This window comes from Amycolatopsis sp. NPDC034160 (assembly GCF_055575355.1).
The window spans coordinates 1-54,551 of record NZ_JBVISU010000006.1 but is presented as its reverse complement, the minus strand read 5'-3'; the positions used below and the strand labels follow the sequence as shown (position 1 = coordinate 54,551).

Here is a 54,551-nt window from a genome sequence, read left to right as displayed (position 1 = left end):
GTGCCGGAGCCGCAGCGGGACGAAGATGTCGCCCGGCCCGGGGACCTCCACCTCGGGAACGGCGTCTTCACACGGATAGGTGAGGAGTTCCTCCAGCAGTTCTGTCAGGGCCGGATCCGCCGTCTGGGTCACCTGGCGCCGCAGCCTGCCGAGCAGATGGGCCCGCCACTCCCCCAGATTGAGCACGTACGGCGCCATTCCCTCCGAATGCAGGGTCAGCCGGAGCACGTTGACCGGCGGCGTCATCAGGGTGGGCGACACCAGGTCGGTCATGATCGACACGCTCGCGTTGGCGTCGACCAGGTTCCACCCGCGATCGACGACGGCGGCCGGGTACGGCTCGTGACTCGTCAGCAGCTGCCGGACCGCCTGGCGGACCGCGGCCAGTTCCGGGTCGCCGAGGCCGCTCTCCGGATAGGCGGGCGCGTAGCCCGCCGCGAGGAGCAGCTGATTGCGTTCCCGCAAGGGCACCTCCAGATGTTCGCCCAGCCGCAGCACCATGTCGCGGCTGGGCTTGGAGCGCCCGGTCTCCACGAAACTCAGGTGCCTGGTCGAGATCTCGGCGGAGATGGCGAGGTCGAGCTGGCTGATCCGGCGGCGATCGCGCCATTCCCGCAGGAGCTGGCCGACGGGGCGGCCCGCGCGGTTCGCCGTCAATGTGGTCGTCACGATCACGAACCTACGCACCGCGCGCGCCGGGCCGCCATTACCTCTCGCGTAATCGACGGGACCCATTCTCGCCCGACAGAGTTGCGTCATCCGGTCACCCCACAACGCACCAAGGAGACACCATGTCGGACATCCGGCGCGTCGCCGAGCAGTACATCGCCGTGTGGAACGAGACGGACGCCGAAAAGCGCCGTGCGCTCGTCGCCGAGGTCTTCACCGAGGACGCCGCCTACACCGACCCGCTGGGCGCGGTCACCGGTCACGACGGTGTCGACGGCTTCATCGCCGGCGCGCAGGCCCAGTTCGCCGGGCTGACGTTCAGCCTGCCCGCCGCACCCGACGCGCATCACGACATCGCACGATTCCAGTGGTACCTCGGCGCTCCCGGCGCGGAGGAGCCGCTGGCGATCGGCTTCGACGTCATCACCGTCGAGGACGGCCGGATCAAGCAGGTGCTGGGCTTTCTCGACAAGATGCCCGGCTGACGCCTACGCGAAGGCTTCCGGCGGCGGGCAGGAGCAGACGAGGTTGCGGTCACCCGCGGCGCCGTCGATCCGCCGCACCGGAGGCCAGATCTTCGTGGCGGTGAAGCCTGCCGGGAAGACGGCGATCTCCCTGCTGTACGGGCGATCCCACTCGCCGGCGAGGCACCGCGCGGTGTGCGGGGCGTTGCGCAGCGGGCTTTGCGCCACCGGCCACTCCCCCGCGGCGATCTTCTCGATCTCGCCGCGGATCGCGATCATCGCGTCGCAGAACCGGTCGAGCTCGCCGAGGTCCTCGCTCTCGGTGGGCTCGACCATGAGTGTGCCGGCGACCGGGAACGACATCGTCGGGGCGTGGAGGCCGTAGTCGGCCAGCCGTTTGGCGACGTCGTCGACGGTGACCCCGGTCCGTTTGGTCAGCGTGCGGAGGTCGAGGATGCACTCGTGCGCCACGAGTCCCTCGTGCCCGGAGTACAGCACCGGATAGTGCTTCGCGAGGCGCTTGGCGACGTAGTTGGCGTTCGCGACCGCGGTCAGCGTCGCGCGCTTCAGCCCTTCGGCGCCCATCATCCGGACGTAGGCCCAGGAGATCGGCAGGATCGACGCGCTGCCCCACGGCGCGGCGCTGATCGGGCCCACGCCGGTGGCCGGGCCCGCTTCCGGCTGCAGGGGGTGGTTCGGCAGGTAGGGCGCCAGGTGCGCGCGGACGCCGATCGGGCCGACGCCGGGGCCACCACCGCCGTGCGGGATGCAGAAGGTCTTGTGCAGGTTGAGATGCGAGACGTCGGCGCCGAACTTGCCGTACTGCGCGACCCCGATCAGCGCGTTCAGGTTCGCCCCGTCGACGTAGACCTGGCCGCCCGCGTCGTGCACCAGTGCGCAGACCTCGCGCACGGTGTCCTCGTACACGCCGTGCGTCGAGGGATAGGTGATCATGATCGCGGCGAGGTCGTCCGCGTGCTCGTCCACAGTGGACTTCAGGTGGCCGAGGTCGATATTGCCTTCGTCATCGCATTTCACCACGACCACGCGCATCCCCGCCATCACCGCGCTGGCCGCGTTCGTGCCGTGCGCGCTCGACGGGATCAAGCAGACGTCGCGGGCTTCGTTCCCGCGTTCGCGGTGGTAGGCGCGGATGGCCAGCAGACCGGCGAACTCGCCCTGGCTGCCCGCGTTCGGCTGCAGGGAAACCGCGTCGTAGCCGGTGATCCCGGCCAGCCAGCGCTCCAGGTCGCGCACGACGGCGAGCAGCCCGGCCGCGTCCTCGGCGGGCGCGAACGGGTGCAGCCCGGCGAACTCGGGCCAGGTGATCGGCTCCATTTCGGCCGTGGCGTTGAGTTTCATCGTGCACGAGCCGAGCGGGATCATGCTCCGGTCGAGTGCGACGTCCTTGTCGGACAACGCCCGCAGGTACCGCAGCAGCGCGGTTTCCGAGCGGTGCGCGTGGAAGACGGGATGCGTGAGGTACTCGCTCGTGCGGCGCAGATCCGGCGGGAAGCCGTCGGCGGTGTCCGCGTCGAGTGAGTCCACATCGGACACCGAGACACCGAACGCCTTCCACACCAGGGAAAGATGCTCGCGAGTGGTCGTCTCGTCACAGGCGATGGCGACGTGGTCGGCGTCCACGAGCCGGAGGTTGACGCCGAGTTCCCGTGCCGTGCCAGCGATCCCGGCGGCACGTCCGGGGACCGCCACCATGACGGTGTCGAAGAATTCGCAGTGCACCACGTCCACGCCGCTCTCGGCGAGCCCGGCTGCGAGCACGGTGGCCATCCGGTGCGCGCGGTGCGCGATGGCGCGCAAGCCTTCCGGCCCGTGGTACACCGCGTACATCGACGCGATGACCGCCAGGAGCACCTGCGCGGTACAGATGTTGCTGGTCGCCTTCTCGCGGCGGATGTGCTGCTCGCGGGTCTGCAGCGCCAGCCGGTACGCGGGCGCGCCGTCGGCGTCCTTCGACACCCCGACGAGCCTGCCGGGCAGTTGGCGTTCGAGCCCCTGGCGCACGGCGAGGTACGCCGCGTGCGGACCACCGAACCCCATCGGCACGCCGAACCGCTGTGTGGACCCGATGGCGACGTCGGCGCCGAGTTCACCCGGCGGCCGCAGCAGGGTCAGTGCCAGCGGATCCGCGGCCATCACCACGGCCGCGCCCAGCGCCTTGGCCTCGGTGATGGTGTGGTCCCATTCGCGGACGACGCCGGAAGCACCGGGATACGAGAGCAGCACGCCGAAGAAGTCGCCGCCGAGACCCAGTCCGGTGATGCCCTGGGAGAGATCCGCGGTCACCAGGTCGATGCCGAGCGGTTCGGCGCGGGTGCGCAAGACCTCGATCGTCTGCGGCAGGGTGTCCTCGTCGACCACGAACCGGTTCGATTTCGCCTTGCCCGCCCGGCGGACGAGCGTCATCGCCTCCGCCGCCGCGGTCGCCTCGTCCAGCATCGACGCGCCTGTGATCGGCAGTCCGGTCAGGTCGGAGACCATGGTCTGGAAGTTGAGCAGCGCTTCGAGGCGACCTTGCGAGATCTCCGGCTGATACGGCGTGTACGCGGTGTACCAGGCCGGGCTCTCCAGCACGTTGCGGCGGATCACCGGCGGGGTCACGGTGTCGTGGTAGCCGAGGCCGATCATCTGGATCATCGGCTGGTTGCGCGCGGCCAGCGCGCGGAGTTCGGCGAGCGCGCCGGTCTCGGTGGCAGGCGGCGGCAGCTCCGGCGGCGAGGCGGATTCCCGCAGCGATGCGGGAACGGCGCGCTCGGCCAGTTCGTCGAGAGAGGCGACGCCGACGACGTCGAGGATGCGCGCGAGTTCTTCCGGGCCGGGACCGATGTGCCGGTCCGCGAAGGGGGTTCCGGATTCGAGAGCGGCCAGAGAAACAGGCTCCATCGGGGACCTCCCAGGACGCGGGGGTGAGGCCGGGACGATTGTCCTGGCCCTCCCCACTCTGTCCGTACCCCGTGGGGCGCCTGAGAGTTTCGCCCGTGGGTTGAGTCGGGCTTGCACCGTCGGCGGAGCTGCCAGGTGGTGACCTGACGGCTCACTTTCCAGAGGCGTCTAGTCCGCGCGGTCCAGGGTGCCTGAGAGGTTCCGGGGAGGACTTGCTCCTTCGGCGCCGAGCCGTTATCGGCTCGGTCTCTCCCGCGCGGATTCGTCGACCGCGGAAGTGAGCCTACCCTGCCGCCCGCGCCGCTTCATGATCAGCCGGTGCGACGTGCGTTACGGCGCTGCGTGAGCTCGTCCGGCGCGACGGTTTCGATCGTTCCGCCGTCGGCGCGCTCGGCCTGGAATTCGTGGATGGTGCCGCTGATCTCCTGCATCGCGCCGCTGACGGCGATGCCGAAAACGCCCTGACCACCCTGCAGTAAATCGACGATCTCTTCGGGCGAGGTGCACTCGTAGACGGTGGTGCCGTCGGAGAACAGGGTGACCCTCGCGAGGTCACGGACGCCGCGCAGGCGCAGGTGGTCGACGGCGACCCGGATGTTCTGCAACGAGACACCGGTGTCCAGCAGCCGCTTGACGACCTTCAGGACGAGGATGTCCTTGAACGAGTACAGCCGCTGCGAACCGGAGCCGTGCGCCGTGCGGATGCTCGGCGCGACCAGCTTCGTCCTGGCCCAGTAGTCGAGCTGCCGGTACGTGATCCCGGCGATCTGACAGGCGGCGGGACCGCGGTAACCGACGAGTTCGTCCGGGAGGGAAGAGTCGGGGAACAGCTCACCCTGCTCGCCGTCTGCGACCGGAACGAGCGGCTCTTGAGGGCTACCAGCCTCGACCACGCCATGCCTCCCCTCGCCCGGCCTGGCGGCCGGCGAACAAAGCCGCGCGGACCCAGGTGAGTCCGCACCGGAGTGAACCGTCAAGACGGATGCCCCAGACATCCGAATCACACCTTGGCGATTTACCTCCATTGACGGTAAGCGTGTCCGTCAAAGCGGTCAACGCGACGCGCGGTCGGCCTCAAGCTCTTCTTGAGACTTGCCGGGAATGGTCCCCCGAACGGCCGCAGGCTTGTCACTTTTACTCAGTCGTGTTAATTTTTACTCATGCAAGTAACATCGTCCACGCAAAGTGCCCTCCAAGAGGTGCAGGCAGAACTCGGGCTGTCGGTCACGGAGGCCGCGCGACGAGCTCAGATCATCAGCGCCACGATCGCGACGATCGCCGAGCTCGGGTACCACAAGACGTCGTTCGCGAAGATCAAGGAGCGGGCCGGGCTGTCCAGCACCCGGATCATCTCCTACCACTTCACCAACAAGGCCGGCCTGATGCAGGCCGTGGTCACCACCGCGACCGGGATGAAGGACAAGTTCCTCGAAGAGCGGACCCAGGGCACGACCGACCGGGCCGGGTTGCTGCGCGGCTACATCGAGTCGGAGATCACGTTCCTCGGCTCGTACCCGGAACTAGTGCGGGTCATGGTCGAGATGGCTTCGAGCGGATCCGACGCGGAGGGCTGGTTCATGTCGGCGCCGATCGTCGAAGAGTTCCGCACCGGCCGGCTCGAACGCCAGCTAAGGCAGGGTCAGCGGGAAGGCGCTTTCGGCGACTTCGCGCCGGACGTGATGGCGCTGTCGATCGCGCAGGCCATCGACGGCGTCGCCGCGAAGTTCGCGGCGGACCGGAACCTGGACCTGGAGCGGTACGGACGGGAACTGGCGGACCTGTTCACGCGGGCGACCGCGGCCTGAGTCGTGAGTGGTAATGACGGTTAGAACCGTCATTACCACTCACGAAACGCATTACGTATCCGCGCCGCGGAAGTCCTCCGGCGACACCGAGTCGAGGAACTCGCGGAACTTCTCGACCTCGTCCTCCTGCTCGTCGGGGATGATGAGGCCCGCTTCCTCCAGCACCGCGTCCACGGCGTGGATCGGGACCCCCACCCGCAGCGCCAGCGCCACCGAATCGCTCGGTCGCGCCGAAACCCGGATATCCCCGTCGAAGACCAGTTCCGCGAAGAACGTGCCTTCCTTCAGGTCGGTGATGACGACCTGCTCCAGCTCTCGGCCCAACGCTCCGATGACCTCCTTGAGCAGGTCATGGGTGAGCGGACGGGCCGGGCGGACTCCCTGCTGCTCCAAGGCGATGGCGGTGGCCTCGACCGAGCCGATCCAGATCGGCAGGTAGCGCTCGCCTTCGGTTTCCCGCAGCAACAAGATCGGCTGATTCGCGGGTAACTCCACCCGCACGCCGACGACGCGCATCTCGCTCATCGGGCTTCGCCTCCCTCTCGTGCGCACGGGCTGCAACGCTTGTCTCGACGATCAAGCGACGGCAATCCCGACGCTACCCGTCTTCCGAGCGCTGTGCTCGCTGTCCAGACATTCTCGGTTCGCTCGCGGCAAACCCGACTCTCACGGTACGGCATAGGGTGCCGAACATTCAGTCATTGACAAGTGACCTCACAACGGTTTCGGTCCCCCGGAACCGTTCAGCCGCCCGTGACGGCCCGTATTCCGGCCTTCACCAAGAGCGTATGCAACGCCACGGTCAGCGCGGCGAGCTCGCGGACGACCTCGTCGCCCCTCGCTTGCGCGTCCTCGTCACGGTGCCGATACACCGGGGTCACGATCTGCTCCAGCAGGCCGACCTCGCGATCGGCCGCGGCCCGGAAGGCACGCAGATGTCTCGGCTCGATACCGAATTCGGTCATCGCCTTCACGGTCTTCGCCACAAGGACCGCGTCGGGGTCGAAGAACCCCGCCGCTCCCGGGCGAACGAGACCGTATTGCCGCAGCTCAGCCAGGGTGGCGGCGTCGATGCCGGCCTGACGGAGCAGATCTTCCTCGGTCAGCCTCAGCTCGCGATCGGTCTCGAAATCCCCGGGGGACGGCAGTCCACCGTTCTCCCCCGGGGCTTCGAGCGAAACGAGTTTCCGCGGCGGTTTGGGCCCCACCGCCGACGGCGCGGCACCCTGATCCGCCGCGTCCAGCTGTTCCTTGATGACCTTCAGCGGAAGGTAGTGATCCCGCTGGGCGGACAGGACGAACCGCAAGCGCTCCACGTCCGCCGGAGCGAACTGCCGGTACCCGGACGGGGTCCGGCCCGGCTGGACCAGACCCTCGGCCTCGAGGAACCGGATCTTGGAGATGGTGACATCGGGGAAGTCGCCGCGCAGCTGTGCCAGCACGGCCCCGATGCTCAACCCATCGCGCTGCGACGCATCCCGATCAGGCCGCCCGGCCGCCGTCACTGTGCCCCCTGGCCCCCGTGACCCGGGCCGGTCAGGAAGACCAGGCGGAACTTGCCGATCTGTACCTCGTCGCCACCGGCGAGGACGGCCTGGTCGACCGGCTCGCGGTTGACGTAGGTGCCGTTGAGGCTGCCGACGTCGATGACGACGAACTCGCCACCCTCGCGGCGGAACTCGGCGTGCCGCCGGGAGACCGTGACGTCGTCGAGGAAGATGTCGCTGTCCGGATGCCGTCCCGCACTGGTGGTGTCGCGGTCCAGCAGGAAGCGCGAACCCGCGTTCGGGCCCCGCTTGACGACCAGCAGGGCGGAACCCGCGGGCAGCGCGTCCACACCCTGGACAGGGGCCTCGGCAGCCGGAGGAGCCTCAGTGCCTTCGACGTCGGCCAGGAAGTCGGCCCGGAAGACAGAAGTCCGCTCCGGAGACTGCTCCGGGGGAACGCCGGGCCCGTCGTTCGTGCTCACCTGAGCTCTCCTAACGCATGTGTGTTGCCACTACTCAAGAACGTGTAGAGGACAAACGTACCGTGCCTGATCGAATCTCCGGTCCGCGGCTCCCCCTACCCGGAGCGGACGGCCGCGGCCTGCGGCTATTCCTTGATCAGTGCCTGGTACGCCTCGGCCTCGAGCAGGGAATCCACCGTGCTCGCGTCGTCGAGGCGAAGCTCGATCAGCCAGCCCTCGCCGTAGGGGTCGCTGTTGATCAGTTCGGGCGACTCGGTCACCGCGTCGTTGACCGCGACCACCTCGCCATCGAGCGGGGCGAACAGCTCCGAAACGCTCTTCGTCGATTCGACCTCGCCGAACGCGTCACCCGCGCCGACCTGCTTGCCGACCTCTGGCAGCTCGACGAACACCACGTCACCGAGCTGGTCCTGCGCGTACTCCGTGATGCCCACGCGCACGAGCCCTCCGTCGCGCACGGAGACCCACTCGTGCTCTTCGGTGTAGCGCAGTTCTTCTGGAGTGGACAACGCCGCTCCCCTTTCTGGTGCCCTCACTCGAAACCGACGCGCGAAGTTTCGCATCCCGCCCGGCCACGCGCCCGGCGCCTCCCGCAAGCTAGGCCGGCCGCAGCGCCCGCACCGTCTGTACGACGTACAACACGCCTGAATAGACGTACAGCACCGCGCCCCAGGCCGTGAAGGCGTAGCCGATCGGGCGGGCGATCGCGGCGATGTCGGATCCGCCCTGGGTGAGCAGCAGGAACGGGAAGGCGTACATCAGCACGAAGGTGGCGCCCTTGCCGATGTAGGTGACCTCCGGCGGGGCGAACCCGCGGTGGCGCAGGAGCAGCACGCACACGCCCAGTACGGCCTCACGGACGACGAGCGGGACCACCAGCCACCACGGGACGATGTCGCGGATCAGGAAGGCGACGAGCGTCGCGAGGATGTAGAGCCGGTCGGCGGCGGGGTCGAGCAGCTGGCCGAGCCGCGACATCTGGTTGAGCCAGCGGGCGAGCTTGCCGTCGAGCCAGTCGGTGAGCGCGCTGAACACGAGCAGCGCGAGCGCCCAGCCGTCCTCCTTCGGGCCGAGGAGCAGCCACAGGAAGACCGGCACCCCGGCGAGCCGGAGGAGGGAAAGCATGTTGGGAACGTTCAGGGCCTGCCGCAGCAAAGAAGGTTCTTCGCTGGTCACGCTCGGTTCTGGGGGCGTACTCACCAGCGCAGCCTATCCAGCGACGGCAGGTCCTCCGGCGTCAGCTGGCCCGGGTGTGGCTCCAGCCGCGGCGTCGCAGGTCGGCGCTGGTCAGCGCCACGGGCCTGCCCCGGTGGTCGGTACCCATCCAGCGGGTGTGCCCGGTGGAACTCTCGAGGACGTACGGGCGGCCGCCGCACCAGACGACGGTGCACGGCGCCGTGGGGGGCGACTCCGCGCTCGCCGGTGCGGTGGCCTCGAATGACACGGGATCGTTCTGTTCGTCGGTCTTCATCGCTCTCACGGTTTCGGGTGACGGGGACTGGGACACGCCGGAGCGCTTACTTGTCTTTTCGGCAGAACAGGGGCGGGCGTTAACGGTCCCGTCCCGGATTCGTCCGATCGATTCGCGACGACAGCGGTGTGTTGTCGCGCCGTGAACGGCATGTTAATTGTCCATAGTGGACAGTTAACATGCGGTCCTCGCGTACCGCCGCGCCGACGGCGCGATAACCTGCCGCGCATCGAACGTGGCTCAATGCCAAGACATCGGGTCCGGCCGAGTGAGAATGGGCCGGCCACGACCGGCCGACGAAAGGATCGCCTTGCCCGTCTCGACGACCACGGGAACGTGGCGGCGCCTGATCGCGGCCTGTGTCGCCGCCGGAACACTCGCCGCCTGTTCGGGCGAAGGCCCGCCACCGCCTGTCACCTCCGCGCCGGCTCCTCCCGCCACGGCGCTTTCGAGCACGTCCAGCGCTTCGCTGCCGCCGATCCCGTCGCAGACCGCGCCGACTCCGTCCGCTGCCCCGAATCCCGCCCCTCAGCCGAAACCCGCTGAACCGGTACAGGGTTCGTGCGGCACGGTCACCGCGGCGAACGGGCTGACCCTGCAGGTCCTCAACGGGCCGGGGGTTTCGTGCGCGAACGCGACCGGGATCGTGGGTTCGTTCCACAAGAGGATCGCCGGACGCCAGTCCGCGGGCTCGGACGAGCCGGTCAGCGAGACCGTCGACGGCTGGCTGTGCGTTTCCGGCGCCCCGGCCGCGCAAGGCGGCACCAGTTGCAGCAAAGGCGAGCAGAACGTGTTCGCCGCCGTCGTCCCCGTCGAATGAACCGTCCCCGAGAAGAAGGGCCCATGAAGAGCCTCTCCGTACTCCCCGCAGCGGTCGCCGTCGTCCTGCTGAGCGGCTGCGGGGCCGATCCGGCCCCGCCGTCCGCGCCGGCGTCGCCCTCCCCCGCTCCCGCCGCCGAGCAGGCGCTCGCCGGAACGCCGTGCGGTGAGATCACCGGATTCCAGGGCGCGAAGAACAAGGTCGTCGCCCGTGGGAAAACCGATTGTGCCGAAGCGACACAGGTGCTCACGGACTACTTCGGCAAGTTGACGCCCGCCGAAGCCAACTCGCCGCAGGGGCCCGGACCGGTGGTGATCGGCGCGTGGACCTGCGGGAGCGGGCCGAACGATCCGGTGACGAACTGCTCCACCGAGGACGAGCGGCAGATCGAAGCGACCCGATCCTGAGCCTCGGACGGCCCGCCTGTCCACAAGGGACGATCCGCGTGAAGGCCTCCTTCCCTACCTTGAGAGTAGGGAAGGAGGCCTTCACGGACTCGTCGCCTTTGACCGGCCGTCCCGCCGTCGGTTCTCGCGCCGGTAGGCCACGCCGACCACCACGACGATGGTCAGCATGAAGAGCCCGACCGCGCCGCCCGCCGAAACGCTCCAGATCAGCGGCGATCTCGACTGGTAAGCGAACCCGTCCCCGACGAAGATCGTGTCACCTTCGGCGGTCTTGCCGCCCAGCACCCGGCCACCGCCGATGCGGCCATCGGCGAACCGCCATTTCCCCTTGCAGTAGGGAGTCTGACCGTTCACCGCGGATCCCTCCGAGGTGCACCCCGAGATTTCGATGACCGCGACGTCTTGGCCGGTGCTCAAGGCGCGCACGTCGTCGCCGACGAACCACCAGACGGCGCCGAACAGGACGAAGAACGGGAGACTGCCCAGCAACACTCGCGGCAGAATCCAGGCTTTCCTCGGCACAGCCTTCCTTTCTCCGCTACAGCGTCAGCCACTGTTCGTGGTCGCGCTCCCCGACGAGAAGGTAGCCAGGCCGGTAGCCGGGCGGGACCACGAAACAGATCAACCCCTTGGTGCCGTCGAAAGCGCCCGGAGCGCCCGCGCAGCCTTCGACGCGCCGCGGCTCGCCGTGCGCGTCGGCGGACAGCTTCAGCGGGGTGTCGCCCAGCCCGGTCGCCTCGATCCGAAGCGTGAGGACCCGGAAATCGCTCAGCCAGGCCGGAGCCCCTTCCGGAGGATCCGGCAGGATTCCGGTCACGCGCAGAGACAGGTCCCCGGCCGCGAGGGTCCCCCCTCGCGCGACCGGCGGTGGATCCCCGACGTCATGCCCGTACCTCCACATCTCCAGGTCTGGTCGTCCCGTCGGGTCATACCCCGTCTTGCCGAAGCCGATCGGCGTCAGCACGACGAACGCGGCCAAGGCGACACCGGCCAGGAACGACGGGATCGCCCGGAACCTCCCCAGCGGTGACGACAGCGGCCGGCGTACCTGCCACCCGACCACGACGCCGAACACCAGGAGCAGGCCGCCCAGTGACATCGCGACGGTCTTCTCCCAGGCGTGCTGGACATCCACCTCGGCGGTCACGCCGCGCACGGACAGCACCCGGCCCGTCAGCGAGGAAAGCCGGGCGACCACGGGCTCCCCGCGGCGGAATTCCCCGCCTACCGGCAGTTCGATCACGCGACGGCCTTCGGTGATCGCCCGGACCTCGTAGGTGGTGCGCGGACCGTGCTCGGCTTCGGTGATCGTGGAGTCCGACTCGCTGACCACCGCGCGCACGGCGTGGGTTCCACCCAGCTCCTCCGCGGCCCACCGGCCGACGAAGGCCGCGAGGAACCCCAGCACGACTCCGAGGACGACCAAGCCCGCCACGGCCCAGTTTCGCTCGCTGTTCCGGGACTGTTCCTGGAATACCACCGATCACCCCCGCACGGTCGCTCCAGGGTAAGCACGTCCGGAGCGGGCCGACACAGGATTTATGCCGACAAGATCTTCTTCCTCGTCCCCTTGTCACACGGAGTAAGAGTCGTCTAGACTCAAACTATGTTCACCAGGGACGAAGCCGTAACGGAGATCGAGAACGCGGCCGAAGCGGCGGCTCTGTTCGACACCGACCCGCGGCTCGCTCACCGCCACTACCGCGCGCTGGCGGCCGCGCTGCACCCCGACCGGAATCCCGGCGACTCATGCGCCCACAAGGCGGCCGCGACCCTCAATCGCCTTTACGACGACTGGAAACGCGGCCGCGGCCAGACGGTCACCACGGCGACGTCGGCCTACGCCCTCACTCGCCCGCACGCGGTGGGCAGTGTCGCGACGACGTACCGCACCACCGGCCCTCATCTGGTCAAACTCGTCCGCAACCCGGCGCTGAATCCGCTGATCCACGCCGAGTGGGCGGCGTTGCGCACACTCGACGCCTTCACCGAACGTCACCGGTGGCTGCGCCCCTACTACCCGCGGCTGCTCGACACCTCGGGCCCGGTGGCACGGGGCGAGCGGGCGTTCAGCGTCCTCGAGCCACTCATCGACGGGTTCATCACCCTCGCCGACGTCGGGAAGGCCTTCCCGGACGGCCTCGACGGCCGCGACTACGCCTGGATGCACCGGCGGCTGCTGCGCGCGGTGGCGGGAGCGCACCGCGCGGGCGTCGTCCATGGCCATCTGACCGCGGACAACGTGCTGGTCCATCCCGAACGGCACGGCATCGTCCTGATCGGCTGGTCCTTCGCCGTCGAAGACGGTGCGCTCCCGCTGGCGGCGGACAACTCGGTCGACTGTCCACCCGAAGTCCACAAAGGACTGCCGATGACCGCGGCCACCGACGTGCACATGCTCCACAAGCTGATGCTTTCCCTGCTGGCGCCCGGAGAAACCCGCCAACGCGAGTTCGCCACATGGTGCACCCAAGAAACGCCGGGGCAACGGCCCGACGCCGTCGATCTGCTCGACGAATACGACGACCTGATCGGCGAGCTGTACGGCCCCCGCACCTTCCGCCCCTTCATCATCCCCGAGACAGGAGCCTGACCATGGGACACGGACACTGGGACGACAACGCCTACGCCGCCGCGAAAACCTTCCGCGCGGCCAAGGGCGAGGACGATTTCGGCTACACCGCCGATCTCCGCTCCAAGCCCGCGAAAGAGTGGAAGGTCGCGCCCGCGCTCGATCCGCTGAACGCCGTCCGGGAATGCCGGGATTCGGCCGACCACGCCGATTCGACGCCGATCGCGGTGCTGTTCGACGTCACCGGCTCGATGCGCCGGGTACCGCGGGTCATGCAGGGCAAGCTCGGCAAACTGCACGGCTTGCTGAAGCGCCGCGGTTATCTGGCCGATCCGCAGGTCCTGTTCGGCGCGATCGGCGACGCGGACAGCGATCGGGTGCCGTTGCAGGTCGGGCAGTTCGAATCGGACAACCGGATGGACGAGCAGCTGCGCACGATCTTCCTCGAAGGCGGCGGCGGCGGGCAGAAGAGCGAGTCCTACGAACTGGCCGCTTATTTCATGGCACGGCACGTAATCACCGACGCGTGGCAGAAGCGCGGCCGAAAGGGCTACTTGTTCCTCATCGGTGACGAGCTGAACAAGCCCGCGCTCCAGGCGCGCCACCTCCGCCGGGTGATCGGTGACGACGTGCGGGAGGACATCGATCCCGCGTCGGTGTACCGGGAGCTCGCCCGCAAGTGGCACGTCTACTTCGTGCTGCCGAACCAGTCTTCGTACTACAACGACCCGGAGATCGGCGAGCACTGGAGCGGTCTGCTCGGCCAGAACTTCCTCAAACTCGACGACCCCGGCGCGGTGTGCGAGCTGATCGCGGCCACGATCGGGGTAGAGGAACAGGTCGTCGACGTCGACCGGGCGCTCGCCGACCTCGCGGACGTCGGCTCGGCCGCCGAAAGCGCGGCTGTCGGCAAGGCACTGGCGAAGCTCGGAAGCCGGACGATCGTCACCTCGGCGGTGCCCGAGCCTGGCGGTCCGGACCACGTGGTGCTGCGATGAGCCTCCTGGACGGGCACGTGGTGGTGGTCGGGCTGGGTTTCGGCGACGAAGGCAAGGGGGCCGTGGTCGACGCGCTCTGCGCCGACCGGCCCACCACCGCCGTCGTCCGGTTCAACGGCGGCGCGCAAGCCGCGCACAACGTCGTCGAGAACGGACGGCATCACACGTTCAGCCAGTTCGGGGCGGGCACGTTCGCGGGCGTGCCCACCCATTTGTCGCGCTTCGTCCTGGTCGAACCGTTCGCGCTGGCCGCCGAAGCCCGGCAGCTCGAAACCGTCGGTGTCGGGGATCCGCTCTCGTTGCTGAGCGTCGACGGAAGAGCGCTGCTGACCACCCCGTTCCACATTCACGCCAACCGGGCGCGGGAGGACGCCCGCGGCGCGAAACGGCATGGCTCGTGCGGAAAAGGCATCGGCGAGACCGTTTGGTACTCGTTGCTGTCCGGGGCGGCTCGGGGTGATCGGGTGGAGAACCAGGAGGTGATCGGGACACCGGGTGAAGCGCCCACGGTCGCCGACTGCGCCCACCCGGCGGTGCTGCGGCGCAAGCTCGACGCGCTCGCCCGGTTCTACGCGCCGTTGGCCACCCCGCCGCATGGGGTGGGCGAATTGGTGGCCCTGTACCGCGATTTCGCGGACGCCGTACGGATCACCGGCGGGGACGAAACGGGACGGCTCGCCGACAGCGGCCGCGTGGTCTTCGAGGGAGCGCAGGGGGTTCTCCTCGATCAGCACCACGGATTCCCTCCGCATACGACGTGGTCCACCACCACCCCGCACAACGCCCGCGCGCTGCTGGGCGGGCGTCCGCACACTGTGCTGGGCGTGACGCGGACGTATCTCACCCGGCACGGCGCGGGACCGCTTCCCACCGAATCCGCTTCCGTCCTCGCCCGCTTTCCCGAGGCGCACAACGGCACCGGGGAGTACCAGGGTGCGTGGCGGGCGGGGCATCTCGACGCGGCATTGCTGGACTACGCGATCGCGGCCTGCGAAGGCGTGGACGCGTTCGCGGTGACCCACCTCGACGCGACCGGGCTGTGTGTCGTGGACGGCCCCGGCTCCCCCGTCGTCGACCTGCCGGATCCACTGGCCTGGTTCGGCGCGCGGCTGCCGGTGGCCGTCACCGGGTACGGCCCGGACAGGGCCGGTTACCGGGTCACGGAGGCAAGGTCGACAATCTACGCGTGATCGAGTCGACTCCGGTGTCCGTCGACGTGCTGGTGGTGCGGTTCGACCCCGGCGCGCGGACCGTCCTGCTGGGAATCGCGCCGCGCGCCGCCGAGCCGTTCGAAGGGGAACTCGCCCTGCCCGGGGTGCTCCTCGGGCTCGGGGAGCGGCTGAGGGCCGCCGCGGGCCGGGCGGCGGTCACCAAACTCGGGCTGCCGCCGGACGCGCTCTCGGCGACGGGCCAGCTCGTCACCTTCGACGAGCCGAATCGAGACCCGCGCGGCCCGACCCTCTCCATCGCACTGTGGGCCACCACGGATCCCGCGCTCGACGTGCCCGGGAACGTGGTGTGGACCCCGCTGGACGCGGTACCGCCGCTGGCGTTCGACCACGACCGGATCGTGGCGGACTGCCGTCCGCTGCTGGCCGACCGGCTGTGGCGGGACGTCGCTTTCACCGCCGGGCTGCTGGGCCCGACCTTCACCACGGCGCAAGCCCTCGACGTGACCGAAGCGCTGACCGGGGACCGCCCCTATCCGGCCAATCTGGGCCGGATCATGGAGCGGGTACCCGGGTTGCGCCGGACCACCGAGCACGCGGCCGCCCTCCCGAAAGGAGGACGGCCGCCTTCGCTCTGGCGTTGGGAGTGACGGGATCAGATCCCGCAGGAGGACGCCGACCAGAACCGGCTGGACCGGTGCGCCACATGCGTGTGATCGTTGTGCCCGGGGTAGCCCGGGCCGAGGATCTCACTGAACCCGTGGTTGCGGGCCTGCTTCGCCAGCCCGCAGAAGCCCTGTGATCCCGCGCCGAGGTCGACCGCGTCCCCGTAGAGGTGGCGGCTGTTCGTCGCCCCGCCGACCGCGTTGTTGCAGGCGACGCTGCGGAAACCGCCGTTGACGTCGATCGGCCGGTCACCCATAGCGTGCCGCATCGCCTGCAGCTTCCACATCGACACCAGCGCGTTGGCCTTCGCCGTCGCGGCCGGGACGTTGCCGCCCGACCAGTCCGAGTTGCACCGGTTCATTTCGGCGTAAGTGAAGTTGATGGGCGTGCAGTCGTTGTCCTGCAACTCGTAGATCTTCGCGAAGGTGGCCTGCCCGGCGATGCCGTCCGCGCCCAGCCCGTACGCCTGCTGGAACCGGGTGACCGCGGCCTTGGTACCCGCGCCGAACTCGCCGTCGATGGCCAGCACGCCGCCGTAGCCGGGGTAGCCGGCCACACGGATCTGCAACTGCCGGACGTCGGCACCGGACGCCCCCTCGGACAGGGTGCGGCCCCAGGTGTAACAGGCGTCGGCGGCGGCCACGTCGCCCGACGGCACCGGGCCTGGATCGGCGGCGGCCGGAGCGGCCATCGCGGTACCGAGCCCGGCCACGAGGGCGAGCATCGGCAGGAGAAGACGAATGCGCATGACAGGAACACCTTTCAAGGCAGGGAAGGTGAGTCCCGTGACCCCCACGGGATGTCAACGATTCACTACCCGGGAGGCTAACGCGTCTTCAGCTGTCGTGTTGTGGTTCGTTCGACCCACACGGCCGCGCGGCACGCGAGCAGAGGACTGATCGCGTGCCGCGGCGCTCAAGCCTTCAGTTGCGGGAAGTCCTCTTCGCGGAACTCCCCCGCCGGCCGTTCACCGGCGTCGGTCTCGCGGCCCCGCAGTTCGACCCGCCGGATCTTGCCGGAGATCGTCTTCGGCAGCTCCGCGAACTCCAGCCGCCGGATCCGCTTGTATGGCGCGAGATGCTCCCGGCAGAAGGCCAGGATGGACACCGCGGTCTCGGCGGTCGGCTCGTGCCCGTCAGTGAGGACGACGTACGCCTTCGGCACCGCGAGCCGGATCGGGTCGGGCGCGGGGACCACGGCCGCCTCGGCGACGGCTTCGTGTTCCAGCAGGACGCTCTCCAGTTCGAACGGCGAGATCCGGTAGTCCGACGCCTTGAAGACGTCGTCGGTCCGGCCCACATACGTGATGTAGCCACGTTCGTCGATCGAGCCGACGTCGCCGGTGTGGTAGAAGCCGTTCGCGAAGGCCGCGGCGGAACGCTCGTCATCGTCCGCGTATCCGGTCATCAGCCCGACGGGGCGCTTGTCCAGGTCGAGACAGATCTCGCCCTCTTGCGCGCGTTCGCCGGTGACCGGGTCGACGAGCGCGACGGTGAAGCCGGGCAGCGGGCGGCCCATCGACCCCGGCACGACCTCTTGTCCGGGGGTGTTGGCGATCTGGACGCTGCTCTCGGTCTGCCCGAAACCGTCGCGAATCGTGACGCCCCAAGCCTTTTCAACCTGATCGATCACCTCGGGATTGAGCGGTTCCCCGGCGCCGACGACCTTGCTCGGCGGGGTCTTCAGGACGGACAGGTCCGCCTGGATCAGCATCCGCCACACCGTGGGCGGGGCACAGAAACTGGTGATACCACAGCGTTCCATCTGCGCCATCAGGGAAACCGCGTCGAACCGCGCGTAGTTGTACAGGAACACCGTCGCCTCGGCGTTCCACGGCGCGAAGACGTTGCTCCACGCGTGTTTCGCCCAGCCCGGCGAGGAGATGTTGAGGTGGACGTCGCCCGGTTCGAGCCCGATCCAGTACATGGTGGACAGATGACCGATCGGATACGAGACCTGCGTGTGCTGCACCAGTTTCGGCTTCGCGGTCGTGCCCGAGGTGAAGTACAGCAGCAGCGGGTCGTCCGCCGCGGTCGGCCCGTCCGGGGTGAACCCGTCCGACTGTTCGTAGGCGTCCACAAAGGACTGCCAGCCCTCGACGCGCTCACCCACGGCGATCCGCGTGTAGTCCCCGGCGACGTTCTCGAACTTGTGCGCGTCGGCGGAGCGGATCACCACGTGTTTCGCCGCGCCCCGCTCGACCCGGTCGGTGAGGTCCGCCGGGCCGAGCAGGGTCGAGGCCGGGATGACGACCGCGCCCAGTTTGATCGCGGCGAGGATGGTCTGCCACAGTTCGCCCTGGTTGCCGAGCATCAGGATCAGCCTGTCTCCCCGGCGGACGCCGAGTGAGCGCAGCCAGTTCGCGACCTGGTTCGACCGGCGGGCCATCTCCGGGTAGGTCCAGCGGTTCTCGGCGCCGTCCTCTTCGACGATCCACAGCGCGTACCGGTCCTGATTGGCCGGATCGGCCGCGACGACGTCGAACCAGTCCAGCGCCCAGTTGAACTCGGGGGGCCGGGGCCAGGTGAAGTCGCGATAAGCGGTTTCGTAGTCCTCGCGATGGGTCTGCAGGTAGTCCCGCGCCTCGCGGAACGTGCGATATGCCTCCGAAGCGCTCACGTTCGTCCTCCTGGTCCGCCGGGTGGCCGCGGGTTCTTTCTACTCTCCCTTGAACTCGGGCGCGCGCCGCTCGAGGAAGGCCTGCACGGCCTCGCCGAGGTCCTTGCTGGGCAGGAACGCCGCGTTCCAGGCCGAGACGTAGCGCAGGCCGTCGGCGACCTGGCGTTCGGTGTTGGCCGAAAGGACGTTCTTGGTGCCCTGTACGACCAGCGGCGGGTTGGCGGCGATCTCCTGCGCCATTTTCCGAGCCTCGGCCAGCAGCGTCTCCTGGTCCGTGTAGACGTCGTTGACCAGGCCGATCTTCTCCGCGCGGGCGGCGTCGACGTCCTTACCGGTCAGGGCCAGTTCGCGCAGGTGCCCCTCCCCGATGATCGGCGCGAGCCGCTGCAGGCTGCCGAGGTCGGCCACGATCGCGACCTTGACCTCGCGCACGCTGAACTTCGCGTCCGCGCTCGCCAGCCGGACGTCGGCGGCCGCGATCACGTCGACACCGCCGCCGATGCACCAGCCGGAAACGGCCGCGATGACCGGTTTGCGGCATTCGGCGATCGAGGAAACACTCGCCTGGAGGGTCTTGACCTCGTCGAGGAACTTCGACCGCGGTCCGGCGAGCGCGTCGCCGCCGAGCATTTCGCCCCAGCTGGGCATCATCGCGGGCAGGTCGAGCCCGTAGGAGAAGTGCTTGCCGCTGCCGGTCAGCACGACCGCCCTGACCTGCGGATCCGCGTCGAGCGCGCGGAAGACGATCGGCAGTTCGCGCCAGAAGTCGGGCCCCATCGCGTTGCCCTTGGACGGGCCGAGCAAGGTTACTTCGGCGACGTGCCCGTCGATCTCCACCTTGAGCGAAACGAGATCGGGAAGACTGTCAGCTGTAGCGGTCATAGGGTCATCTTGACTCATGAGATTGACCGGCTGCCAACGGCCACTGTGCCCAAGGGGGCCCGAGATGCTTTCCTGGTACCACCGAGTACTACCGGCGAGTACACGATGATCGACGAAGGACGGTGGGATATGAGCCCGGCCAGCAGTGCCACCGCGGTCGCCGACCTGCCCGCATTGATCCCCGGACGGGAGAGGGAACGCTCTTCCCGGCCCATCGAGCTGTCGGGATCCTTCACCCATGAAGGCCACCGGCTCGCCTACACCGAGTTCGGCTCCGGCGACCGGGTGGTCGTGCTCACCCACGGCATCATGCTGACCAGGCGGATGCACGCCCCGCTCGCCCGCAAGCTGGCGCGCGCCGGGTTCCGGACGGTGACCCTGGACCTGCTCGGTCACGGCGACTCGGACCGGCCCACCGAATCGTGGCTGTACTCGATGCCCGCGTTCGCGGAGCAGACCGTCGCGCTGCTCGACCATCTGGAGATCGACTCCGCGGTCGTCGGCGGGACGTCGCTGGGCGCCAACGTCGCGCTCGAAGTGGGGGTCGCCGCGCCCGAACGCGCGCTCGGCCTGGTCGTCGAAATGCCGGTGCTGGACAACGCGATCGTCGCCGGGCTGATCACCTTCACGCCCCTGCTCATGGCGGCCCGGTTCCTGCCGGTCACCGTGCAGGGTGTGGCGCTGGCGGCGAAACTCGTCCCGCACGGCAACCAGTGGGTCGACGTGGTCACCGACACGCTGTCCCAGCAGCCCGCGCCGATGGCCGCGCTCCTGCACGGCGTGCTCTTCGGCCGGATCGCGCCGCCCAAGTCGATCCGGCGGAAGATCGAGACCCCAGCGCTGGTGATCGGGCACGAACGCGACCCGATCCACCCCTTCGGCGACGCCGACACGCTGGCCGCGGACATGCCGGCCGCCGAATTCGTCCAGGCGAGGAGCCCGGTCGAACTGCGTTTGGACCCGACCCGCCTGACCGAGGCCATCGCCGACTTCTCCGCCCGCTGCCATGACCGTTGAGCCGGCGCCGACCCGGGACACGGGCGCGGAGGAAATGCGGACGGAACGGTTACTCCTTCGCCGTCCCGCCCGCGAGGACCTCGACGCGGTCTTCGCCCTCCACACCGATCCGGAGGCCTGCGCGCACAATCCCTCGGACCTGGTGAAAACGCGCAAGGAGGCGGAGCTGTTGCTGCTCCGCTGGTCGCATCAGTGGGACCGGTACGGCTTCGGGTACTGGACGATCCGGCGCCAGGATTCACCGGAAACCCTGGGCTTCTGCGGGGTCAAGATCGTCGGGTTCCAGCGCAACCCGGTCTTGAACCTCTTCTATCGACTCTTCCCGTCGGCCTGGGGCGCCGGGTACGCCAGTGAGGCCGCCACGGCGGCGGTGGACTGGGCGCGCACCCACCGGCCGGACGACCTCGTGATCGCCCGCGTCCGGCCGGAGAACGTCGCTTCGCAGCGAGTGGCTCTCCGGGCCGGCCTGCTCCGGGCGCACGACTTCGACGTCCCGGGTGACGACGGGGCCGACTGGTTCTACATGTCGGCCTGGGATCAGGAAGGCTGAGCCAGCCCCGCCACCGGGCCGAAGACGATCACCGCGGGCGGCCGCACGCCGGCCGCGGCGGCGTCTTCGACCACACTGTCCAAAGTGGAGCGAAGAACCCGCTGCGTGCGCATCGTGCCGTCCTCGACGATCGCGACCGGCGTGTCGCCGGGCCGCCCCTCCAGGAGCGCCTTCGCGAACAGCGGAAGACGTTCGACGCCCATCATCAGCACGATCGTGCCGCGCATCTTCGCCAGCAGATCCCAGTCGACCAGCGACTTCTCGTCGTCCGGCGCGACGTGCCCGGACACCACCACGACCTCGTGGGCGACCCCGCGGTGGGTCACCGGGACGTCCGCGGCGGCGGGCACGGAGAACGCGCTCGTGATGCCGGGGACCATCGTCACCGGGATGCCCGCTTCGGCGCAGGCGAGCACCTCTTCGAAGCCGCGGCCGAACAGGTACGGGTCGCCGCCCTTGAGCCGCACGACGAACTTGCCCGCCTTGGCCCGGTCGATCAGCGTGGAGTTGATCACGTCCTGACTGGCGGCGCGGCCGTACGGAATCTTCGCGGCGTCGACGATCTCGACGTGGGGCGAGAGTTCGTCGAGCAGTTCGCGCGGGGCGAGCCGGTCGGCGACGACGACGTCGGCCCTGGCGAGAAGACGACGGCCGCGGACGGTGATCAGTTCCGGATCGCCGGGGCCGCCGCCGACCAGCGCGACGCCGGGGAGGTCACCGTTGGCCTCCGGCACGCGGCCGTCCGCGACGGTGCCGTCCCGGAGTCCGTCGAGGATGCTGTCCCGCACGGTGGCCGACCGCAGCGGCTCACCGCCGGAGAGCACGCCGACCAGCAGTCCGCCGTGCCTGCCCGAGGCGGGGGTGACCGCGCTGCCGAGGTCTCCGTCGTCGGCGCGAACACAGAACACGCGGGCGCGTTCGGCCTCGGCGCAGACGGCGGCGTTGACCTCGGGGTCGTTCGTACACGCCAGCGCGTACCAGGCGTCGGCGAGGTCGCCTTCGGTGTAGCGGCGCTCGTGCCAGACGATCTCGCCCGCGTCGGCCATGGCGCTCACCGACGGCGTCGTATGCGGCGAAACCAGTTCGACCCGCGCGCCGGCGCCGATCAACCGCGGCAGGCGGCGCTGGGCGACCGTCCCGCCACCGATCATCACGACACGACGGCCGGCCAGGTCGAGGCCGGAGAGGTAATGCGGGTCATCCATGCGGGGCAGTGTAAGGATTCAGTGGCCTGGACCGCGATCCGAGTGAGCACCGCCTCAGCCCTGGAGCAGCGCGAGCAGCTCGGTGTTCCCGAACATCTTGGCCGCGTCGATCGCGGACGGCTCCCCCGCCGCCGGGTCCGCACCGCCCGCGAGGAGCGCCTTCACCACGTCGGGCTCGTTCTTGAAGACCGCGCCGGCGAGCGGGCTCTGGCCGCGGTCGTTCTCCCGGTTCGGATCGGCGCCGCGCTCCAGCAACGCCGCGACGGTCTCGGCGTGACCGTGGTAGGCGGCGAGCATGACCAGCGTGTCACCCCGGTCGTTGGTCAGATTCGCCGAGACGCCCGCGTCGACGTACGCGGCGAGATCCGCCGTCGCCCCCGATCGGGCGAAGCCGAACACCTTCGCCCACAGCGCCAGCAGTTCGGGATCGAATTCCTCGGGCTGCCCGGGGTTCTCCGTCATGGCGCCGATTCTCCCACAGGAGCCGCGGTCCGGGCGGTGCGTGCACACCGCCCGGACACCAGGCCTCAGCGGCCCGCGTTGGGATAGGGAAGCAACGCCATCTCACGGGCGTTCTTGATCGCCGTCGCGACCTGTTTCTGCTGCTGCGGCGTCAGTCCGGTGACCCGGCGGGCGCGGATCTTGCCCCGGTCGGAGATGAACTTCCGCAGCAGGTCGACGTCCTTCCAGTCGACCTGGGTGATCTTGTTGGCGTGCAGCAGGTTCGTCTTGCGCTTGAGGGGGCGGTCCCGCGTCGGTCGTGCCATCGCCCTCACCAACTCGACTTCGTGACGCCGGGCAGTTCGCCGCTGTGCGCCATCTGCCGCATCCGGACCCGGGAGAGCCCGAATTTCCGCAGGTAGCCGCGCGGACGGCCGTCGGCGGTGTCGCGATTGCGGATCCGGGTCGCACTGGCGTCGCGCGGCATCGCCTGCAGCGCCGAGACCGCGGCCGCCTTCTCCTCCGGCGAAGCGGACGGCGAGGCGATGATGGCCTTCAGCTCACGCCGCCGCTCGACATAGCGGGCGGCGATCACCTTGCGCTGCTCGTTCTTGGCGATCTTGGACTTCTTGGCCATCAGCGCTCCTCCTTGAACTCGACGTGCTTGCGCGCGACCGGGTCGTATTTGCGCAGCACCATGCGGTCCGGGTTGTTGCGGCGGTTCTTCTTCGTGACGTAGGTGTAGCCGGTGCCCGCGGTCGAGCGGAGCTTGATGATCGGCCGGATGTCGGTGCTCTTGGCCATCAGAGCTTCACCCCTTTCGTGCGGAGTTCGGCGACGACGGCCTCGATCCCCCGCTTGTCGATGGTCTTCATGCCCTTCACCGAGACCCGCAGCCGGACCCAGCGCCCTTCGCTGGGCACGAAGTACCGCTTGGTCTGCAAGTTCGGCTCCCAGCGCCGGGACGTGCGGCGATGCGAGTGCGACACCTGCTTCCCGTAGCCGGGTTTGCGGCCGGTGACCTGGCACACGGCGGACATACACCCTCCCAAGTTGATATCGGTTGTCGTTTTCATTTACTCTACACAGCCGAACCAGATCGCCCTCGACGCCCCGGAGCTTCAGTGACCGACAACCCCCGCGTGCCCCTCGTCCTGATCAGTGGCCTCGCACCGGGACCGAACGCCGACCTCGCCGAGCGGCTGCGCCTGGCCGAGCCCGGTACCGCCGTCGTGCACCACGACCTGAGGCAGATTCATTCCGGAGTGGTCAAGCGGCGGATCCTGCTGGGCGATCGCGATCAGGTGACGATCCTCGAACTGGCGCACGGCTGCGTGTCGTGCACGCTGCGCGAAGATCTGCTGCCACTGCTGCGCAAGCTCGCGGAAATGCCGCAGGTGCGGCGCATCGTGGTCCGGCTCGACGAGGCCATGGAGCCCGAACCGGTCAGCTGGGCGCTGCGGAACGTCCTCGTCGGCGACCGGCCGGTGATCGAGGACGTCGACCTGAAGGCCGTGCTCACCGTCGTCGACCGCGCGAACTGGCTTTCCGACACCACCGGTGACGAGACGCTGGCCGAACGGAACCTGCAGGCCAGCCCCGAAGACGAGCGCACGGTCGCCCAGGTCGCGCTGTCCCAGGTCGAGTTCGCCGATCTGCTCGTGCTCGCCGGAGCGGCGACCGACGCCTGGTCCGCGGCGAAGGCGTCGGCCGTGCTCGACCGGGTCGCGCCGTCGATCCCCAGGATCGAATTGCCCGCGGTGGACGGGAAGACCGTGCTCGACGCCGTCCCCGCCGGAGCCCGGCGCGGCGAGGTCACCGACATGCACGGCCCGCTGCTGAACGGCGAGCCGCCGGTGCACACCGACTGCGGGATCGGGCTGCTCACCTTCACCGCCCAGCGCCCGTTCCACCCGGAGCGGCTCCACGACGCGATCGACGTCCTGCTCGACGGCGTCGTCCGGAGCCGGGGCCGGCTCTGGGTGGCGAGCCAGCCGGATATGGCGCTGTGGATCGAGTCCGCGGGCGGTGGACTCGGGATCGGACACGCCGGGCCGTGGCTCGCCGCCGCCGAGGGACCGGACTGGGCCGACGTCTCCCCCGAACGCCGCACGCTCGCCTCACTGCGCTGGGACCCGCAGTTCGGCGATCGCGCGCAGGAACTCGTCGTCGTCACCGATCAAGCCACGCCCGACGAGGTCGAGGCCGCCCTGCGCGGGGCGCTGCTGACCGACGAGGAACTCGCCGCCGGCGAGGAGGAATGGCTCCGCTACCCGGACCCGTTCGGCGAGTGGCACGAAGAACCGTGTGAAGACACGGAAACCGACCCCGAGAAGCACGACGTGAACGTGTCGAACCGAAAGGACGAAACGCAGTGAAACCAGGCATCCACCCCGACTATCACCCGGTGGTGTTCAAGGACCTCTCCACCGGGGACGCCTTCCTGACGCGATCCACCGCCACCTCCGACCAGACCATCGAGTGGAGCGACGGCAACACCTATCCGGTGGTGAACGTCGAGATCAGCTCGTGGTCGCACCCGTTCTGGACCGGCAACCAGCGGATCATGGACAGCGCGGGCCAGGTCGAGAAGTTCCACCGCCGCTACGGCCGCCGTGGAGGTGCGAAGTAATGGCGGTCCCGAAGCGGAAGATGTCGCGCAGCAACACCCGGTCCCGGCGCTCGCAGTGGAAGGCGGCCGTGCCGGATCTGGTGCCGATCAAGGTGAACGGTGAAACGAAGCTGGTGCCGCGCAAGCTCATGAAGCATTTCCATGAAGGTGGGAAGTGACGACGCCGGTCACGGTGCTGTCCGGCTTCCTCGGCGCGGGCAAGACGACCGTGCTCAACCACGTCCTCGCCAACCGCGACGGGTTGCGGGTGGCGGTGATCGTGAACGACATGAGCGAGGTCAACATCGACGCCGCGCTGGTGCGGGACGGGAACAGCCTGTCCCGCACCGAGGAACGGCTCGTCGAGATGACCAACGGATGCATCTGCTGCACCCTCCGCGACGACCTGCTGGAAGAGGTCTCGCGGCTCTGCGAGGACAGCCGGTTCGACTACCTGCTCATCGAATCGAGCGGCATCTCCGAGCCGATGCCCGTGGCGGCGACGTTCTCGTTCGCCCGCGAGGACGGCGCCACCCTGCTGGACTCGGCGCGCCTCGACACGATGGTGACCGTGGTCGACGCGGTGAACTTCGAGCGGGAGCTGGCTTCGGGCGACGCGCTGGTCGACCGCGAACTGGACCAGTACGAGGGCGACGAGCGGACGGTCAGCGATCTGCTGATGGACCAGATCGAATTCGCGGACGTGCTCCTGCTGAACAAGGCGGATCTCGTCCCGGCCTCGTCCCTCGAACGGCTGACAGCGGCGCTGCGACGACTGAACCCCGCCGCCGAAGTGGTCGTCTCGACACACGGCCGGGTTCCGCTCGATCGGCTGCTCGGCACCGGCCGTTACGACGTCGAGCGGGCGCAGGAAGCTCCCGGCTGGGTCGCCGAACTCAACGGTGACCACGTCCCGGAGACCGAGGAATACGGGATCTCCAGCGTGGTCTTCCGCGCTGGGCGGGCGTTCGACCCGGAACGGCTGTGGGACTTCGTCGAGCGGCTCGATTCCGGCGAGTACGGGACGGTCCTGCGGTCGAAGGGTTTCTTCTCCCTGGCGTCGCGGCCCGGCGTGACCGGGCTGTGGTCGCAGGCCGGGTCGGTCGCCCGGTTCGAGCCGCAGGGTGTCGAGGACGCGCCGCGGCAGGAACTCGTGTTCATCGGGGTGGGGCTGGAGAAGGACGCTCTGCTGGACACGCTTCGGTCTTGCTTGTCCACTGTGGACGCTCTGGGTGGGGTGGATCCGTTTCCGGAGTGGGAAGCGGTGCACGTCCACTGAAGTGTCATGAGGGGTCCCCATAGGACGAAATTCGTCTTATGTGGGCCCCTCATGACACGCGCGCGTCAGTGGTCGTCGTAGTGGTCCCCGTGCGCGGCGTGCCGGTGGCCGTCGTGCAGGTAGTCGACGTGGTCGCCGTGCGGCACGGCGACGTGACCGCAGCCCTCGCCGTGGGCGTGGTCGTGGCCCTGATGCGGGACGTGGCCGCCGCGCTCGCACTCGTCGTAGTGCCCGTCGTGAGGCCGGTGCAGATGCCCGTCGTGGACGTAGTCGACGTGGTCGCCGTGGGGTACGGCGACGTGGCCGCAGCCTTCGCCGTGGGCGTGCGTATGGCCGGCGTGTTCGGTGTGCGCGGCGGTCATCACCGGGTCCTTCCTGATCGATCTTGCCTGATCAGGCGGACCGTAGCACCGGATCAGCCGACCAGCAGCGCCCTCACCCGGCCGAGTGACGAGCACTGTGCTCAGGCGATGCGGCGGCCGTGCCCGGTCCAGAACGGTGCCCGCAGCGCCCGCTTGTCGACCTTCCCGATCGCGGTCAGCGGCAGCGTGTCGGCGAAGTCCACATCGGACGGAACGAAATGTTCGCGTCCGAAGAACTCCCTGGCGTGCGCCCGGATTTCGGTGGCCGACAGCGCTCCTGAAGTAACCGGCACGACCACGGCATGGACCCGCTCACCCTCACCCTCTTCGCCCGGGACGCCGAACACGGCCACGGAACGGATGAGCGGATGCCGTGCCAGCGCGTTCTCGACCACGGTCGAGTACACCTTCGTGCCGTGCTCGCCGGTGATGATGACGTCGTTCGCCCGATCCAGCAGGTAGAGGTACCCGTCGTCGTCGAACCGCCCGAGATCGCCAGTCCGCAGCCATCCGTCGCCGATCGGTGCCAAACCGTGGTAACCGTCCATCATGGACAGTCCGCGCACCAGTACCTCGCCGTCGTCGAGCCGGGCCTCCATACCCGGCACGATCCGGCCCACGGATTCGAGCCGCTCCGGCCGCCCGTCGAGCTCCGCCGCGGAAATGCTCGCGATCATCGGTGCTTCGGTGAGCCCGTAGCCCTGCCCGACCACGGGCCCGAACGCGTCGAGCGCCTGGGCCAGCCGCCGTGGCGAAAGCGGTGCGGCGCCCAGCGAAAGCTGCCGCACGCTGCTGACATCGGTCGACGTCATGGCCGGATGGTCGAGTACCGCGGCCAGCCGCGCGGGAGTGAGGGACACCGTGGTGATCCGGTGTTCCGCGATCGCGTCCAGTACGGCGCCCGCGTCGAATCCGCGCAGCAGCACCACACTCTCCCGGCGCAGGATCGCACCCAGCACGGTGGCGTTCCCGGTCATATGCGTCATCGGCGCGATCAGCAGCGTGCGTCCCGGCCCCGCCGGATCCGGCGCGAAGATATGGGCCATCCCGTCGTAGATCCCGCTGTGCCGGATGAGTTTCGGCGCACCGGTGGTACCTCCGGTGGGAAAGATGACGGTGACCGAACCCGGCAGCCCGGTCGGCTCGGTACCGTCGCGGTCCATCAGTTCGCCGAGCCCGATCACCCGCACGTCGTCGGCGGGCCAGCCCGACGGCCGCTCGGTCACCAGGGTGGTGACCCCGGCCGCCTCGACCGCGGCCAGGCGATCCGGCAAGCTCGCCGAAGCGGCGACGAGCAGGACGGTCGAACCCCGTAGCTGCGCGGCGATCTGCAGGAGAACGGTTTCCGGCCGGTTACCGGCGTCGATGGCGACCACCCCGCCCTCGGGCAGCCCCGCGGACAACCGGTGTACCAATTCGAGCGCCTGCCCATAGCCGGTAACAAGGCCGTCCTGGACGAATAGCGCCTCGTCGCCACCGGAACGCAGCGCGCCCAGCACGCGGGTCAGGAACAGACTCTCCACCAGCCGGACCCTAGCTCACGAATCAGCCGCGACTCCTCCCAGCTGCCGATGTCCTTTCGCGGTGTCCATGTACTCGCGTACGCGGTGGATCGCGCCCTGACGCAGTTCGAACACGAAGCAGTAGTCGTTGCCGTACCTGCTCCCGTCCGCCAGTTTCGCGGTCATGGTCTCCTCGACGACCACGGTGTCGCCGTCCGCGTGGAAACCCCGGAACTCGACGGCCACGTCCGAGACGAACACCGTCCGGAAGTCCTCGGCGAGGAACTGGACGATCGCCGCCCTGCCGACCAAGTGACTCGACCCGCCCAGCGCGACCGCGGTGGCGTTGCCCGGCGGCGCCACCCACTCCGCGTCCTCGGTGAACACCGCCGCTATGCGTTCGGGGGCGTAGGTGCCGAAGGCCTTCCACGCGTTCTGGACGATCTGGAGGCTGCTCGCTGTCATGGCAGTAAGCTAGCCGGAGCGGGCGACCGGTGACTGGCGACTTCGCGACGTCACCGCTGTGCTCACGAGCAGCAGCCACTGGGAGGCGCGGCATCCTCGTAGGCGTCGTGCCAGTTCCACCACTCGTACGGCGGGGTCTGCGGGTAGCCCTCCGGCGAGTCCTCCCACTCCTCCTGCCGTCCCAGCGCGGTGATGTCGAGGTAGCTCCAGGTGCTGCCCAGCGCCTCGTCCCCGCGGTTGTTGACGAAGTACGTCCGGAACACCTGATCACCTTCGCGGATGAAGGCGTTGGTGCCGTGCCATTGGTCGACGCCGAAATCGACGTCGAAGTCACCGGTGATCGTGTACCACGGCATCGTCCAGCCCATCCGCGCCTTCATCCGCGCGAGGTCCGGTTGCGATCCGCGTGATACGAAGGCCAAGGTGGTGTCGCGGGCGTTCAGGTGGGCGACGTGCGCGACCTGATCGGCCACCAGCGAGCAGCCTTTGCAAGCGTGGTCGGGAAAACCCTCCACACCGGGATCGAAGAACGCCCGGTAGACGATCAACTGCCGTCGTCCCTCGAACAGGTCGAGCAGGCTCGCCTTCCCCGACGGCCCCTCGAACTCGTACGGCTTCTCGACCGCGGCCCACGGCATCCGCCGTCGCTCGGCGGCGAGCGCGTCGCGTGCCCGGGTCAGCTCCTTTTCCTTCACCAGCAGGCGAAGGCGCGCTTCTTCCCACTCCGCCGGAGAGACGACGTTCATCGCGCCAGCTCCGCGGGCAGGACGCTTTGCCGGTTCGGCTGCCCCTCGCCGGTGGTGATCAGCTCCCGCAGGCTGGTGCCGACGTAGAACGTCCACGCCTTGTGGCAGACGTCGAAGCATTCGTACTCCGGGACCAGACCGTGGTGGGTGAAACGCGCTTCGGTCTTGCCGCCGGTCTCGGTGATCTCGAACGTGATCGTGGTGCCGACCCATTCCGTCTCGTCACGGGTGAAGTCGAAGTGGTTTTCGAGGACCAGCCACGAGACCTTGCGTCCCGGCACGGATTCCGTGATCCGCACGCGGCAGCGGTGGAGTTCTTCGTAGTGATACTCGAACTCGTCGCCGTCGTGGACGATCTCTTCCGACCACCAGCCGCGGACGTCGGTGAAGGCGTCGAAGACCTGCTGTGGCGTCTGGTCGACGGTGAAACTCGTGGTAAAGCTCATGATGTTCCCTCCAGATGGTTTTTCAAAGCCGAGAGCGGGCCGTCCCAGTCACGGGCCAGCGCCGCCAAGAACTGCTGGGCGACCTGCATCGGGGCCGACCGCAGCCGGTAGCGCACGCGCCGCCGTTCGCCCTGCTCCGGGGTCACCAGACCGGCGTCGGTGAGCAGCGCGAGATGCTTGGCGATGGCCTGCCGGGTGATGGGCAGCCGCTCGGCGAGGTCGGTCGCCGTGGCCGGGCCGCCCGAGGCGAGGGTGGCGAGAATGCTCCGTCTGCTCGGGTCGGCCAAGGCGACGAAGACCTGTTCGGCGATCGCTTCGTTGTCAGGCGGCATCGAGGTATTCGATCAGTTCGCCCAGCTCGGCCGCCCACCCCTTCGTGTTCCCTTCGAATGCGACACGATGGGTTTCGTCCGGAAGCTGGGAGAAGCCGCTCTCGACGACCGTGAGCCGAGTGCCCGCGCCGACCGGTTCCAGGGTGAACTCGACGTAGGTGCGGCGGGGGTCGTCGTCGGGCAGGCCGTAGATCTGCCAGGTGAAACCGAAGATCTCCGGCTCTTCGATGCGCTCCACGCGCATGTTCGCCTTGTGTCCGTTGTCCCACTTCATCTCGGCGTCGCCGCCGGGGCGCAGGTCGATGCTCGCCTGGTTCCCGAACCAGGTGCCGAGTCCTTCGGCCGTGGTCAGCGCGGCCCAGACCTTCGCGGGCGGGTGGGCGATCTCGACGGTGCGTTCGATGCGGTCGGGGAATCCCACGACGGCCTCCTCAAGTAGCAATCAATCGGTTGCTATAACTTTGTATAGCAACCGATTGATTGCGTCAAGGGCGGTTCAGGAAGCGGTGTACAGCGCGCCGAGGAACTCCAGCAGCAGCCGTTCCCGCAACGGGCCGGGCGCGGCGGCCAGCAGCGCGTTGATCTCCGCCATCCGCGAAGGCAGCCCCGCCCCCTCACCGAGGCCGGCGGCCACCAGGAGCCCGGCGAACTGTTCCGAAGTCAGCGTCGCGGGATCCAGCGCGGCGACGAACTGGGCCACCTGCGGATCGACGACGACCGGGCCGGACTCGCGGGCGGCCTCGAGCGAAGCGGCGAGGTCGGTCAGGAACGCCTCCTCACTTCCCCGGTTCGCCGCCGTCACGGTCAGGTGCAGGTTCGCGGGCGACGATTCGTGGGCGAACTGCGGCTGGACGTACCAGCCGCGCTCACGCATCTCGTCCGCGACGGTGAACAGGTCGAACTCCGCGGCGTCGTCCACGGTGAACGCGAGTAGCGTCGACACCGGATCACCGAGAACCCGCAACCCGTCCAAGGCTTCGACCCCGGCACGGATCTCCACCGCCGCCTCGCGCGCGGCCGACGCCAGCTTCGCGTAGCCCTCGTCGCCGAGATGACGTACGACCGCCCACGCCGCGGCGAGCGGACCACCGGAGCGCGTGCTCTGCAGTGTGGTGTTGAGCATCGTGTAGCCGGGCCAGTCCGCGCTGGCGAAGTACTGCGGCCGGCGCAGCTCGGCGTTGGCGTGCAACAGAACCGACACGCCCTTGGGGCAGTAGGCGTACTTGTGCAGATCCACCGACACGCTGGTGACGCCGGGAACGTCGAAGCCGAAGGGACCGAGATCGAGGTACGGCAGCACCCAGCCGCCGATGCAGGCGTCCACTTGAAACCGGACGCCGTCGAGCAGCGCCGCGATCTCCGGGATCGGGTCGAGGACGCCGTGGGCGTACGACGGAGCGCTCGCGACGACGAGCACCGTCGTGTCGTCGACGGCCGCCGCCATCGCCTCGGGAACGGCGCGGAAGGTCACCGGATCGACCGGTACCGAAACCACGCGGACACCGAAGAAATGCGCCGCTTTGTGGAACGCGGCGTGCGCCGTCGTAGGCAGCACGATACTCGGCGCAGACACGTCGGGACACGCGTCGCGGGCGGCCAGCACCGCGAGCATGCAGGACTCCGTGCCGCCCGAGGTCACCGAGCCGACCGTCTCCGCCGTGCCGCCCAGCAGCCGCGCGGCGGTGCCGACGAGGTCGTTCTCCATCCGCAGCAGGCTGGGGAACGCGGTCGGGTCGAGGCCGTTTGCCGACGACGCCAGCGCGTGTGCCGCGGCGCCGAGTTCGTCCACTTCGGACAGACCGCTGTCGTAGACGTAGGCGAGCGTCCGGCCACCGTGCGTCGGCAGGTCTCCCGCACGCAGTTCCCGCAGCTCCCGGAGGATGTCTTCGGCGGTCACGAGCGGCGCTCCAGTACTGATTTCCGCAGCAGTGGGATGCCCAGGACGATCAGCACGGCGGGCAGGATCGACGCGCCGAGCAGGATCGCCGTGAGCGCGCTGTCCGGCTGCGCGGCCTTGGCGTCGAGACTGGACTGGTAGCCGCCCAACTGCAGCACGAGCCCCCACAGGCCGGGGCCGAGCGCGAGCCCGAGCGTCTCCGACGCCGTCCAGACCCCGGCCGAGACCCCGGCCCTGGTCTCGCCGGTCCGCTCCTCCTCGTCGCTGATCAGGTCCGGCAGGATCGCCAGCGGGAACACCGAGATACCCGCGTACCCGACGCCGCAGAAGGCGACGAACACCATCGTGACCACGAACGGGAAGACCTGCGCGCCGAGAAGGCCGAGCAGTCCGACGCCGAAGGCCGCGGTGGCGATGCGGAAACCGGCCAGCTTCCCCAGGCTCGCACCGAGTTTCGGCCACAGCGGCATGGTCAGCAGCGCCGGGCCGACGAAACCGACGAACAGGACCGTCGAGTAGCCGGAGCTGCCGAGGATCCGCTCGGCGAAGAACGGGATCGCGGCCAGCACCGTGCCGATGCCGAGCGCCTGGATGAAGTAGACCCCGAGCAGCCAGCGGAAGGGCCGCCACTGTGCCAGCGTCCGGAACAGTTCGCGCGGGCTCACCGTATTCGGCCGCAAGGCGCCGACGGGAGCCTTCTTCAGGCCGAAGTACACGCCGAGGGTCGCCAGCAGGATGATCACGGCGATGAACACGCCCATGACGCGGTACCCGGCGATGCCGCCGACGAGTTCGGTGATCGCGGGCGCGCCACCGCCGGAGATCAGGATGGCGACCGCGAGGAAGCCGATCCGGATGCTGGTCAGCTTGGTGCGCTCGTCGGCCGAATCGGTCAGCTCGGCGGGCAGTGCGTTGAACGGCACCTGGAAGAACGCGTACGCGGTGGCACCCAAGAGGAACATGACGACGACGTAGATGGCGTCGGGCACCGGATCGCCGAAGCCCGGGTGCGCGAAAAGGGCCGCGAAAAAGATCGAGACGCCGATACCACCGTAGAGCAGGAACCGGCGGCGGCTGCCGGTGCGGACCATGTCCGCGTCCGAGAGCCTGCCCGCGATCGGGTTGAAGAGCACGTCCCAGGCTTTGGGAACGAACACGATCAGGCCGGCCACGCCTGCCGCGACGCCCATCGTGTCGGTGAGGTATTTCAGGAGGAGCAGGCCGGGAACCGTGCCGAAGGGGCCGGTGACGAACGAGCCGAGTGAGTAGCGGTACCTCGTCCGTGCTGGCAGGGCTGCCATGATCCTCCTCGAGGCGATTCTCCCGATGAAGGCCTCAGTATTGGATCTTGGCCACCACCGGGTAGTGGTCGGAGGGAATCGTGCCACCGTCGTAATGCACGAGCTGTACCGGGCCGACAGCGGCGAGTGGGCGGCCGCCCGCGCGCACGGCTCCGACGTAGTCGAGCGAGTCGCGGTAGGTCACCGGAACGGATTTCGCGGCGTTCGGGTTCGTCGCCGCGTCGAAGGTGTACGCGCCTTCGCCCGTGGTGCGGAGGACGCCGTCGAGGACGGCTTCACCTTGCTGGACCTGGGTCCGGCCGAGTGAGTCCTTGCGTGCTTGTCCCGCCCAGTACTCGATGTTCAGGTCGCCCGCCACGACGACCGGTTCGGTCGCGGGCGCGTATTTCGTGACCAGATCACGGATCTCGCCGAGCTGCGCCATCCGGATGTCGTGCGCTTTGGGCAGTGTCTCCGGCCCTTCGTCGGCCTGCATGTGGGTACCCGCGATCCAGAGCGGCTTCCCGCTCACGACCAGCCGGGCGAGCGCCGTGCCCTTGTTGGACAGGTAATCCGCCGTCCCCTGATAGGAATCGCCGAAGACCAGTTGGTGCTGTTCGGTCACCGGCGCCTTGCTCAGCACGGTCACCCCGCCGTTGACCACGATGGGGGAATTCGAGCAGTTCCCGTTCACCGTCGTCCAGCCCGGAGACGTCTTGCAGTACTGGCCGACGAGCGGTGTCTGATACGGCCAGACGTCCTTCAGCCGGGTCCGCATTTCCTCCGCCTGCGCACTGAACGCCTCGTCCAGGACGACGACGTCGGCGTCGTTCGCGCGGATGACGGCCTCGGCGGCACGGGCCCTCGCCTGCTTGTCCGAGGTGTCCGGGCCGGCGATCCACGGGAGCTGCCAGATGTTGAACGCCATGACCTTCACCGAGACCGCCGCTTGGGCGGGGACGGCGGTTCCGGCGAACAGGGCGGCGGCGATGGCGAGTACGGCGAGCTTCCGCACAGAAGACCCTTTCGGTGTCAGGAGACGACGAATGTCCGCGAAGTCCCGCTGAACGCGGAGATCGCCCCGTTCCAGCCGTTCTTCCAGTTGCCGAAGTGGACCACGCGGTATTTGCCGATCGGGGCGTTCGCGGGGATCTTCCAGTGGACGACGGCTTTCGATTCGGCGACGAAAGTCCGCGCCCAGTGGTACTTCGTGTCCCAGTCGCCGTCGTCGGCGTGCCGGATCCACTTGCCGTCGAGCAGCCGCTGGATTTCCAGGAACGTGCCGTCGCGCCGCAGGTCGTTCTTCGGATGCCCGGTGACGAACTCGACGGCGACCTGCTCGCCGCGGGCGTAGGTGCTCTTCGCGTCGACCAGGACGTCTCCGAAGTTCTTGAACGCGGGCGCGCTGTCGAAGACGACGCCGGGCCGGAAGTTGATCAGCTTGCCACGCAGATCCCGCGGTGTCGGCCCGTGCGGCACCGTCTTCCCGGCCTTCATCGCGGCCGCGAGCTTGGCGAACTCCTGCTGGTACGCCGGAAGCGTGTAGCGGCCGAACAGCGTCGACGCGCCCTCGTACTGCTGCGAGTCGTACTCCTCCGGCGTGGTGACGTACTGGCTGTAGGCGTTGGCATAGCCCTGGACGAGCACGTTCTCCAGCGGGACGCCCAGTTCCGCGGCGACGGTCCGGCGCAGGCGCAGCCCGGAGACGATCGTCAGCTCGGCGGGCACGGCAACCAGGTGCAGCTGCCCGATCCGGACGAGCTGCAGCGGCAGGACCTCGGGCGCCCACGGATACGGCTTCATCGCGCCGAACGGGACGGCGACGACCTTCGGCGCCTGCGCGTCGGCGAGTGCCTGCGGGATCGGCGCGTCGATGCCGCCGAGCCAGTCGATGAACGGGTTCTTCACGCCTTCCGGGAGCGGCAGCCCGGGGCCGTCCTCACGGCTGCCCGCGAGCATCGACACCCCGATCGCGGCCGTGCAGGTGTGCTGCGGCCGCCCGTTCGGGCTGTACTTCGCGTCGACCGCGACGTCGGACATGTCCACGTAGCACATCCGATGGTCGACACCACCGGTCACGGCTTCGGCGGCCGCGTCGAAAGCACTCTTCGCCGCCCGGAACTGGAGGTCGCCGATGGTGCGGGTGTTCTCGAACTCCGTCTCCGGCGTGCCGGGTTCGAGGTTCAGGTTCGGGCTCATGTCGCCGGTATTGGTCTGCGGGAACGCCGCGACGAACCGGGGATTCCCGTCGAGGTACCGCACCCCGGCGTGGTCGTGCTCCCATTCGTAGGCGGCGTACCCCTTGTTGTCGCCGCTGATCAGGTGGTTGCCGTTGCTCATCGAGGTACCGTGCGTGGCGAACCAGCTGATCGCGCCGACGTCGAAGCCGCCCTGACTGAACCGCAGCACCGTGACGGCGGGGTCGATCGCCTGCGGGAAGTGGTCCTTGTCCGCTTTCGGGTTCAGGTCGAAGGCCTCGCGGGAGCGGTTGACGCTCGCCTTGGTCAGTTCGGCACGGCCGAGCCGGATCGACCCGGGCGCGAGGTTCGCGTGCGCCCGGCCGATCGCCTCGAAGATCCCGTCGACGTGCGCGTCGTAGACCTGCTGCTGGAAGCCGAGGATCGCCAGATCGTAAGCGGCGTAATGGGAATCGCCGCCGCACGCGGAGTGGGTGTGCGTGGCGTTGAGCAGCACGTTCTGCTCGGTGTAGAGATCGCCGTACGCGGCGTGGAGCTTGCGCATGACGCCCTGGTGGACGGACTGGAACAGCGCGCCGAGGTCGGCGGTCACGAACGCGATCCGCTTGGCGCCGTCGTCGATCACGAAGGCCCGCGCCCGGGTGCGGAGGTGGATGCCTGCGGTCTGCTGCTGCGGCATCGAGTAGCCCATCATGCCGTTCTCGGCCGCCGGGCCGGTGACGTCGGAGATGCCGATTCCGACGCGGAAACCCTGTACCGGCGCCGCTTGCGCTGGCCGGGCGCCGAGCACACCCGCCGCGACCGGCAACGCCGCCGCGCCTGCAAGAACCCGCCTTCGGCTCACCGCCATGTAGCACCTCCCGGCCGACGAACATGAACCGTCTTCATGTTCGTGGGCCGGACGCTACGTGATGGGCCTCACGCTCGCAACCCACGAATGTCCAGTCTCGTGAGTGGTAATGACGGTTAGAACCGTCATTACCACTCACGAGTCACTCGGCACTTAGCGGAAAGCTTCGCGACGAAGGCGCCTACGCGTCTTTTGAGTTTATTGCTCGGCGCAGTTATTTGGCCGCAGTTCGACCCCTATCGGGTGAAATGGTCCCGGCTCGGTCGCTACGCAAATCGGGCTGGCACAGGTGTTCGAACGCGGGTATTCTTGAGGTTGTGGCCAGCGAAAACAGTCCTCAGGTGGTACGCTCCGAGTGGTGGCGTGCCGATACTGCGACGCTGCATGCCCGCAAACAGGAAATCGAGGTTCTGAAGCGGCAATTGGATGCGGAGCAGTACGCAATCCTGGCGGAAATCAATAACCGGGGTGTCCGTGGATGTTCCGGTCATTCGACGTTGTCGGCGCTGATTTTCGAAGACTTTCATGTCACGGAGAAGGAAGCTGGCGTCCGTGCTGACCGGGTGCTGGCGTTGCATGCCGGGGTGGTGGTGGGTGGCGATGTCGTGCCACCGCTGGCGCCCTTGACCGCCGAAGCCGCCGCCGAGGGCGCCATCGGTGGTGCGCAGATCGACGCGATCATCCGCACCCTCGCCCGGATCCCGTCCACGGTTCCGGAAGAAGACGTGCGGGGCGGGGAGAAGATCCTGGTCGAGCTGGCTCGCCGGGCGGGGCCTCGGCAGATCGCCCGCGCCGGGCGACGACTCGTGGACAAGCTCGATCCTGATGGGAAAGAGCCGCGCAACGAGGACCCGAAAGACGTGCGGCCGGAGTTGCGGTTCGTCAAACACCGTGACGGCACCCTCGGCCTCACAGCCACCCTCGATCTGGAGACGTATGCGCGGTTGAAGTCCGACCTCGACCCCATGGCCAAACCCCACAAGGCCATCGACGGGATCCGGGACTCCCGCACCCCAGACGAGCGTTATGGGGATGCTTTTACCGAGTATGTGCGGTTGAAGACCACCAGCCGAAATCTGCCCGGCCAAGCCGGGGAAGCCACCCACATTCTGGTGACCATGTCCTACGACGACCTGATCAGCGATCTCGGCGAGGCGCACCTGGATCTGGTCGGACCGATCAGCGCCACCGACGCCCGCATCCTCGCCTGTGATGCCCGCGTACGGCCCGGAGTTCTCGGTACCGCGGGCGAACCCCTCGACATCGGCCGATCGAAACGGACGGTGTCGTTGGCCCAGAAGTACGCCCTGACCATCCGCGATGGCGGCTGCGCGTTTCCCGGCTGCGACATGCCGGTGCCGCGCTGCACCGCCCACCACATCGTTTTCTGGCGACATCATGGTGAGACGAAGATCGACAATCTCGTCCTGCTGTGCACCAAACACCACCGGCTGATCCACCACAGCCAATGGAAAGTCCAAATCGCCCAAGACGGATTACCCGAATTCACCCCACCCGCCTACCTCGACCCCACCGGGACCCCGAGACGCAACACCATGCACCTCAGAACATAGACCGACGCACCGATCGCGAGAGGTGCCATGGGTCGGTACGTGAATCGTTGCGTGTCGCGGTGCACGCGACCAGTGCCGGAGATGCCGGGAAGGCCTCCCTCCCTGCCTGAGGGCAGGGTCTCGGCAAAGTCGGGATAGGGCGATTCTTGGACGTCGGCTGGGCTCTCCGTGCGCCTGACCTGCGCGAGGGTGACGGTTCAACGGATTCCGGGATCGACGATGGAGGATCAGGGACGTGCAGCGTCCCCCTTTCCGTTGATCAACGTCAGGTCGCCGCGACTTCCGGCGGACCTCGAGCGGGGAAGATTCCGGACGTTCAACGGCCGGAATCTTCCCCGCTCACCCACTTCGACCCCCCAAATTGCCGAAATCGACGATGGAGGAATCGGGAGACTCAACCTGGAATGCGCCGGTTGTTCACCGGTCTTCGGGCGCCCTCGACGTGTGGTTCGTGGTTGCGGGGGTTCACTCACGGCCACGGCGGTCAGCTCGCCTCGGCCGCCGGTGACACGCTGGTGCGGCTGGCCGGGCGGGTTCCGTCGCTGCTGGCCGGGGTCGAGGGATTGGCGTTTATCGATATCGACGCCAAGATCAAGGAAACCTACGGCCATGCCAGGCAGGGCAGCGGGTTCGCCTACAACGGGGTCCGCGGCCTGAACCACCTGGTCGCCACCCTCTCCAGCCCGGTCTCCGCACCGGTCATCCTGACCGCCCGGTTGCGTGGCGGGAACTGCGATGCCCGCCGCGGGGCGGCGTCGATGATCACCGAGGCGATCGGTCTCGCGCGCCGCGCCGGCGCGACCGGGACGGTCGTGGTCCGCGCCGATTCCGCGTTCTTCACCGGCCCGATCGCCGACCCGCTGACCGGCGAGGTGATCACCCATGCCGAGATCGCCGAAACCACGCTGACCGCGTTCGTCCACGCCGCCGAGAACCCCGGCCGTCAGGTCACCCTCCGGCCGCTTCCCTGCCAACCACGCCTGGCTGATCCTGGCCTGCCTCACCCACAACCTGCTCCGCACCGCAGGCTGCCTCACCAGTATCTTTCACGCCAAAGCCCGCACCGGAACCCTGCGACGGCACCTGATCACCATCCCCGCCCGCATCACCCGCACCGCCCGCCGCACCACCCCGCGACTACCAGCGAACTGGCCCTGGCAAGCCGCCTACCACCGGCTCTTCACCGCAACACACCGAATACCCTGACCACCCGCCCCAACAACCAGACCACAGTGGACACACCGGATGCGAGGCCGGCGACCCAACCCGCCCACCAGCAAAAACACAAGACCAACACCGCTGCCTAGATCAACACCCAAACACACCGGTGGATTCAGGCTCAACGTCCCGATTCTTCCATCGTCACGGGGCAAAACTGTCGTAGCCGACACCTTTGCCTGAACCCTCAACCGAACCGTCACCACCACTCACGAGAGCGTCTCCGCGACCTTCGTGAGCGTGGCGGCATCGCCCCGCAGGAGCAGCGTGGTCACCACGGTCTCCTCCCAGGCGGCCAGTTCGTCGCGGATCTTCTCCGCCGGGCCGATCAGAGACGTGTCCTCGACCAGTGACGTCGGGATCGCGGCGGTCGCCTCGTCCTTCCGGCCTGCCAGGTACAGCTCCTGCACCTTGTCGGCGACGTCCTCGTACCCCATCCGGGCGAAGACGTCGTGGTGGAAGTTGACCGATTTCGCGCCCATGCCACCGATGTAGAGCGCCAGTGACGGCTTGATCCAGCTCGCCGCCTCCTCGACGTCGTCGTGGACGAGCACGGGGACGGACGCGGCGACCTCGAAGTCGTCGAAACCGTGGCGGGCGCCGGGGCGGGAGAAGCCCTCCTGCAGCGCGGTCCGGTAGAAGCCGTCGCTCTTGGGTGAGAAGAACAACGGGAGCCAGCCATCGCAGATCTCGGCCGACAGCGCCACGTTCTTCGGGCCCTCCGCCGCGAGGAAGATCGGGATCTCCTTGCGGAACGGGTGCACTGTGGACTTCAGCGGCTTCCCCAGCCCGGTTCCGCCCTGCAGCGGCAACTGGAAATGCTGTCCCTCGTGCGTCACCGGCGCTTCACGCGCGACGACCTTCCGCACGATGTCGACGTATTCGCGCGTGCGGGCCAGCGGCTTCGGATACGGTTGCCCGTACCAGCCCTCGACCACCTGCGGCCCGGACGCGCCGAGCCCGAGCACGAACCGGCCGCCGGACAGGTGATCCAGGGTCAGCGCGTGCATGGCCGTCGCGGTCGGGGTGCGCGCCGACATCTGGACGATGTTGGTGCCGAGCTTGATCCGGCTGGTCGACGCGCCCCACCAGGCGAGCGGGGTGAACGCGTCCGAGCCGTAGCCCTCGGCGGTCCACACGGAGTCGAAGCCGAGTTCTTCGGCCTTCAGAACGGCGTCCAGCGCGCCCTCGGGCGGGCCGGAGGACCAGTAACCGAGGTGGTAACCCAGCTTCATCGAGGCTCCTCGTCAGACGTTCGGTGAGTAGTGCTCGGGTTTGCCCCGCTCCGCAAGCGGCGGAAGGTTCCTCGCGGGAGTCTCGACCAACGGCGCGTCGGTGGCCAGTTCGCCGCGCTCCCGGCGCCAGCCCGCCCGCGCGCGGGGGTGGTAGCGACGGTCGCGCGGAACCAGCTTGAACACCGCGTTGATCAGTTTCCCGGTGCACCGGTGCCGTCGCTCGTCGCGTTCGGTCCAGGTGTAGCCCAGCCGTTCGCGGATCGGCGGGTCGTACAGGCCGACGGTCAGCCAGACGAAGTTCCGCGCCACCGGCCCGCGCACGAGCTTCCACAAAGAATCCGGTAGCCACGGCAGGAAATTCGGCTTCGGGAGGTCCTTGATGTCGAGGACGTCGCGCGTGGCCTTGTTGTCCTCCAGGACGTCCTCGCACATCCGCTTCCAGTACAGCTGGAAGTCCTCCCAGGACTCCGGCACCGGGCGCATGCTCATGCCGTACATCTCGTACCACTGGACGTGCTCGTCGAACAGCTTCCGTTTCTCCTGCTCGCCGATGCCACCGCAGAAGTTGTCGGCGATGAGGATGGCGCTCACGAAGAACGTCGAATGCGCCCAGTAGAACGTGTCGGGGTTGAGCGCGTGGTAGCGCCGCCCGTGTTTGTCGACGCCCTTGATCCGGTCGTGGTAGCCGCGCACCTCCAGCGCCGTCTGCCGGGCGCGAGGACCGTCGTAGATCACTCCCCCGATCGGGTACAGCGAGCGGAACAGCCGTTGCCAGCGCTCTTCGAAGAACCGTGAGTGCTCCTCGACGCCCGCGCCCAGCTCGGGGTGCATGTTCTGCATGGATCCGGCCCAGAGCGCGATGAGCAGGCCACGCCAGTCGCCGAAGTACTTCCAGGTCAGCGAATCCGGTCCGAGCGGCCGCGGCTGTGTCATCCCCGGTCTCCTCACTGAGCTGGCTGAACTGAGCTGGTTAAAACTGAGCTGGTTAAATTGACCACAACTGTTGTCAGCGTAAAGTTGACAACGGCCGTAGTCAACTGTCGCAGCCGAGAGTGAGGAGCCGATCATGGCCGGCCGAAGCTGGGCAGGCACCACCCTGGACGACCGCAAGGCCGCCCGCCGGGAACAACTCGTCGAGGCGGGCCTCGACCTGCTCGGCACCCAGGGCAGCGCCGCGGTGAGCGTGCGCGCGGTGTGCCGCCACGCCAAGCTCACCGAGCGATACTTCTACGAGAGCTTCGCCGACCGCGAGGAACTGGTCGTCGCGGTCTACGAGCACATCGGCGAGCAGGCGAGGCAGGCGCTGGTCGACGCGGTCAGCGACGCGGCCGAACCCGCCGAACGGGCGAAGGCCGCTGTCCGCGCCTTCGTCGAATTGATGCTCGACGACCCGCGCAAGGGCCGGGTGCTGCTGCTCGCGCCGATCACCGATCCCGCGCTGACCACCCGCGGGATCGCGCTCCTGCCCTCCTTCGCCGAGCTGGTCAGCGGGCAGCTGTCCCACGGTGACGCGGCGATGCGGCAGATGACCTCGATCGGGCTGGTCGGCGCGCTGAGCAACGTGTTCATCGCCTACCTCGACGGTTCGCTCAAGGTGAGTCGCGAGCGGCTGATCGACCATTGTGTCCGCCTCGTGCTCGGCGCCGACCGTCAACTCTGACCGCGTTCGGCGACCAGCTGCAGGGCGATGTCGATGATCATGTCCTCCTGCCCGCCCACGTACTTCGCGGCGCCGACGCGGTAGAGGATTTCGTGCGCCGGAACGTCGTAGCGCTCGGCGGCGCGCTCCGCGTGCAGCAGGAAACTCGAGTACACGCCCGCGAATCCCTGCACGATCGACGATCGGTCCATCACCGGCAGCCGGGTGATGTAGGGCTTCACGACGTTCTCCGCCGCGTCCATCAGCACGTCCTTGTCGACGCCGGTGCGGATCCCGAGCCGTTCGAACGTCGCCGCGAGCACCTCGGTCGGCGAATTGCCCGCGCCCGCGCCGAGTGCCACCAGCGAACCGTCGATCTGCCGGGCGCCGGCGCGATAGGCGAGCACCGAGTTCGCGACACCGAAGCTCAGGTTCTGGTGCCCGTGGTAGCCGACCTGCGCCTCGTCCCCGAACTCCGCCACCAGCGCGGCGATCCGGTCGGAGGCCTCCTCCAGGATCAGCGCCCCGGCGGAGTCGACGACGTACACGCACTGACAACCGGCGTCGACCATGATCCGGCCCTGTTTCGCCAGCGCTTCCGGCGTGGACATATGGGACAGCATCAGGAAACCGACCGTCTCCAGGCCGAGCTCCCGCGCCGCGCCGAAATGCTGGACGGAGACGTCGGCCTCGGTGCAGTGGGTCGCGATCCGGACCGCGCCCGCGCCGAGATCGGCCGCCACCCGCAGGTCGCCGACCGTGCCGAGGCCGGGCAGGAGCAGCACCGCGATCTTCGCCTGGCGTGCCTCGTCGACCGCCGCTTCGATCAGTTTCCGTTCGTCCACAAGGGAAAAGCCGTAGTTGAAGGTCGAGCCGCCGAGGCCGTCGCCGTGGCTGACCTCGATCAGCGAGACCCCGGCGTCGTCCAGCGCGCGGACGGTGTCACGCACGTTCTTCTCGGTGAATTGGTGCGCCATGGCGTGACTGCCGTCGCGCAGGCTCGTGTCGACCAGCCTGACCTCACGGTCGATCTCGTCCCACTTCACGCCGCCACCTCCTGCGTGGCCAGCAGCTCGCCGACGCGGGCGGCCGCGGCCGTCATGATGTCGAGGTTCCCGGCGTACGTCGGGAGGAAGTCCCCGTTCCCGGCGACCTCCAGGAACACCGCCACCCGCGCCTGCCCACTCCACCCCAGCCTCGGCGGGTCGTACTGCGGATCCGCCTTGAGCGTGTAGCCCGGCACGTAGGCCTGGACGGTTTCGACCATCCGGTGGATGGATTCGGTCACCGCGTCGAAGTCCGCGTCCGGGTCGATCGCACAGAACACCGTGTCCCGCATGATCATCGGAGGTTCGACGGGGTTGATGATGATGATCGCCTTGCCGCGGCTCGCTCCCCCGACGAGCTCGATCCCGCGCGCGGTGGTCGCGGTGAACTCGTCGATGTTCGCCCGCGTACCCGGCCCCGCCGAGCGCGACGAGACGGACGCGACGATCTCCGCGTAGGGCACCGGCGTCACCCGGGACACGGCGTGCACGATCGGGATCGTGGCCTGGCCACCACAGGTGATGAGGTTGACGTTCGGCACGTCCAGCCGTTCGGGCAGGCCGACCGCCGGGCAGGTGAACGGGCCGACCGCGGCCGGGGTGAGGTCGATCGCGCGGATCCCGGCGGCGGCATAGCGCGGAGCGTTCGCCAGATGCGCCTTCGCGGAAGTCGCCTCGAAGACCAGGTCCGGCAGTTCGTCGCGGGACAACAGCCAGTCGACGCCCGCCGCGGACGTCTCCAGTCCCAGCTCGGCGGCCTTCGCCAGCCCGTCCGAGGCGGGGTCCACGCCGACCATGTATCGCACCTCGACGTGTTCGCTGCGCCGCAGCTTCGCGAGCAGGTCGGTGCCGATGTTCCCGGGGCCGACGATCGCGGCCACCGCTTTCCGTTGCGCCATGCCAGGTGACGTTTCCCGAGTGGATAGGGCACACTCAACCCATGCGTGCCGCTGGGCGGAACGATGACCCGGAACGAGCCGGGGCGGACGGCCTCGTCGCCGCCCGCGTCACCGCGCTGCTCTCGGCCTTCCGGCCGGGCGACGACGCTCTCGGCGTTTCCGAACTGGCGCGGCGGACGGGGCTGGCGAAGTCGACCGTCCACCGGCTCACCGGGCATCTGGTCTCGACCGGACTGCTCGAACGCGAAGGCTCGGCGTTGCGGCTCGGGCTGAAGCTGTTCGAGATCGGCCAGCTGGCGGTGCGGCGCCGCGGACTGGTCGAGGCGGCACGCCCGTATCTCGCCGATCTCCGCGAGGCGACGCGGAACACCGTGCATCTAGCGGTCTTGGAGGGCACGGAAGTCGTCTATCTCGACATCCTTCGCGGACCCGACGCGCCGTCGTTGCCGTCCAGGATCGGCGGCCGTTTTCCCGCGCACGCCACCGGGGTCGGGAAAGCCATTCTGGCGTTTTCGCCCGAATCCGTGGTGACCCAGGTTATCGATTCCGGGCTGCCTCGGGTGAGTGTCCGGACGATCACCGCCGCCGGTCTGCTGCGCCGTCAGCTCGCGAAGGTCCGCGGTGACGGGATCGCTTTCGAGCGCGAGGAGTCCGGCGTCGGCGTCGTGTGCGCCGCGAGTCCGCTGCTCGACGCGAAAGGCGTCGCGGTGGCGGCGTTGTCGATTTCCGGCTGGGCCAACCGCATGCACACCAGCCGCGTCGCGCCCGCGGTCCGGACCGCGGCGCTGGCGCTGTCGCGCACTTTGTGAGCGCCTCAGCGCCCTTTCCCGCATTTAGAGGACTAAACGCGGCGGGTCAGCCGCCGAACATGACGCGCCACTCGTCCAGTGACTTCGGCCGGAACACGAAGTTCGTGTCCTTCACGTGCGAGAGGTTCGCCGACGGTTCGGCCGAGTACTGGTGTCCCGGGTAGACGACCGGATCCCCGTCCAGCCCGGCCAGCCACTGCAGGCTCCGGTAGATCGCTTCCGCGTCACCGCCGGGGAAATCGGTGCGGCCGCAGCCTTCGAGGAACAGTGTGTCCCCCGAAACGAGCCGTCCGTCGACGAGGAAGCACTGGCTTCCCGGGGTGTGCCCCGGCGTGTGCAGCAGCCGGATCGGCACCGCGCCGACCTGGAGGACCTCGTCGTGCTCGTGCGAGCGCAGGTCATTCTCCGAGACGCCGGTGATCCGGCGGACCCACTCGGCCTCCGCACCGTTGACGTGGATCGGTACCTGGACACGCTCCAGCAGTTCCGCGATCCCCGGCAGCGAGAAGCCCATCATCTCGCCGCCGACGTGATCGGGGTGATGATGCGTGGCGAGGACGCCGGTCAGCCGCATGCCGTCGGCTTCCAGGAGGTCCAGCAGATCGCCGACGGCGTACGCCGGGTCGACGATGACGGCCTCGTTCGTCTCCCGGTCGCCGATCAGATAGGCGAAGTTGACCATCTGGGTCGCGACGGGATCCCCCACCGCGAAGTCGCGGCCCGCGAGCAATTGCCGGAAGTACAGCCTGTCAGCCATGCGCACACCTTACGGCGCTACTCCCCCGTGGTCCCGTCGGCCAGCTCCCGCAGGATGTCCAGATGCCCGACGTGCCGCGCCGTTTCCTGGACGACGTGCGCGAGCACCCAGCGGACGGTGAACTTCCCCGACCGGCGGGCCCGGTCGTCCGGCGAGACCCCGGCCAGCGACGACTCCGAGCGCGCCCACTCGGCGCGGTAGGCCTCGACGACCGAACGCGGGTCGTCGTCCTCGGTCAGGTCCCAGCTCGGATCCGGTGAGCCTTCCCACAGCGACGGCAGCTCCGCGCCACCCGCCTCGATCGAGAGCCACCAGCGCTCCACCGCGGTCAGGTGTTTGAGCAGCCCCAGCGCACTCATCCGCGGCGACGACGGCAGCGGGGTCGCGGCCGCCTGCTCCCTGGTCAGCCCGGCGACCTTGTTCACCGCGGTGGCGCGCAGGAAGCGCAGGAAATCCCACTGGATCCCGGCCTCGTCCTCGGCGATCCCGTCCGGCCAGGCCCGCTCCACCGGCTCGGCCGCACTCGAACTCGTGTTCGACATGCGGCCACCCTACCCGCCGGACGGGACTAGGCTGACGCTCCATGTGGTGGGGATTGGCCTGCGCGTTCTTCGCGGCCTGCGCGTACGGGATCGCTTCGGTGATGCAGGCGATCGCCGCGAAGGCGACTTCGGGCGACGAGGGCCGCGTCGATCCCAAGCTTCTCGTGCGGGTGCTGCGGCAGTGGAAGTTCGTCGCGGGTCTCGCGCTGGACGTCGTCGGATTCGTCGCCCAGCTGAGCGCTTTGCGCGTGCTGCCGCTGTTCGTGGTCCAGGCCGCGCTGGCGGGAAGCCTCGCCGTGACCGCGGTCGCGGCGCGGACCCTCGGTGTCCGGCTGGGCCGTCGCGAGTGGACGGCGGTCGCGGTCGTCTGCGCGGGGCTCGCGTTGCTCGGGATGTCGGCGGAAAGCGAAGGCTCGTCGGCGACCGGGTTCGGCTTCCGGCTCGTGCTGATCGGCGCGGTGGTGGTCCTCGGCACGGCGGGGATGTTCGCCGGCCGCGCGCCGCGGCGGATCCGGACCCCGGCGCTGGGCCTGATCGCCGGGTTGTGTTTCGGCGTGGTCGCGCTTTCGGGCCGTGTGCTGCCCAGTCTGGCCCCGCTCGACCTGCTGACCGACCCGGCCACCTACACGCTGGCCGCGGCGGGCGCGATGGCGATGCTGTTCTACGCCACCGCGCTGCAACGCGGCAGCGTCACCACCTCGACCGCGATGATGGTGATCGGCGAGACCGTCTTCCCGTCACTCATCGGGGTTGTCGTGCTCGGCGACACCACGCGACCCGGGTTCGCGGCCGTGGCGGTGGTCGGTTTCGTGTTCGCGGTGTCGGCGGCGCTGGCACTGGCCCGCTTCGGTGAGCCGGCCCCGATCGAACCGATCAGCGCGCCGCTCGGTTGACACCTCGCCGGGCCACCAGCAACCACGCCAGGTACAGCCCGCCGATGGCCCCGGTCACGAGACCGACGGGCAGGCCCGCGAGGACCTGCTGGGTGATCAGGTCGCTGCTGACCAGCAGGAGCATGCCCATCAGCGCGGCCGCGGCGAGTCCTGGCCCCGAAGACCGCGTGAGCCGCTTCGCCAGCTGAGGCGCGGCGAGGGCCAGGAACGCGATCGGACCGGCGGCCGCCGTCGCGATCGAACACAGGCCGACGCTGACGCCGAGGAGAACTATCCGGCTTCGCTGAACAGGCACGCCGAGCCCCTTGGCCGAATCGTCACCCATTTCCAGCAGGGAAAGCCTTCTGCCGTAGACGCAGGCGGGTGGAAGCAGGACGGCGATGGCGATCGCGACCGGGACGACGTGCTCCCATCCGCGGCCGTTGAGCCCGCCGACCAGCCACGCCTGCGCCGCCAGGCCGTCCTGCCAGGAGGCCCTGGTGATCAGGTACGAGTTGAACGCGAGGAGCATCGCGTTCACCCCGATGCCGACGAGGATCAGCCGGAAGGCGTGCACGCCGCCTTTGAACGCGAGCAGCGCGATCAGCACCGCGGTCACGATGCCGCCGATCAGCGCGCCGAGCGAGACCGCGAGCATTCCACCGTGGACCACCACGATCGTCAGCAGGGCGCCTGCCGACGCGCCCTGGCTGAACCCGATGAAATCGGGGCTACCCAAGGGATTCCCGGAAAGGCTCTGCAGGATCGCGCCGCTGACCGCGAGCGCGCCGCCGACCAGCAGCGCGGTCAGCAGCCGCGGCAGCCGCAGGGTGGTCACGATGAACTCGGTGCTCCGGTCACCGAAGCCGAACAGCGTCTGGATGACTTCGCCGACGGTCAGCGGGTAGTCGCCGGTGGTCATGCTGACCGCGCCGACGAAGAACACGGCGATGACCAGCAGGGTGACGACGATCGCCGCCCGCGGGGTGACTCGCAGGGACAGTCCGCCACCCGGGGTGCGCAGGACGCGGGTGCTCATCGAGGGTCGCTCCTTGATCGCGGTCACAGCCTGGCCAGCTTCCGACGGCGGCACAGCGCGATGAACACGGGTGCTCCGATGAACGCGACGACGATACCCGCCTGCAGTTCCTCCGGCGGGTTGAGCACGCGGCCGACGACGTCGGCGCCGATCAGCGCGATCGGCGCGAGCAGCATCGAATACGGCAGGACCCAGCGCTGATCCGGGCCGGCCAGCAGGCGCGCGGCGTGCGGCACGGCCAGCCCGAGGAACAGGACCGGTCCGACCGCCGCGGTGCCGGCACCGCAGAGCAGGGTGATCACGATCGCGCCCAGCACCCGGGTGCGGCCGACGTGGGCGCCGAGCGCCTTCCCTGTCTGGTCGCCGAGCGCGAGCACGTTGAGCGGCCGGGCGAGCAGCAGCGCGATGACCGCGCCGACCACCACGAACGGCGAGATCTGCCAGAGCACGTCCCATTTGCGGCCGCTGAGCGAACCGACGTTCCAGAACCGGAACTGGTTGAACGTCTCGGGCATCAGCAGCAGGATCGCGACGATGTAGGCCTGGAGCACGGCCATGACGGCCGAACCGGCGAGGACGAGGCGGTCGGGGGTCGCGCTACGGCCCGCCGAGCCGAGGAGATAGACCACGACCGAGGCGATCGCCGCTCCGGCGAAGGCGAACCAGATGTAGCCGAGCACGCCGGAGACCCCGACGAAGGCGATACCCGAAACCACCGCGGCCGCGGCGCCGGTGTTGACCCCGAGCAGGCCGGGGTCGGCGAGCGGGTTGCGGGTGAGCGCCTGCATCACCGCGCCCGCCAGGCCGAGCGCCACGCCGACGACCACGCCCAGCAGAGTCCGCGGGATGCGCTGGTCGTGGATGATCACCGCGTCGGTCGAGCCGTCGTTGTGCCACAGCACCGACCAGGTCGAGGTGACCGGGATGCTCTTCGACCCGACCCAGATGCTGAGCAGGAACACCAGCGCCAGCAGGGCGAGCCCGAGCACGAGACCGCCGGCGCGGAACGTCCGTGCCGCCGCGCTCGGCGGGGACGCCGCGGCGGGCGCGCGTTCGGTGACGACCACGGAACCTCCTTGGGTGAGCCTGTTGCCGGAGCTGCGGATGTACCTCACGACGTGACCGAACGCGTGAACCCGCCACGGCCGACGGCCCCGGGATCGCGGTGGCAGGGCGCCTCATCTGCCACCGCGACGTGGAAGACCAGGCGACGCCCTGCCGACGTCGATCGCGGACGCGGGTTCACCAACAGACACTGAGGCGAGGCTAACCGAACGCCGGAGTTCACCTCAATGAGCTACCGACTTAGACTAGCCTTACCTACCCCTGAGAGATGGAGGCGCCGGTGCCCGCAGCGGCCACCACCAGCCGGAGCGTGCTGCGCCAGGCGATTTCCGGGCAGCGACGCCAGGTCACGCTCGCGTCCGTGCTCGCCGCCGGCCACCAAGGCGGTGAAGCACTCGTCCCGGTGATCATCGGCGTGGTGATCGACCAGGCCGTCGCCGGTGGCTCGGTGGGCACGCTCGTGTTCTGGCTCGCCGTGCTCGGCGTGGTCTTCGCGGGACTGTCCTACAGCTACCGGTTCGCCGCGCGCGCGGCCGAAGGCGCTTCGCTGCGAGCGGCACACGAAATCCGGATCGCGATCAGCAGGCGCGTCCTGCATCCGCGTGGCGGCGCCGAAAACGGCAAGCTGGCGGGCGAACTGGTCAACATCGGCACCAGTGACGCGCAACGGGTCGGGGTCGTGAACGCCGCCCTGCCGTTCGGGATCGCCGCGCTCGCCGGAGTGCTTGTCAGCGCCATCGCCCTGCTGCGCATGTCGCTGCCGCTGGGTCTCCTGGTCCTCCTGGGCACGCCGCCGCTGCTGTATCTCGCGCATATCGTCGGCAAGCCGCTGGAACGCCGCAGCGAGGCCGAACAGGAGCGGTCCGCGCACGCTTCGGGGGTCGCCACGGATCTGGTCGCCGGGCTGCGGGTACTCAAGGGCATCGGCGCCGAATCGACCGCCGTCGCCCGCTACCGCGACACAAGCCAGCACTCGCTGAAGGCGACCTTGCGCGCCGCCAAGGCCAAGGCCTGGCACGACGGCGCGGTGCTCGCGCTGACCGGCGGTTTCATCGCGGTCGTCGCCCTCGTCGGCGGGCATCTCGCGTCGTCGGGCTCGATCAGCGTCGGCGATCTGGTCGCGGCGGTCGGTCTCGCGCAGTTCCTGCTCACCCCGTTCCTGATCTTCTCGTGGGTCAACAGCGAGCTGGCGCAGGGCCGCGCGTCGGCGTCCCGGGTCGCCGACCTGCTGACCACCCCGACCGCGGTCGGCGCGGGCGACGGCGAACTTCCTGTGCCCGCCACTGGGAACGTCCAGCTCACCGGCGTCTCGTACGGCAGCCTCCGCGGTGTCGATCTCGACATCCCGGCCGGGCAGCTGGTCGGTGTCGTCGCCACCGATCCGGCCGCCGCGACCGACCTGCTCGACTGCCTCGCCCGCGCGGCCGACCCGGCCGAGGGTCAGGTCCGCGTCGACGGCGTCGATCTGTCCACTGTGGACCCCGGCCGGGTGCGGGAGGTCGTCTTGGTCGCCGCGCACGACGCGGACCTGTTCGAAGGAACGCTGGCGGAGAACGTCCACGCCGGCGGTCCCTCGCGCGACGCGGCGCTGGCCGCGTCTGCGGCGGACGAGGTCGCGGATGCCCTGCCGGACGGGATCGAAACCGCGGTCACCGAGCGAGGGCGCTCCCTCTCCGGCGGGCAGCGGCAACGCGTCGCCCTCGCCCGCGCGCTCGCCGCGGAGGCACCGGTCCTCGTCGTGCACGACCCCACGACGGCGGTCGACACGGTGACCGAGGCGAAGATCGCCACCGGGCTCGCCCGGCTACGACAAGGACGGACCACGATCCTGGTGACCACGAGTCCCGCACTGCTCGCCGTCACCGACCGCGTCGTCGTCCTCGACGACGGCCGGGTCACGGCCGAAGGCGGCCACGCCGAACTCGCGCTCGATCGCGCCGACTACCGCGCGGCGGTGCTGTCATGAGCCGCGAACTCCTCCCCACCGCCGACGGCAAGCGGATTCGCGCCGTCCTCGGCGAACTCATCCGCACCTCGAAGGCCCGTGCCGCCGGCGCGCTCGCGATGCTCGTCGGCGCGACCGCGATCGGGCTGCTCACCGCTCCCCTGCTCGGCCATATCGTCGATCTCGTCGTCGGGAAACGACCGGCCACCGAACTGACGACGCCGGTGGTGGCGCTGGTGCTGGTCGCCGTCGCGCAGGCGATCGCGACGGCGCTGGGTGTCTCGCTGACCGCACGGCTCGGCGAAACCCTGCTGGCGGAACTGCGGGAGCGGTTCGTGGACCGCGCCTTGAGCCTTCCGCTGGAGCAGGTCGAACGCGCGGGCTCCGGCGACCTGACCGCCCGGGTCACCAACGATGTCACGGTGGTGGCGAGGGCGGTCCGCGAGGCCTTGCCCGAACTGGGCCGTTCGGTGCTGACCATCGTGCTGACCCTCGGCGCGCTCGCCGTCCTCGACTGGCGGTTCCTCCTCGCGGCGCTGCTGGCGACCCCGATCCAGCTGCACACCGTGCGCTGGTACGTCCGCAACGCCGTCCCGTTGTACGCGAAGCAGCGGATCGCGACGGGTTCTCAGCAGCAGCAACTGCTCGACACGATCGGCGGCGCGAAAACCGTCCGCGCGTTCCGGCTCGCCGACGCCCACGTGGAGCGCGTCCGGCAGCGCTCCGAGGGGGCGATGGAACTCATGCTGCGCGGCGTCCGGCTGATGACGAAGTTCTTCGCCAGGCTCAACCTTGCCGAGTTCGTCGGTCTCTCGGCCGTGCTCGCGGCCGGTTTCCTCTTGGTGGGGAACAACGCCGTGACCATCGGCGCGGCCACCGCGGCGGCGTTGTACTTCCACAGCCTGTTCGGTCCGATCAACACCGCGCTGGCGCTGGTGGACGACGCGCAGGCGGCCGCGGCGAGCCTCGCCCGGCTGGTCGGGGTCGCCGACCTCCCCGCGCCGCACGAGCCTCAGCGGCCCGCGAAACCCCTTGACGCCTCGGTGAAAGTGGCCGGGATCTCGCACTCCTATGTGGACGGACACCCGGTATTGCGCGACGTCGACCTGAGTCTCGCCCCCGGCGAGCGGGTCGCGCTGGTCGGGGCGAGCGGTGCCGGGAAGACGACACTGGCCAAGCTGATCGCCGGGATCCACACCCCGGCCACCGGCACGGTCTCCGTCGGCGGGGTGCCGCTCGACGAACTCGGGCCGTCCGCCACCCGGCAGGCGGTCGCGCTGATCAGCCAGGAGGTGCATGTCTTCGCCGGTTCGCTGGCCGACGACCTCCGGCTCGCCCGTCCCGACGCGTCCGACGCGGATTTGCTGGCGGCACTGGAAAAGGTCGGCGCCCGCGGCTGGGCGGAGGCGCTGGGCGAAGGTCTCGCGACCGTGGTCGGCGAGGGCGGGCATCAGCTGACGGTCACCCAATCCCAGCAGCTGGCGCTGGCCAGGCTGGTCCTCGCGGATCCGCCCATCGCGATCCTCGACGAGGCCACCGCCGAAGCCGGGAGCGCGGGCGCGAAAACCCTCGAAGCCGCCGCGGCGGCCGCACTCGCAGGCCGGACCGGTCTCGTCGTCGCGCACCGGCTGACGCAAGCGGCGGCTTCGGACCGTGTCGTCGTCCTCGACGCGGGCGTGGTCGTCGAAAGCGGGACGCACGACGAACTCGTGGCCTCCGGTGGTCGGTACGCAACGCTTTGGGCGGCCTGGTCGGACAACCGTTCACGGACGTGATCCGGGACGCAGCAGCACCGGTTGCATTCGGCCGTTCGGCGTCTTAGGTTAGGCAAACCTGAATATCGATTAATCCGGCATTGCGCCGGACCGCCGATCAAAAAGGACGGACGATGGCCCGAATCCCCACTCTCTCCGCCGTGCGCGGGCGCCTGAAGACCGCCGGTGTGCTGGCGTCCTCCCTGGTGCTGGCCGCCTCGCTCACCGCGTGCGGAGGTAGCGGCGAGTCACCCGCCCCGGCCGCGCAGAACTCCGCCGGTTCCGCGGTCGACGCCAACGCGTTCCCGACGACGATCGAGCACAAGTACGGCAGCACCACCATCACGCAGGAACCCAAGCGCGTCGTCACGGTCGGCCTGACCGAGCAGGACGCGCTGCTCGCCCTCGGCGTGGTCCCGGTCGGGGTCACCGAGTGGCTCGGTAAATTCCCCGGCACCATCGCCCCATGGGCGACCGACAAACTCGGCGGCGCCGCGCTGCCCGAGGTCCTCAAGGACGTCGACGGACCGCAGTACGAGAAGATCGCCGCGCTGAAGCCGGATCTGATCATCGCGCTGTATTCCGGGCTCACCAAGGAGCAGTACGACAAGCTGAGCCAGATCGGCGTCCCGGTCGTCGCGCAGCCCAAGGAGTACAACGACTACGGCATCCCGTGGAACGAGGCGACCAAGAAGGTCGGCCAGGCCGTCGGGCGTGCCACCAAGGCGAACGAACTGGTCAAGGGCGTCGAGGACAAGTTCGCCCAGGTCCGCAAGGAGCACCCGGAGTTCCAGGGCAAGTCGGCGCTGATGGCGTCGACCTACGAGGGTTACTTCGTCTACGGCAGTCAGGACGGACGCTCGCACATCCTCGAATCGCTCGGCTTCAAACTGCCGGCCGACCTCGACGCCGCCATCGGCGACAAGTTCGGCAAGAGCCTCAGCGCCGAACGGACCGACCTGCTCGACCGCGACGCGCTCGTGTGGCTCATCGACACCCCGGCCAAGGCACAGGAGATCCTCGGCAAGGACGCGCTCTACAGTGGCCTGAAGGTGGCGAAGGAAAAGCGCGAGGTCTTCATCGAGAACGAAGGCACTTACGGCAGCGCGGTCTCGTTCGTGACCGTGTTGAGCCTTCCGTACGTGATCGACCGGATCGTCCCGCAGCTGTCCGCCGCGGTCGACGGTGATCCGAAGACCGAGGTCAAACCGGCCAACTGAGCCCTTGTGGGCAGGAAACGGGGCCGCGAGCGAAGAGCTCGCGGCCCCGTTTTCGGGTGCGTCAGGCGTTGAGGCTCTGCGGGCTGGCGCTGTGTCGCGAAAGCCACTTTGGAGACGTCTGATGCCCCGAAAGAGGCTTTCGCGACAAGGCCGTCGACCCCGCCGCAGCAGCACCAGTCACAACGGCTGCGCGTGAAGGCCCCTTCCACCTTCTCGAGTACGTGATGGCCCCCTTCCTGTACCTAGGCGCCGGAGGTTCGTGCGTCCAGCGGGAACCTGGATCAAACCCCGCACTCACGTGCTCTGAGCCGTATCCCACGTGCTCAAAGGCGGATCTCGCG

At 68.9% G+C, this 54,551-nt stretch carries 61 protein-coding genes and 1 riboswitch (1 of these 62 running past the window's edge); of the genes, 22 read left to right on the top strand and 39 right to left on the bottom strand.

The window, feature by feature from the left end:
- Positions 1 to 675, bottom strand: partial view of a helix-turn-helix domain-containing protein gene (locus ACZ54P_RS15315; protein ID WP_465462158.1) — the 5' portion only. Its footprint begins 153 nt before the window's first position; 675 of the gene's 828 nt are visible here — the first part of the coding sequence; the start codon lies at positions 673 to 675; its stop codon lies off the left edge, out of view.
- Positions 676 to 791: 116 nt separating this feature from the next.
- On the opposite strand from ACZ54P_RS15315, the gene ACZ54P_RS15310 reads away from it, so the two are divergent.
- Positions 792 to 1,154, top strand: coding sequence for a nuclear transport factor 2 family protein (locus tag ACZ54P_RS15310; protein WP_465462157.1), 363 nt, complete (start codon positions 792 to 794; stop codon positions 1,152 to 1,154).
- A 3-nt stretch (positions 1,155 to 1,157) separates the two neighbouring features.
- Here ACZ54P_RS15310 and gcvP read toward each other — a convergent pair whose 3' ends face one another.
- Positions 1,158 to 4,037 carry an aminomethyl-transferring glycine dehydrogenase gene (gene gcvP, locus ACZ54P_RS15305; protein ID WP_465462156.1) on the bottom strand — a complete coding sequence of 960 codons (2,880 nt, stop codon included), beginning with the start codon at positions 4,035 to 4,037 and terminating at the stop codon, positions 1,158 to 1,160.
- Between the two features lie 168 nt (positions 4,038 to 4,205).
- A riboswitch (glycine riboswitch) is annotated at positions 4,206 to 4,302 on the bottom strand.
- A 46-nt stretch (positions 4,303 to 4,348) separates the two neighbouring features.
- Complete coding sequence (locus ACZ54P_RS15300) at positions 4,349 to 4,930, bottom strand: MerR family transcriptional regulator (RefSeq protein WP_465462155.1); 582 nt, start codon at positions 4,928 to 4,930, stop codon at positions 4,349 to 4,351.
- Positions 4,931 to 5,197: 267 nt separating this feature from the next.
- Between ACZ54P_RS15300 and ACZ54P_RS15295 the strand changes: the two genes are divergently transcribed.
- On the top strand, positions 5,198 to 5,842 hold the full coding sequence (locus ACZ54P_RS15295) for a TetR/AcrR family transcriptional regulator (protein ID WP_465462154.1): 645 nt from the start codon (positions 5,198 to 5,200) through the stop codon (positions 5,840 to 5,842).
- A gap of 51 nt (positions 5,843 to 5,893) precedes the next feature.
- On the opposite strand, the gene ACZ54P_RS15290 is transcribed toward ACZ54P_RS15295, so the two are convergent.
- The 6 genes from ACZ54P_RS15290 to ACZ54P_RS15265 all read right to left on the bottom strand — a co-directional run bounded on the left by ACZ54P_RS15290 (position 5,894) and on the right by ACZ54P_RS15265 (position 9,282).
- Positions 5,894 to 6,367, bottom strand: a complete 474-nt coding sequence (locus ACZ54P_RS15290) for a bifunctional nuclease family protein (RefSeq protein WP_005150031.1) — start codon at positions 6,365 to 6,367, stop codon at positions 5,894 to 5,896.
- Positions 6,368 to 6,585: 218 nt separating this feature from the next.
- Positions 6,586 to 7,347 carry a transcriptional regulator FtsR gene (gene ftsR, locus ACZ54P_RS15285; protein ID WP_465462153.1) on the bottom strand — a complete coding sequence of 254 codons (762 nt, stop codon included), beginning with the start codon at positions 7,345 to 7,347 and terminating at the stop codon, positions 6,586 to 6,588.
- Positions 7,344 to 7,811, bottom strand: a complete 468-nt coding sequence (gene garA, locus ACZ54P_RS15280; RefSeq protein WP_037305121.1) for a glycogen accumulation regulator GarA — start codon at positions 7,809 to 7,811, stop codon at positions 7,344 to 7,346. The genes ftsR and garA overlap by 4 nt, the downstream gene beginning before the upstream one ends.
- 125 nt (positions 7,812 to 7,936) lie before the next feature.
- Positions 7,937 to 8,320 carry a glycine cleavage system protein GcvH gene (gene gcvH / locus ACZ54P_RS15275; RefSeq protein WP_061989543.1) on the bottom strand — a complete coding sequence of 128 codons (384 nt, stop codon included), beginning with the start codon at positions 8,318 to 8,320 and terminating at the stop codon, positions 7,937 to 7,939.
- A gap of 88 nt (positions 8,321 to 8,408) precedes the next feature.
- Entirely contained in the window at positions 8,409 to 8,936 is a 528-nt protein-coding gene (locus ACZ54P_RS15270; RefSeq protein ID WP_465462345.1) for a CDP-alcohol phosphatidyltransferase family protein, read from the bottom strand.
- A gap of 112 nt (positions 8,937 to 9,048) precedes the next feature.
- Positions 9,049 to 9,282: a hypothetical protein gene (locus tag ACZ54P_RS15265; protein WP_465462152.1), complete on the bottom strand. Its 234-nt coding sequence runs from the start codon at positions 9,280 to 9,282 to the stop codon at positions 9,049 to 9,051.
- Between the two features lie 310 nt (positions 9,283 to 9,592).
- Between ACZ54P_RS15265 and ACZ54P_RS15260 the strand changes: the two genes are divergently transcribed.
- Positions 9,593 to 10,102 carry a hypothetical protein gene (locus tag ACZ54P_RS15260; RefSeq protein WP_465462151.1) on the top strand — a complete coding sequence of 170 codons (510 nt, stop codon included), beginning with the start codon at positions 9,593 to 9,595 and terminating at the stop codon, positions 10,100 to 10,102.
- 23 nt (positions 10,103 to 10,125) lie between these two features.
- Entirely contained in the window at positions 10,126 to 10,509 is a 384-nt protein-coding gene (locus ACZ54P_RS15255; RefSeq protein ID WP_465462150.1) for a hypothetical protein, read from the top strand.
- 81 nt (positions 10,510 to 10,590) lie between these two features.
- Here the strand turns inward: ACZ54P_RS15255 and ACZ54P_RS15250 are convergent, their stop codons facing one another.
- Both ACZ54P_RS15250 and ACZ54P_RS15245 read right to left on the bottom strand, forming a co-directional pair.
- Positions 10,591 to 11,031 carry a hypothetical protein gene (locus ACZ54P_RS15250; RefSeq protein ID WP_465462149.1) on the bottom strand — a complete coding sequence of 147 codons (441 nt, stop codon included), beginning with the start codon at positions 11,029 to 11,031 and terminating at the stop codon, positions 10,591 to 10,593.
- 16 nt (positions 11,032 to 11,047) lie between these two features.
- Positions 11,048 to 11,944 (bottom strand): hypothetical protein, encoded by an 897-nt coding sequence (locus tag ACZ54P_RS15245; RefSeq protein ID WP_465462148.1) that lies wholly within the window; start codon positions 11,942 to 11,944, stop codon positions 11,048 to 11,050.
- A gap of 171 nt (positions 11,945 to 12,115) precedes the next feature.
- On the opposite strand from ACZ54P_RS15245, the gene ACZ54P_RS15240 reads away from it, so the two are divergent.
- Genes ACZ54P_RS15240 through ACZ54P_RS15225 form a run of 4 tightly spaced genes read left to right on the top strand, consistent with a single transcriptional unit; the run spans position 12,116 to position 15,898 of the window.
- Positions 12,116 to 13,102: an adenylate cyclase gene (locus ACZ54P_RS15240; RefSeq protein ID WP_465462147.1), complete on the top strand. Its 987-nt coding sequence runs from the start codon at positions 12,116 to 12,118 to the stop codon at positions 13,100 to 13,102.
- Between the two features lie 2 nt (positions 13,103 to 13,104).
- Complete coding sequence (locus ACZ54P_RS15235; protein WP_465462146.1) at positions 13,105 to 14,079, top strand: hypothetical protein; 975 nt, start codon at positions 13,105 to 13,107, stop codon at positions 14,077 to 14,079.
- Positions 14,076 to 15,269, top strand: coding sequence for an adenylosuccinate synthetase (locus ACZ54P_RS15230; protein ID WP_465462145.1), 1,194 nt, complete (start codon positions 14,076 to 14,078; stop codon positions 15,267 to 15,269). Before ACZ54P_RS15235 ends, ACZ54P_RS15230 begins: the two co-directional genes overlap by 4 nt.
- On the top strand, positions 15,266 to 15,898 hold the full coding sequence (locus tag ACZ54P_RS15225) for an NUDIX hydrolase (RefSeq protein WP_465462144.1): 633 nt from the start codon (positions 15,266 to 15,268) through the stop codon (positions 15,896 to 15,898). The genes ACZ54P_RS15230 and ACZ54P_RS15225 overlap by 4 nt, the downstream gene beginning before the upstream one ends.
- A 5-nt stretch (positions 15,899 to 15,903) precedes the next feature.
- Here ACZ54P_RS15225 and ACZ54P_RS15220 read toward each other — a convergent pair whose 3' ends face one another.
- From ACZ54P_RS15220 to ACZ54P_RS15210, 3 genes are all read right to left on the bottom strand, one after another.
- Positions 15,904 to 16,662 (bottom strand): D-Ala-D-Ala carboxypeptidase family metallohydrolase, encoded by a 759-nt coding sequence (locus ACZ54P_RS15220; RefSeq protein WP_465462143.1) that lies wholly within the window; start codon positions 16,660 to 16,662, stop codon positions 15,904 to 15,906.
- A 167-nt stretch (positions 16,663 to 16,829) separates the two neighbouring features.
- On the bottom strand, positions 16,830 to 18,533 hold the full coding sequence (locus tag ACZ54P_RS15215) for an AMP-binding protein (protein ID WP_465462142.1): 1,704 nt from the start codon (positions 18,531 to 18,533) through the stop codon (positions 16,830 to 16,832).
- A 39-nt stretch (positions 18,534 to 18,572) separates the two neighbouring features.
- Positions 18,573 to 19,415, bottom strand: a complete 843-nt coding sequence (locus ACZ54P_RS15210; protein ID WP_465462141.1) for a crotonase/enoyl-CoA hydratase family protein — start codon at positions 19,413 to 19,415, stop codon at positions 18,573 to 18,575.
- 129 nt (positions 19,416 to 19,544) lie between these two features.
- On the opposite strand from ACZ54P_RS15210, the gene ACZ54P_RS15205 reads away from it, so the two are divergent.
- Together ACZ54P_RS15205 and ACZ54P_RS15200 are read left to right on the top strand one after the other, a co-directional pair.
- Positions 19,545 to 20,432, top strand: coding sequence for an alpha/beta fold hydrolase (locus ACZ54P_RS15205; protein ID WP_465462344.1), 888 nt, complete (start codon positions 19,545 to 19,547; stop codon positions 20,430 to 20,432).
- On the top strand, positions 20,422 to 20,982 hold the full coding sequence (locus ACZ54P_RS15200) for a GNAT family N-acetyltransferase (protein ID WP_465462140.1): 561 nt from the start codon (positions 20,422 to 20,424) through the stop codon (positions 20,980 to 20,982). Before ACZ54P_RS15205 ends, ACZ54P_RS15200 begins: the two co-directional genes overlap by 11 nt.
- On the opposite strand, the gene cobA is transcribed toward ACZ54P_RS15200, so the two are convergent.
- The 6 genes from cobA to rpmB all read right to left on the bottom strand — a co-directional run bounded on the left by cobA (position 20,970) and on the right by rpmB (position 23,668).
- Complete coding sequence (gene cobA / locus ACZ54P_RS15195; RefSeq protein ID WP_465462139.1) at positions 20,970 to 22,187, bottom strand: uroporphyrinogen-III C-methyltransferase; 1,218 nt, start codon at positions 22,185 to 22,187, stop codon at positions 20,970 to 20,972. The two genes, ACZ54P_RS15200 and cobA, sit on opposite strands and share 13 nt — an antisense overlap.
- Positions 22,188 to 22,241: 54 nt before the next feature.
- A complete protein-coding gene (locus tag ACZ54P_RS15190) occupies positions 22,242 to 22,649 on the bottom strand; it encodes an ankyrin repeat domain-containing protein (protein ID WP_465462138.1) in 408 nt (135 codons plus the stop codon).
- A gap of 65 nt (positions 22,650 to 22,714) precedes the next feature.
- Entirely contained in the window at positions 22,715 to 22,954 is a 240-nt protein-coding gene (gene rpsR / locus ACZ54P_RS15185) for a 30S ribosomal protein S18 (RefSeq protein WP_465462137.1), read from the bottom strand.
- Positions 22,955 to 22,959: 5 nt separating this feature from the next.
- Positions 22,960 to 23,265, bottom strand: coding sequence for a 30S ribosomal protein S14 (rpsN, locus tag ACZ54P_RS15180; protein WP_465462136.1), 306 nt, complete (start codon positions 23,263 to 23,265; stop codon positions 22,960 to 22,962).
- A complete protein-coding gene (gene rpmG, locus ACZ54P_RS15175; protein ID WP_116205050.1) occupies positions 23,265 to 23,432 on the bottom strand; it encodes a 50S ribosomal protein L33 in 168 nt (55 codons plus the stop codon). Before rpmG ends, rpsN begins: the two co-directional genes overlap by 1 nt.
- Positions 23,432 to 23,668 carry a 50S ribosomal protein L28 gene (gene rpmB, locus ACZ54P_RS15170; RefSeq protein ID WP_465462135.1) on the bottom strand — a complete coding sequence of 79 codons (237 nt, stop codon included), beginning with the start codon at positions 23,666 to 23,668 and terminating at the stop codon, positions 23,432 to 23,434. Before rpmB ends, rpmG begins: the two co-directional genes overlap by 1 nt.
- 84 nt (positions 23,669 to 23,752) lie before the next feature.
- Between rpmB and mrf the strand changes: the two genes are divergently transcribed.
- Genes mrf through ACZ54P_RS15150 form a run of 4 tightly spaced genes read left to right on the top strand, consistent with a single transcriptional unit; the run spans position 23,753 to position 26,518 of the window.
- Positions 23,753 to 25,006: a ribosome hibernation factor-recruiting GTPase MRF gene (mrf, locus tag ACZ54P_RS15165; protein WP_465462134.1), complete on the top strand. Its 1,254-nt coding sequence runs from the start codon at positions 23,753 to 23,755 to the stop codon at positions 25,004 to 25,006.
- Entirely contained in the window at positions 25,003 to 25,260 is a 258-nt protein-coding gene (locus ACZ54P_RS15160) for a type B 50S ribosomal protein L31 (protein WP_465462133.1), read from the top strand. The genes mrf and ACZ54P_RS15160 overlap by 4 nt, the downstream gene beginning before the upstream one ends.
- Entirely contained in the window at positions 25,260 to 25,418 is a 159-nt protein-coding gene (rpmF, locus tag ACZ54P_RS15155) for a 50S ribosomal protein L32 (RefSeq protein WP_016334054.1), read from the top strand. Before ACZ54P_RS15160 ends, rpmF begins: the two co-directional genes overlap by 1 nt.
- Entirely contained in the window at positions 25,415 to 26,518 is a 1,104-nt protein-coding gene (locus tag ACZ54P_RS15150; RefSeq protein ID WP_465462132.1) for a GTP-binding protein, read from the top strand. The genes rpmF and ACZ54P_RS15150 overlap by 4 nt, the downstream gene beginning before the upstream one ends.
- 65 nt (positions 26,519 to 26,583) lie before the next feature.
- Here the strand turns inward: ACZ54P_RS15150 and ACZ54P_RS15145 are convergent, their stop codons facing one another.
- The 11 genes from ACZ54P_RS15145 to ACZ54P_RS15095 form a co-directional block, all read right to left on the bottom strand.
- Entirely contained in the window at positions 26,584 to 26,880 is a 297-nt protein-coding gene (locus ACZ54P_RS15145; protein WP_465462131.1) for a hypothetical protein, read from the bottom strand.
- A gap of 101 nt (positions 26,881 to 26,981) precedes the next feature.
- Positions 26,982 to 28,403, bottom strand: coding sequence for an AMP-binding protein (locus tag ACZ54P_RS15140; protein WP_465462130.1), 1,422 nt, complete (start codon positions 28,401 to 28,403; stop codon positions 26,982 to 26,984).
- Between the two features lie 15 nt (positions 28,404 to 28,418).
- Positions 28,419 to 28,847, bottom strand: coding sequence for a nuclear transport factor 2 family protein (locus ACZ54P_RS15135; RefSeq protein ID WP_465462129.1), 429 nt, complete (start codon positions 28,845 to 28,847; stop codon positions 28,419 to 28,421).
- A gap of 62 nt (positions 28,848 to 28,909) precedes the next feature.
- The gene (locus ACZ54P_RS15130; protein WP_465462128.1) at positions 28,910 to 29,593 is read right to left on the bottom strand and encodes a DUF899 domain-containing protein; all 684 of its coding nucleotides are present in this window, start codon (positions 29,591 to 29,593) and stop codon (positions 28,910 to 28,912) included.
- A complete protein-coding gene (locus ACZ54P_RS15125) occupies positions 29,590 to 30,039 on the bottom strand; it encodes an SRPBCC domain-containing protein (RefSeq protein WP_465462127.1) in 450 nt (149 codons plus the stop codon). The genes ACZ54P_RS15130 and ACZ54P_RS15125 overlap by 4 nt, the downstream gene beginning before the upstream one ends.
- Positions 30,036 to 30,371, bottom strand: coding sequence for an ArsR/SmtB family transcription factor (locus ACZ54P_RS15120; protein ID WP_465462126.1), 336 nt, complete (start codon positions 30,369 to 30,371; stop codon positions 30,036 to 30,038). Before ACZ54P_RS15120 ends, ACZ54P_RS15125 begins: the two co-directional genes overlap by 4 nt.
- On the bottom strand, positions 30,361 to 30,792 hold the full coding sequence (locus ACZ54P_RS15115; RefSeq protein WP_465462125.1) for an SRPBCC domain-containing protein: 432 nt from the start codon (positions 30,790 to 30,792) through the stop codon (positions 30,361 to 30,363). Before ACZ54P_RS15115 ends, ACZ54P_RS15120 begins: the two co-directional genes overlap by 11 nt.
- A gap of 75 nt (positions 30,793 to 30,867) precedes the next feature.
- Positions 30,868 to 32,268: a pyridoxal phosphate-dependent decarboxylase family protein gene (locus ACZ54P_RS15110; protein WP_465462124.1), complete on the bottom strand. Its 1,401-nt coding sequence runs from the start codon at positions 32,266 to 32,268 to the stop codon at positions 30,868 to 30,870.
- A complete protein-coding gene (locus ACZ54P_RS15105; protein WP_465462123.1) occupies positions 32,265 to 33,569 on the bottom strand; it encodes an MFS transporter in 1,305 nt (434 codons plus the stop codon). Before ACZ54P_RS15105 ends, ACZ54P_RS15110 begins: the two co-directional genes overlap by 4 nt.
- 34 nt (positions 33,570 to 33,603) lie before the next feature.
- Entirely contained in the window at positions 33,604 to 34,563 is a 960-nt protein-coding gene (locus ACZ54P_RS15100; protein ID WP_465462122.1) for a sphingomyelin phosphodiesterase, read from the bottom strand.
- 17 nt (positions 34,564 to 34,580) lie between these two features.
- Complete coding sequence (locus ACZ54P_RS15095; protein WP_465462121.1) at positions 34,581 to 36,596, bottom strand: neutral/alkaline ceramidase; 2,016 nt, start codon at positions 36,594 to 36,596, stop codon at positions 34,581 to 34,583.
- A 317-nt stretch (positions 36,597 to 36,913) separates the two neighbouring features.
- Between ACZ54P_RS15095 and ACZ54P_RS15090 the strand changes: the two genes are divergently transcribed.
- Together ACZ54P_RS15090 and ACZ54P_RS15085 are read left to right on the top strand one after the other, a co-directional pair.
- Positions 36,914 to 38,170, top strand: coding sequence for an HNH endonuclease signature motif containing protein (locus ACZ54P_RS15090; RefSeq protein ID WP_465462120.1), 1,257 nt, complete (start codon positions 36,914 to 36,916; stop codon positions 38,168 to 38,170).
- Between the two features lie 515 nt (positions 38,171 to 38,685).
- Positions 38,686 to 39,477, top strand: a complete 792-nt coding sequence (locus tag ACZ54P_RS15085) for a hypothetical protein (RefSeq protein ID WP_465462119.1) — start codon at positions 38,686 to 38,688, stop codon at positions 39,475 to 39,477.
- 120 nt (positions 39,478 to 39,597) lie between these two features.
- Here ACZ54P_RS15085 and ACZ54P_RS15080 read toward each other — a convergent pair whose 3' ends face one another.
- On the bottom strand, positions 39,598 to 40,623 hold the full coding sequence (locus tag ACZ54P_RS15080) for an LLM class F420-dependent oxidoreductase (RefSeq protein ID WP_465462118.1): 1,026 nt from the start codon (positions 40,621 to 40,623) through the stop codon (positions 39,598 to 39,600).
- A 12-nt stretch (positions 40,624 to 40,635) separates the two neighbouring features.
- Entirely contained in the window at positions 40,636 to 41,556 is a 921-nt protein-coding gene (locus ACZ54P_RS15075; RefSeq protein ID WP_465462117.1) for an oxygenase MpaB family protein, read from the bottom strand.
- 133 nt (positions 41,557 to 41,689) lie between these two features.
- Between ACZ54P_RS15075 and ACZ54P_RS15070 the strand changes: the two genes are divergently transcribed.
- Entirely contained in the window at positions 41,690 to 42,283 is a 594-nt protein-coding gene (locus ACZ54P_RS15070) for a TetR/AcrR family transcriptional regulator (RefSeq protein ID WP_465462116.1), read from the top strand.
- Here the strand turns inward: ACZ54P_RS15070 and dmpG are convergent.
- Together dmpG and ACZ54P_RS15060 are read right to left on the bottom strand one after the other, a co-directional pair.
- Complete coding sequence (gene dmpG / locus ACZ54P_RS15065) at positions 42,274 to 43,308, bottom strand: 4-hydroxy-2-oxovalerate aldolase (protein ID WP_465462115.1); 1,035 nt, start codon at positions 43,306 to 43,308, stop codon at positions 42,274 to 42,276. The genes ACZ54P_RS15070 and dmpG overlap by 10 nt on opposite strands.
- Positions 43,305 to 44,207 carry an acetaldehyde dehydrogenase (acetylating) gene (locus ACZ54P_RS15060; protein ID WP_465462114.1) on the bottom strand — a complete coding sequence of 301 codons (903 nt, stop codon included), beginning with the start codon at positions 44,205 to 44,207 and terminating at the stop codon, positions 43,305 to 43,307. Before ACZ54P_RS15060 ends, dmpG begins: the two co-directional genes overlap by 4 nt.
- Before the next feature lie 41 nt (positions 44,208 to 44,248).
- Between ACZ54P_RS15060 and ACZ54P_RS15055 the strand changes: the two genes are divergently transcribed.
- Entirely contained in the window at positions 44,249 to 45,016 is a 768-nt protein-coding gene (locus tag ACZ54P_RS15055) for an IclR family transcriptional regulator (RefSeq protein ID WP_465462113.1), read from the top strand.
- A 46-nt stretch (positions 45,017 to 45,062) separates the two neighbouring features.
- Here ACZ54P_RS15055 and ACZ54P_RS15050 read toward each other — a convergent pair whose 3' ends face one another.
- Both ACZ54P_RS15050 and ACZ54P_RS15045 read right to left on the bottom strand, forming a co-directional pair.
- Complete coding sequence (locus ACZ54P_RS15050) at positions 45,063 to 45,773, bottom strand: MBL fold metallo-hydrolase (protein WP_465462112.1); 711 nt, start codon at positions 45,771 to 45,773, stop codon at positions 45,063 to 45,065.
- A 17-nt stretch (positions 45,774 to 45,790) separates the two neighbouring features.
- Positions 45,791 to 46,315 carry a DinB family protein gene (locus ACZ54P_RS15045; RefSeq protein ID WP_465462111.1) on the bottom strand — a complete coding sequence of 175 codons (525 nt, stop codon included), beginning with the start codon at positions 46,313 to 46,315 and terminating at the stop codon, positions 45,791 to 45,793.
- Positions 46,316 to 46,356: 41 nt separating this feature from the next.
- On the opposite strand from ACZ54P_RS15045, the gene ACZ54P_RS15040 reads away from it, so the two are divergent.
- Entirely contained in the window at positions 46,357 to 47,208 is an 852-nt protein-coding gene (locus ACZ54P_RS15040; protein WP_465462110.1) for a DMT family transporter, read from the top strand.
- On the opposite strand, the gene ACZ54P_RS15035 is transcribed toward ACZ54P_RS15040, so the two are convergent.
- Complete coding sequence (locus ACZ54P_RS15035; RefSeq protein WP_465462109.1) at positions 47,189 to 48,226, bottom strand: FecCD family ABC transporter permease; 1,038 nt, start codon at positions 48,224 to 48,226, stop codon at positions 47,189 to 47,191. The two genes, ACZ54P_RS15040 and ACZ54P_RS15035, sit on opposite strands and share 20 nt — an antisense overlap.
- 23 nt (positions 48,227 to 48,249) lie before the next feature.
- Positions 48,250 to 49,293, bottom strand: coding sequence for a FecCD family ABC transporter permease (locus tag ACZ54P_RS15030; protein WP_465462108.1), 1,044 nt, complete (start codon positions 49,291 to 49,293; stop codon positions 48,250 to 48,252).
- Positions 49,294 to 49,571: 278 nt separating this feature from the next.
- Between ACZ54P_RS15030 and ACZ54P_RS15025 the strand changes: the two genes are divergently transcribed.
- The 3 genes from ACZ54P_RS15025 (at position 49,572) to ACZ54P_RS15015 (ending at position 54,210) form a co-directional block, all read left to right on the top strand.
- On the top strand, positions 49,572 to 51,257 hold the full coding sequence (locus tag ACZ54P_RS15025; RefSeq protein WP_465462107.1) for an ABC transporter ATP-binding protein: 1,686 nt from the start codon (positions 49,572 to 49,574) through the stop codon (positions 51,255 to 51,257).
- Positions 51,254 to 53,011, top strand: a complete 1,758-nt coding sequence (locus tag ACZ54P_RS15020; protein WP_465462106.1) for an ABC transporter ATP-binding protein — start codon at positions 51,254 to 51,256, stop codon at positions 53,009 to 53,011. Before ACZ54P_RS15025 ends, ACZ54P_RS15020 begins: the two co-directional genes overlap by 4 nt.
- Positions 53,012 to 53,124: 113 nt before the next feature.
- Positions 53,125 to 54,210 (top strand): iron-siderophore ABC transporter substrate-binding protein, encoded by a 1,086-nt coding sequence (locus ACZ54P_RS15015; protein ID WP_465462105.1) that lies wholly within the window; start codon positions 53,125 to 53,127, stop codon positions 54,208 to 54,210.
- The last annotated feature ends 341 nt before the right edge of the window (positions 54,211 to 54,551 follow it).

Coding starts and splice junctions, on each gene's coding strand:
- ACZ54P_RS15310 (WP_465462157.1), top strand. CDS start 792: ATGTCGGACATCCGGCGCGTCGCCGAGCAGTACATCGCCGTGTGGAAC.
- gcvP (WP_465462156.1), bottom strand. CDS start 4,037: ATGGAGCCTGTTTCTCTGGCCGCTCTCGAATCCGGAACCCCCTTCGCG.
- ACZ54P_RS15295 (WP_465462154.1), top strand. CDS start 5,198: ATGCAAGTAACATCGTCCACGCAAAGTGCCCTCCAAGAGGTGCAGGCA.
- ACZ54P_RS15290 (WP_005150031.1), bottom strand. CDS start 6,367: ATGAGCGAGATGCGCGTCGTCGGCGTGCGGGTGGAGTTACCCGCGAAT.
- ACZ54P_RS15270 (WP_465462345.1), bottom strand. CDS start 8,936: ATGCTTTCCCTCCTCCGGCTCGCCGGGGTGCCGGTCTTCCTGTGGCTG.
- ACZ54P_RS15265 (WP_465462152.1), bottom strand. CDS start 9,282: ATGAAGACCGACGAACAGAACGATCCCGTGTCATTCGAGGCCACCGCA.
- ACZ54P_RS15255 (WP_465462150.1), top strand. CDS start 10,126: ATGAAGAGCCTCTCCGTACTCCCCGCAGCGGTCGCCGTCGTCCTGCTG.
- ACZ54P_RS15240 (WP_465462147.1), top strand. CDS start 12,116: ATGTTCACCAGGGACGAAGCCGTAACGGAGATCGAGAACGCGGCCGAA.
- ACZ54P_RS15235 (WP_465462146.1), top strand. CDS start 13,105: ATGGGACACGGACACTGGGACGACAACGCCTACGCCGCCGCGAAAACC.
- ACZ54P_RS15230 (WP_465462145.1), top strand. CDS start 14,076: ATGAGCCTCCTGGACGGGCACGTGGTGGTGGTCGGGCTGGGTTTCGGC.
- ACZ54P_RS15220 (WP_465462143.1), bottom strand. CDS start 16,662: ATGCGCATTCGTCTTCTCCTGCCGATGCTCGCCCTCGTGGCCGGGCTC.
- ACZ54P_RS15210 (WP_465462141.1), bottom strand. CDS start 19,415: ATGACCGCTACAGCTGACAGTCTTCCCGATCTCGTTTCGCTCAAGGTG.
- ACZ54P_RS15205 (WP_465462344.1), top strand. CDS start 19,545: ATGAGCCCGGCCAGCAGTGCCACCGCGGTCGCCGACCTGCCCGCATTG.
- ACZ54P_RS15200 (WP_465462140.1), top strand. CDS start 20,422: ATGACCGTTGAGCCGGCGCCGACCCGGGACACGGGCGCGGAGGAAATG.
- cobA (WP_465462139.1), bottom strand. CDS start 22,187: ATGGATGACCCGCATTACCTCTCCGGCCTCGACCTGGCCGGCCGTCGT.
- ACZ54P_RS15190 (WP_465462138.1), bottom strand. CDS start 22,649: ATGACGGAGAACCCCGGGCAGCCCGAGGAATTCGATCCCGAACTGCTG.
- rpsR (WP_465462137.1), bottom strand. CDS start 22,954: ATGGCACGACCGACGCGGGACCGCCCCCTCAAGCGCAAGACGAACCTG.
- rpsN (WP_465462136.1), bottom strand. CDS start 23,265: ATGGCCAAGAAGTCCAAGATCGCCAAGAACGAGCAGCGCAAGGTGATC.
- rpmG (WP_116205050.1), bottom strand. CDS start 23,432: ATGGCCAAGAGCACCGACATCCGGCCGATCATCAAGCTCCGCTCGACC.
- rpmB (WP_465462135.1), bottom strand. CDS start 23,668: ATGTCCGCCGTGTGCCAGGTCACCGGCCGCAAACCCGGCTACGGGAAG.
- rpmF (WP_016334054.1), top strand. CDS start 25,260: ATGGCGGTCCCGAAGCGGAAGATGTCGCGCAGCAACACCCGGTCCCGG.
- ACZ54P_RS15145 (WP_465462131.1), bottom strand. CDS start 26,880: ATGACCGCCGCGCACACCGAACACGCCGGCCATACGCACGCCCACGGC.
- ACZ54P_RS15135 (WP_465462129.1), bottom strand. CDS start 28,847: ATGACAGCGAGCAGCCTCCAGATCGTCCAGAACGCGTGGAAGGCCTTC.
- ACZ54P_RS15130 (WP_465462128.1), bottom strand. CDS start 29,593: ATGAACGTCGTCTCTCCGGCGGAGTGGGAAGAAGCGCGCCTTCGCCTG.
- ACZ54P_RS15125 (WP_465462127.1), bottom strand. CDS start 30,039: ATGAGCTTTACCACGAGTTTCACCGTCGACCAGACGCCACAGCAGGTC.
- ACZ54P_RS15120 (WP_465462126.1), bottom strand. CDS start 30,371: ATGCCGCCTGACAACGAAGCGATCGCCGAACAGGTCTTCGTCGCCTTG.
- ACZ54P_RS15105 (WP_465462123.1), bottom strand. CDS start 33,569: ATGGCAGCCCTGCCAGCACGGACGAGGTACCGCTACTCACTCGGCTCG.
- ACZ54P_RS15095 (WP_465462121.1), bottom strand. CDS start 36,596: ATGGCGGTGAGCCGAAGGCGGGTTCTTGCAGGCGCGGCGGCGTTGCCG.
- ACZ54P_RS15080 (WP_465462118.1), bottom strand. CDS start 40,623: ATGAAGCTGGGTTACCACCTCGGTTACTGGTCCTCCGGCCCGCCCGAG.
- ACZ54P_RS15075 (WP_465462117.1), bottom strand. CDS start 41,556: ATGACACAGCCGCGGCCGCTCGGACCGGATTCGCTGACCTGGAAGTAC.
- ACZ54P_RS15070 (WP_465462116.1), top strand. CDS start 41,690: ATGGCCGGCCGAAGCTGGGCAGGCACCACCCTGGACGACCGCAAGGCC.
- ACZ54P_RS15060 (WP_465462114.1), bottom strand. CDS start 44,207: ATGGCGCAACGGAAAGCGGTGGCCGCGATCGTCGGCCCCGGGAACATC.
- ACZ54P_RS15055 (WP_465462113.1), top strand. CDS start 44,249: ATGCGTGCCGCTGGGCGGAACGATGACCCGGAACGAGCCGGGGCGGAC.
- ACZ54P_RS15050 (WP_465462112.1), bottom strand. CDS start 45,773: ATGGCTGACAGGCTGTACTTCCGGCAATTGCTCGCGGGCCGCGACTTC.
- ACZ54P_RS15045 (WP_465462111.1), bottom strand. CDS start 46,315: ATGTCGAACACGAGTTCGAGTGCGGCCGAGCCGGTGGAGCGGGCCTGG.
- ACZ54P_RS15040 (WP_465462110.1), top strand. CDS start 46,357: ATGTGGTGGGGATTGGCCTGCGCGTTCTTCGCGGCCTGCGCGTACGGG.
- ACZ54P_RS15035 (WP_465462109.1), bottom strand. CDS start 48,226: ATGAGCACCCGCGTCCTGCGCACCCCGGGTGGCGGACTGTCCCTGCGA.
- ACZ54P_RS15020 (WP_465462106.1), top strand. CDS start 51,254: ATGAGCCGCGAACTCCTCCCCACCGCCGACGGCAAGCGGATTCGCGCC.
- ACZ54P_RS15015 (WP_465462105.1), top strand. CDS start 53,125: ATGGCCCGAATCCCCACTCTCTCCGCCGTGCGCGGGCGCCTGAAGACC.